Raw genomic sequence first — 52,121 nt, 5'->3', positions numbered from 1 at the left:
CGCCTGCCGGCCGGTGGGGGCCGGTCGCGCAGTTCCCCGCGTCCCCTCTTGGCCGAACGGTGGTCAGCCGTCCGCGCGGCCGAACAGGGGGGCGAGGAGCAGTTGGGCGGCGCCCTCCGCGACGCCTCGGTCGCCGCCGGGAGCGAGGCGGACCGGGACGGCCGTGCGCAGGCTGCCCTCCCGCCGGGTGTGGGCGTCGAGGACGGCGGCGACCCCCCGTACGAAGGGCTCCGGCGCGGCGGCGATCGTACGGCCGCCGAGCAGCACGAGGTCGATGTCGAGCAGGCCGGCCAGGTTCGCGGCGCCGACGCCGAGGACCCGCGCCGCCTCGGCCACGTCGCCGCGGGCCACCGCCGCCAGGCACAGCGCCTCGATGCAGCCGCGGTTGCCGCAGTGGCAGGGCGGCCCGTCGAGCTGGACGACCTGGTGCCCGAACTCGCCTGCCCCGGTGCGCGCCCCCCGGTGCACGGTGTCGCCGATCACCAGGCCTGCGCCCAGCCCCGTACCGAGAAGCAGGCAGGCGAAGGAGCCGCTCTCGCCGCCGACGGCGAGTCCGAGGGCCGCCGCGTTGCTGTCCTTGTCGACGACGACCGGCACCCCGAGCCGCTCGGCGAGCGCGTCCCGCAGCGGGAAGCCGTCCCAGGAGGGGAAGCCGGTGACCCGGTGCAGCACCCCGTGGGTGTGGTCGAGCGGCCCCGGCGCCCCGACCCCGACCCCGAGCAGGGTGTCGCCGCCGCGCTCCACCAGCTCACCGGCCACCTCTCCGATCGCACCGAGCACGGCCTCCGCCCCGGCCCCCATGTCCACCGCCGCCTGCCGCTCGGCGACCACCGTGCCGTCGAGGTCGACGAGCACCGCCCGCAGTTCGTCCCGGTCGAGCTGGATCCCCACCGCGTGCCCGGCCTCCGGCACCAGCCGGAGCACGGTGGCCGGCTTGCCGCCCGTGGACGCGCGCCGCCCGGCCTCCGCCGCGAGTCCGTCCTCCCGCAGCCGGGCGGTGATCTTGCTGACCGCCTGCGGGGTGAGCCCGGTCCGCTCGGCCAGTTCGAGCCGGCTGATGCCGTCCTCCCCCGCCGTGCGCAGCAGTTCCAGCACCAGCGCGCTGTTGTGGCTGCGCATGGCCGGCAGATTCGCCCCGACCGCCCCCGGCCGCCCGCTCCTCGTCCTGTTCACGCCACTCATTCTCCCTCCCGCTTGCACTTTGGCAACAGCGTTGCGAAAGTAGGACGCATGACAGCAGCTGCCCCTCCCCTCCGCGTCGGCCTCATCGGCTACGGCCTCGCCGGATCCGTCTTCCACGCCCCCCTGATCGCCGCCGCCGAGGGCCTCGCCCTGGACACGGTGGTCACCTCGAACCCCGAGCGGCAGGCGCAGGCGAAGGCCGAGTTCCCTGGCGTCCGGACGGTCGCCGGCCCCGACGAGCTGTTCGACCGCGCCGCCGAACTCGACCTGGTCGTCATCGCGTCCCCGAACAAGACGCACGTCCCGCTGGCGACGACCGCCCTCAAGGCGGGCCTCCCGGTCGTGGTCGACAAGCCGGTCGCCGGCACCGCCGCCGAGGCACGCGAGCTGGCCGCCCTCGCCGAGGAGCGCGGTCTGCTGCTCTCGGTCTTCCAGAACCGCCGTTGGGACAACGACTTCCTGACCCTGCGCGGCCTTCTCGACGAAGGTGCGCTGGGCGACCCCTGGCGCTTCGAGTCCCGCTTCGAACGCTGGCGTCCGCAGCCCAAGGGCGGCTGGCGCGAGTCCGGCGACCCGGCAGAGATCGGAGGTCTCCTGTACGACCTCGGCAGCCACGTCGTCGACCAGGCCCTGGTCCTCTTCGGCCCCGCCACCGAGGTGTACGCCGAGTCGGTGATCCGCCGGGCCGGCGCCGAGACGGACGACGACACCTTCATCGCCGTCACGCACGCGAACGGCGTCCGCTCCCACCTCTACGCCTCGGCCACGGCGGCCCAGCTCGGCCCGCGCTTCCGGGTGCTGGGCTCGAAGGCGGGCTACGTCAAGTACGGCCTGGACCCGCAGGAGGACGCCCTGCGCAAGGGCGAGCGCCCGGGCACCGCGCCCGCCTGGGGTCAGGAACCGGAGTCGCTGTACGGCCGTGTCGGCGCCGGAGAGTCCCCGGTCACCGGCGGCGGCCGTACCGTCCCGACCCTCCCCGGTGACTACCCCGCGTACTACGCGGCCGTGGCCAAGGCCCTGCGGGGCGAGGGCCCCAACCCGGTGACCGCTCTGGAGGCGGCCGCCGCCCTGGACGTACTCGAAGCAGCCCGCCGTTCGGCACGAGACAAGGTGACGGTGACCCTCTGATGCACCACCCGCAGCTGACCCCGAAGACCACTCCCGAACTCACGCCGCCCGTGGAGGAGCTGGAGAAGCAGGAACGCCGCCTGGTGTTCCGGCAGTTCACGTACGACGACGCCTGGGCGCTCGGCTCCCTGCTGGTGGAGATGGCCCGGGAGCGCCAGGCCCCCGTCGCCATCGACATCCACCGCGCGGGTCAGCAGCTCTTCCACGCGGCCCTGCCCGGCTCCACCCCCGACAACGACGCCTGGATCGCCCGCAAGCGCCGCGTGGTCGAGCGCTACGGCTCGGCCTCCTACCTGGTCGGCGCCCGCTTCCGCGCCAAGGGCACGACCTTCGAGGAGTCCTCCCGCCTGGACCCGGACGAGTACGCGGCCCACGGCGGCTCCTTCCCGATCACCGTCGAGAACGCCGGCGTCATCGGCTCGGTGACGGTCTCGGGCCTCCCCCAACTCCAGGACCACCGCTTCGTGGTGGAGGCCCTGGAGAAGTTCCTGGAGCTGTGAACGCCGACGCCTGTAGCGCCCTTCAGGGGCGCGGGGAACTGCGCGAGCGACCACATCCGGCCCGCGGACGACCGACGAGCGCAGTTCCCCGGCTCTCCCGGCGGAGCGGCTAGGCGTCCTTGAACTCCTGGCGCTGACGGCCGAGCCCCGCGATCTCCAGCTCCACCACGTCCCCGGCCCGCAGGAACGGCTTCGGCTCCGGCGCTCCCAGCGCCACCCCCGCCGGAGTCCCGGTGTTGATGACGTCCCCGGGGTACAGCACCATGAACCGGCTGACGTACCGCACGACTTCCGCCACCGAGAAGATCTGCTCGGCGGTGGTCCCGTCCTGCTTCAGCTCGCCGTTCACCCAGAGCTTCAGCGACAGGTCCTGCGGGTCGGCGACCTCGTCGGCCGTCACCAGCCACGGCCCGAGCGGGTTGAACGTCTCGCAGTTCTTCCCCTTGTCCCAGGTCCCGCCCCGCTCGATCTGGAACTCCCGCTCGGACACGTCGTGCGCGACCGCGTACCCGGCGACGTACGCCAGCGGGTCCTCGTCGTCGGCCACGTACCGCGCCGTACGCCCGATGACCACCGCCAGCTCGACCTCCCAGTCGGTCTTCACCGACCCGCGCGGCACCAGCACGGTGTCGTCCGGCCCCACGACCGTGTCCGCGGCCTTCAGGAAGACGACCGGCTCGGACGGCGGCTCGGCCCCCGTCTCGCGGGCGTGGTCGTGGTAGTTGAGCCCGATGCACACGACCTTCCCGATCCGCCCCAGCGGCGGCCCGATCCGCAGCCCGCTCGCGTCGAGCGCCGGCAGCTCCCCGGCCTCGGCGGCGGCCCGGACCCGGCCGAGCGCCGCGGCGTCGGCGAGCAGCGCACCGTCGATGTCGTCGACGATTCCCGTCAGGTCCCGCAGGACACCCTCGGCGTCGAGCAGCGCGGGCCGCTCAGCCCCCGCCGTACCGACTCGCAGCAGCTTCATGGTCGTCACCATCTCCCTTGACAGCAGTCGCCCGACCGATGGGTGCAGCCATCGGAGGACTGGTCGATCCTCCAAGATGCGCGTGCAGCGGGCAAGAGCCTGTTCACGTACTGGACCGTAGGCACCACGGCCCTCACCTGTACAGCACCGCGCGCTCCACCGCGCTCCACGTCGTGCTGGTCACCACGTAGAGCGCGGCGGCGAGCGGTACCACGGCCACGGTGACCAGCGTGGCGTACGACAGGTACGGCATGACCTTGGTGACCGCGCCGATCCCGGCCACCTGCCGGTCCTCCTCGCTCACCACGGCCGCCGCCCCCGCAGCCGCCCCCGCAGACGCCTCCGCCGCCGCCCCCGCCGCCGTCTCCGCCGCCGTCCGCCTGGCGCGCCGGAAGTTGGCGGTGGCGACGACGGCGACCACGGCGAACAGCGCAAGGTAGACCAGCCCGGCGCTCCCGAACCCGCCGCCGCCCGCACCGGCGAGGACATCGCTCCACCGCCCGCCGAGCGGGGCGCCCAGCAGTTCGTGCGAGAGCAGCCCGTTGCCCCGGCCGCCGATCACCGGGTTGGAGAAGAGGTGGTAGAGCAGGAAGAACGCGGGCAGCTGCAGCAGTCCGGGCAGGCAGCCGGAGAGCGGGGACACCTTCTCCGCCGCGTGCAGCTCCAGCACGGCCTTCTGGAACGCCTCCTGGTCCTTGCCGTGCCGCTTGCGCAGTTCGGCGAGCCTGGGCTGGAGCGCGGCCCGGGCACGCTGCCCGCGGGCGGCCGCGCGGGAGAGGGGATGGACGAGCAGTCGTACGAGCGCGGTGAACAGGACGATCGCTGCGGCGGCCGCGGAGGCGTGGAACAGCGGCTGGAGCAGGTCGGCGAGGTGCTCGACCAGGCCGGTGAAGACCGACAGGGAACCGGACAGGAAAGCGGACATGGGTGGGAGCCCTCCGAGGGGTCTCGTCGTGCCGTGGATGACGGTGCGGAACGGCATGACGACGCGCGCGAGACCGCCCGGGGGCCGGGGGCTGGAAGCCGGAGGCCGGAGGGCCGGGTGGGTTACGCGGGGGTCGCCGGGAGGGCGTGTCCGGGTGCTCGCGGGCGGCTGCGGCCCCTGGCGTCCGGGTCGCGCTGGGGCAGGAAGGCGGTACGCCTGGCCCGGTCGCGGATCGCCGTGCGGACCCGGGTGGGCGGCACGGCGGGCGCGGAGCGCGCGGCGCGCACCGCGCAGACGGCGAGGGCCGAGCCGACGGCGGCGGTCGCGGCGAGCGCGACGGTGGTGAAGAGGCTGCCGGAGTCGAGCAGGAGGAGGTCGAGCAGCAGGAGCAGCAGCAGCGCGGCCGGCCGGGACGGCAGCGCCCAGCGGCTGTTCACGTTCACGCGCACACCGACCGCCCCCCTCTCCGTCTCATCCCCGTTTATACATGATTCGTTTCCAGCGACTCCAGGAGCCTCCTGGGCCTGAGGAGCGCCCTGCTGACGGGACCGGCCGGGCCGAGGCCCGGGCCCGGTACGACGACAACGTCCGCGACGGGACGACGGTTCCACGGGCGGGGCATTCGCCGGGCGCCCAGCAGACCTTCCGCTCCATCGGCTCCTGCGCGGGCGGGGCCCTGACCATCGCCCTCGCCACGTCGTCCGGCGGCGGCCTGGCCCACGGGGCGGACGTGGCGACGGCGGTCTCGGCGGGGCCGGCGGTGCCGGGAGCAGCGGGGGTGGTGGGGCTGCGCGAGCCGACGTGAGCGGGTGCGGCGCGCCGGGCCCGGCACCGGGACCACAGGTCCGGCCCCGCCGGCGCTGGTCGTCACCCGCGGCCCCGCCGGGCGCTTCTCGCCACCCGGCCACCCGGCTGCTCGGCCACCCCACCCCGGCTACCCCGCGGCGACGACCTGACCGGCCGTGACCTGAGGCGGATTGGGCAGCAGCGACGCGAGCTGGTCCCGCACGAAGTCCGCGGCCCTCCTGACCGACTCCTCGGCCCCGGCCTGGTCGTCGTAGACGCTGGTGGAGAGCATCACTCCGTCCCCGGCGTCGACCCAGTAGTAGGCCACGAAACCGGGGACCTGCCGGAGGAGGGGAACGAACCCCGCGTCCACCAGGCGTCCCGCCTCGGCAGGATCCGTCACCCCTTCGTACCGCCGAACCACCGCGTACATAGCCGATCTCCTCACGGATCTCCCGAAGTCACCTCTCTCCCACCGACATATCCCCCGACGCGCGTCTCCCCCTCACGGCACGTCCGGAAGCCCCCCGGACAGACGCACGGATCACCTGGACCGCCGCAACCGCGTTCCGCGTTTGCCGCCCTACGCCCGCGGCCGCGTCGACACCAGCTTCCCCCACACCACCATCCGGTACCGGGACGTGAACTCGGGCGTGCAGGTGGTGAGCGTGATGTAGTACCCCGGCTCCTTGTAGCCGTACGACGGCTTCACGACCGACCGCGGTACGGGCCGTACGACCCCCGAGTCACGCGCCGAGGTCTGCGGCAGGACCTGGTCCACGACGTACGTGTAGGTCGCCGACGCCGTCTCCACCTCGACCGGGTCCCCGAGCCGGAGCCGGGGCAGGTACCGGAACGGCTCGCCGTGGGTGTTCCGGTGCCCGGCGAGCGCGAAGTTCCCGGCCTGGCCCGGCTGCTGGGTGCCGGGGTAGTGGCCGACGTACCCGTGGTTGAGCACCTTCGGCTTGCTGACGCCCTCGGCGACCGGCACGCGCAGCCCGAGCCGCGGGATGACGAGGACGGCGTAGGCCTGGGAGGCGACAATCCGGGTGGTGGACGACGTCCGCGCCCCACCGGCCCCACCGGCCCCGGCGGTACGGCCGGACCCCGCGGACCCGGCCGTGCCGGAACCGCCCTTCCCCCCGCCGCTCCCCGCTCCCCCGGAGCCGTCCACCGTTCCTCCCCCGCCGCCCCACTCCCGCTCCAGGGCCTCGACCTTCCGCTCGGCCCCCTGCTTGGCCTCCCGGTTGGTCCACCACAGCTGGTGCACGACCAGGAGCATCAGCACCACGCCCACCGTGACGAGCAGTTCGCCCCCGGTCCACAGCGCCCGCCGACGCCGGGCCCGCCACCGCCGCTCACCGTGCCCCACCACCCGCACCGCGCACCTCCCGCCGGTCCCACCGACCCCGTCCGGGGCCCCCGGCCACCGGCCGGTCGCACCGACCCCCAGCCGGTCCCGCACGATAGGGCGCCCACCGCCAACTCACCAGAGCCGCGCGGCCACCCGTCACCACACCTCCCCCCACCCTCTTCCTCCACTGGTTTTAGAAACCACTGTCAGAAACCGCCGTCACAACCCTCGACAACCTCACGCACCACACCCGATGCTTCCTGTTGGCATGCGGGGGGACGAGTCGACGCCGGTCCGGGAACCGGTGTTTGAGCCGCACGGAGAGGTTGAGAAACAGCCATGATCCGACGCAGAACACTCCTGGCCGCCGCGGGTGGCGGCCTCCTGGGCAGCGCCCTGGCCACCGGCACGGCCCACGCCGACGCCACCATCGCCGTCAGCCCGTCCACCTCCTGGGGCACCTGGGAGGGCTGGGGCACCTCCCTGGCCTGGTGGGGCAACGTCTTCGGCACCCGCGACGACTTCGCCGACATCTTCTTCACCACCAAGTCGACGACGTACAACAGCACTTCACTGCCCGGCCTCGGCCTGAACATCGCCCGCTACAACCTGGGCGCCTGCAGCTGGAACAGCGTGAACGGCGAATCGATGGTCGCCTCCGCCAACATCCCCTCCTTCAAACAGATCGAGGGCTACTGGCAGGACTGGAACAACGAGGACCCGACCTCCTCGGCCTGGGACTGGACCGCCGACGCCACCCAGCGCGCCATGCTCGTGAAGGCCGTGAACCGCGGCGCGACCGCCGAGCTCTTCGCCAACTCCCCCATGTGGTGGATGTGTGACAACCACAACCCGTCCGGCGCCGCCGACGGCGGCAACAACCTCCAGTCCTGGAACTACCGCCAGCACGCCTCCCACCTCGCCTCCGTGGCCCTCTACGCCAAGAACCACTGGGGCGTGAACTTCGCGACCGTGGAGGCCTTCAACGAACCGTCCTCCTCCTGGTGGACGGCGACCGGCACGCAAGAGGGCTGCCACATCGACTCGACGGTCCAGTCGGCCGTACTCCCCTACCTGCGCAGCGAGTTGAACAGCCGAGGCCTGACGGCCACGAAGATCTCCGCATCGGACGAGACGAGCTACGACCTGGCCCGCACCACCTGGAACTCCTTCTCCTCCACCACGAAGGGCTACGTGGACCGCGTCAACGTCCACGGCTACCAGGGCTCCGGCGGCCGCCGCGACCTCCTCTACACCGACGTCGTGACGACGGCCGGCAAGGCCCTGTGGAACTCCGAGACCGGCGACAACGACGGCACCGGCTACACCATGGCCTTCAACCTGCTCTACGACTTCCGCTGGCTGCACCCCACCGCCTGGGTCTACTGGCAGGTCATGGACCCGTCCACGAACTGGGCGATGATCGCGTACGACGCGAACACCCTGGCGGCCGGCGCGGTCACCACCAAGTACTACGTGATGGCCCAGTTCAGCCGCCACATCCGCCCGGGGATGAAGATCCTGGACACCGGCGTGAGCAACGCGGTGGCCGCCTACGACTCCTCGGCCAGACGCCTGGTGATAGTGGCCCTCAACACCGCCACCTCCGCCCAGACCTTCACCTTCAACCTCTCCGGCTTCACGACGGTGACCGGCGGCACCAACGGCCTGGTCCCCCGCTGGAACACGGTGACGACGGGCGGCGACGCGTACAAGGCGTACTCGGACACCTACCTGTCCGGGAAGACGGTCGCGGTGTCGGTGGCGGCGAAGGCGGTCCAGACCCTCCAGATCGACGGCGTGACGATCTGACCCGGCCGGCCAGGCGGCGGGACACGCGTCTCACCGGTGCCCGCCGCCCCCATCCGCTACCCGACCCGCACCCGCATCACCACCCGCACCTCGTCCCCCGCCTCGACCCCCTGCGCCTTCCGCACCGCGCTCTTCAACGGCAGCAGATACCCCCCGTCCTTGGGAAACAAGGACGTCTCGAACACCACCCCACCCACCCCACCCAAGGTCACTTCGACCGGCACGACCCCCCACCCGTACGAGGCCATGCCCGCCACGGCCCGCACCTCCTCGCACTCCTCCTCCGGCACCGGCACGAAGTAGTACGGAGCAGGCCCCCGCCACTCCACGACACACCCACCGAACTCGAACCGCACGGACGACTCCCCTCACCGCCGACTGCACCGACTGCCCCCCATCCCTATCTCTTCTTTGTCACCGCCGGGCAGTACCGTGTCGTTCATGCGCCCCGACACGCCTGCCGAGAACGTCGACCACACCGCCGAAGCGGCACGCCTGGAGCGGACCGCCGGCCGCTACCCCGAGGACACCGAAGCCCTCCTCCTCCAGGCCGCGGCCCACCTGGAACTGGCCGACGACCGCCCCGCCGCCACCGCGCTCTACGACCGCCTCCTCGCCACCCCGGACACCCTGGAGAACGCACCGCTGGTCCGGGCCCTCAAGGCGTCGAACCTCTGGGAGTACGACCACGAGGCGGAGGCCAGGGCGATCATCGAGGGCATCCGCGCCACCGCCCCCCGCGACCCGGCGCCCTGGGTGATCGTCGCGGAGTCCCTCGAGTCCCACGACGAGCTGGAAGCGGCCCACGACACGTTCACGGAGGCGGCCACCCTCCTCCTCACGGACGTGGCCGAACCCCCCTACGCCACGCGCCCGGTGTTGTTCGGCCGCCACCGCGTCCGCCGCATGCTCGGCCTCCCCCACGACGACTGGGACGCCCGCGCCGACACCCTCCACTCGTCCCCCGTCTCCCTGGACGAACTCCACGACCCGAAGCGCGTCTGGTCCCTGGGCTCCGAGAACCCCGAGGAGCTGGAGGCGGAGATCTCCCGCCTCCGAGCCGAACTCGGCACCTACCGAGAGGCCCTCTCCCGCCCCTTCCCGGTGGCGGTCCTCCACTGGCCGGCGGAAGAACTGACGGAACTCCTGTCGGCGTACCCCGACCTGGCCACGGAGTACCCGTCCCACCCCGAGCACCTCGCGACCATAGAGACCTCCCTCCGCGAACTCTCCGTCTCCGGCACCGGCAACCTCGGCATCGTCACCGGCACCGTCCCCTCCTACGAGGCCTTCGCCGCCTCGGAGGGCTCGTCCCCGTCCGACACCGCCCTCCTCCCGCAGTACGCGACGACCCTGGCGGCCCGGGGGCGGGCAGTGGCCTGGCCGCCGCAGCGAACGTCGGACTGCTGGTGCGGCCAGCCCCAGCCGTACGACGCCTGCCACGGCGCATAAAAAGCGGTTCGGCGAAGCGGCCTGCCGCAGAAAGACCTGGGGGGGGCCGCGTCAGCCGTACTTCCGGGATTCCATCGACTCAAGGAGGTGGAATCCCGCTACCCTGCCGCCGACGGATAGTTCACCGTCCGGGAAAAGACCCATGCGCATCGCGGAAGTGCTCGACCTGCGTCTTCGGCTATCACATAAAACGTGCTGGAATGATCTCCAGGCTCCATACGTCGCCATGTCCCGGGAATTCTCCACGGACGGCACCCGGATCATCCAGGACGTGGGCCGAAGCCCCGACAGAACGTTTCCGAAGGATGCGGTACCCGGGCGACCCTTCGATCACTTCCAAGGCACCGCTTCCAGGGATCCGCTCATACTCACGTTGAACATCGGTCCAGTTCGTGAAGGGCTCGAACCGAACACCCAGTCGTTCGCGAACTTCCTCTCGCAGGTCGGGCGAATGGAGCAGTCGGTGAACTTCCAGGGAAATAGCCTGGCACACCCAATCTGGATCTCCACCGTACGTCACCTCGAAAAGACCGTAGTCTCGCCGAAGGGTCCTGGAGTTCCGGCGACCCGTGAAATCGTCCGCGTAAGAGAGCGGAACTACAGAATCCGCCACTTCGGGACTGTCACCGATCCCGAACCCGAGGAGCGAGCCAGTGGAGAGCACGTGGGCGATGAATTCTGCACCCGTCATCCCAGTTTCTCCAATGCCTTGATCAAGAACTGGAGCTCGAGAGCCCGATTGCTCGCATTTCCCCAGTTGTGCGTGTTCATGTGCTTTTGCGCGGCCCTTGCCTTCTGGATCAAATCCTGGCGTAGTTCGGGGCTGCTTTTGAGTGTGTCAAGAACCTTCTGAACGCTCTTGTCCGACGCCATACCCGTCTTGAGTCGGATCCCCTTGGCACCCAACCCTCCCTCGTGACTGAAGACATGAACCTCGTCTGCGCCCACATGCAGATGCGCTCCCTTCGTCGCCCAGTCCGAAGCAACGGGGGAGACCCGTACTCCGCAGACTTCATTGTGCACCAGGACCGACGTATTGCCGGCCAGCACGTAATACGTGTGCAGTCCGTCGACGGTCAAATTGTACGTTCGAGCATGCTGCGTGAAACTCCGGTTGCCCTCAACGGTGGCAGCGCTCCCGTCGACGGTGCGCAACGTCATTCCAGAATGCAGGTTTGCTGCCTTGACCCACGATCCTTCGGAAGGCGACCAGAAGGGATGCTCATACGTTGCAGTGAGGTGCTCGGTACCGCGAGATGTTGCTATGGAGAGTTCGTTGAAGGATGTGTCCAGACCGGTGACGATGAGTTCTTCGACAGTGCGGGCCTGCGTTTCCCCTGTACGAGGGTCGGTGGCGATGACCTGATCCCCGACGCCCACGGTCTCAATGGCCTGCCGGCTTCCGTCCGCCATCAACACCTTTGTGCCCGCGAGGAAGCACGTGGCGCATTTGATCACCCTGGCCGCGCGTGAAGCCTCCGTGATGTCCTCAATAGATTCGGCACCCTTTTTGATGAGCTTGAGCTTGCCGATGGGCAGGAACGACATGGCCGCCAGGGCGCACTTGCCGAGCTTGGGGTTGTCGATGCAGTCCTTGGCGTCGTTCAGGCCGAGTACTTCCCACGCGAGTTCCTTCATGACAGGGTCGATCGTGGGGAACACGAGGTCCTGGCCTGCCAGAGCGCACGGCGGAAGGCTGTCGCGGTTCATCGGGATGTAGCACCTGGGCTTGTTCTCTGCGTCCCGCTGCTTTTGGCGTGCTTCCTCAGCCAGTCGACGTTCTTCGGCCAACTCCACTTCGCGCTTCTTGACGACGTCCTTCCACGCGGCCTCCGCGAGTTCATCGGCCTCCGCGGAACTCTTTCCTGCGTCCAGGGCCGACTGGCGTGCGTCATCCGAGGCCTGCGCGGCGGACATCGCAGAAGCGCGCGCGTAGTCGGCGGAGAACTCTGCCTGAGCAGCCGATTCCTCGGCGGCGGCGGCGTCCTGGTCGGCGCGGTTGGCGGCGACACGTGCGGTGGTGGCGGAGGTCTTGGCCTTGCTGGCGCTGGACTCGGCCCGGTCGGCGGCCTCGTCTGCTTCGGTAGCGTAGCCCGCGGCTTCCGTGGCGCTTCGGGCCGCGTCGTTCTTCGCCTTCTCGGCGTCCGCGGCAGCGCCCTTGGCCTCGAAGGCGGCCTGCGCAGCGAGGTGGCTGTTCCTGCGCGCGTTGGCCGCGATCTCCAGACCCTCGGCGATCAGCCGTTCGACCTGTGCAACGTGGTTGGAGGCAAGCTGGTCCTTGCGGTCCGCCATGTACTGCCCCGCCTCGACGAACGCGTGAACCTCGTCCACAGAGCCGGCCAGAGCGATCTTGGCTGCTGACTTCACCTCGGGGCCGCTGTCGTTGTACAGCTTGCTCGCCGTCACCCTTTCGTCGGTCTGGCGGGCCGCGTACTGGCCGTTGTTGAGAAAGCTGAGCAGCGCCTGGGTGCTGCCGTCCTCCAATGCCTCCCTGGCTGCTTCCTTGACGCCCGGGCCGCCGTCGTTGAAGAGCTTGGAGGCCATGACGCGGTAGTCGGCGTTGGCGACCTGGTGCTGGCCGCTCGTGTAGAAGTCGAGGATCTGCTGGGCGCTGCCGTTGAGTGCCTCGGTCGCGGCGGTGCGCACCGCCGCGTAGGGGCTGTTCGAGGCGAGGTCGGAGACCTGCTGGCGTGTCTCGTCCGCGACTGCCTTGTCCCATCCCGACTTCAGATACGCGATCACGTCGGCGTCTGTGCCGGACAGGGCCTGGGCTGCTGCCTCCTTGCGCCAGGAGCCGAAGTACTTCAACGCTCGCAGTGCTACTGCACGCCCCTTGACGGCTGTCGCTGCCTCATCGGTGTCGGGCTTGCCCGCCTCGGCAGCCAGGGCCTTGGTGTCCTCGACGATCGACTGGCCCTCCACGACCGTCTTGGACACCTCCACGGTGAAGGTGTCAGCCGTGGCCTTGTGCGTCATCGCGGACTCGACACCCGCATTGGTGCGTGTCTTGAGATCCTCGGCCTCGGTCTCCCGGGCGATGGCGAAGGTCTTCTGCGCGGTCGTGACCGCCGCGGTGGCGGTGTCCGCCGCAACCTTGGCCGCAGCAGCCTGTTTGGCGGCCTCCGCCGCCCGATCGGCCGCCTCTCCGGCGTGGTTGGCCGCGTCGTCGGCGGCGTCCGCTGCCTTCTCTGCGTGCGTGGCGGCCGAGTTGGCCGCATCTCGCGCCTCGTTGGCAGCGGTGGCCGACTTGCGGGCCAGCGACTCGGCGGCGCTCGCGGCGCGGTCGGCTTCGGCGGCGTGGCGGCGGGTTTCTGCAGCAGCGGCTCGCGCCTCGGTCGAGGAGCCCCCGGCGGCCGCCGCGTAGTCAGCCGCCTGATCGGCCGCAGCCGCAGCCTTGTTGGCGTTGCCGGTCGCACTGCGCGAAGCCGCTGCCGCGTCCGCGGCGGCCAGCGACGCCTTTCCGGCCTGCTCGGCAGCGCGGGCCGACTTCTTCGCCAGCTCGCCCGCCTTACGGGCCTCGGCAGCCCGGTCGCGAGCAGCCTGCGCCTTGTCTTTGTCCTTGCTCGCGGCATACGCCGCGTTCGACGCCCGGCCGGCCGCCTCGGCCGCAGCCGCAGCCGCGTTCGCGGTCTGCGCAGCGGCCAACGAGGCTCGACGCGCAGAGGCATTGGCCGCGTTCGCCGCACCGATCGCCTGCTGCGAGGCCTCGGACGCCGCGCGGGCCGCATCCGCTGCCTGCATGGCCTTCACCGACGCACGATTCGCGTCGTTCTTCGCCGCCTCGGTCTCCTTGGCCGCCTTCTGCGCCGCCTCCAGTGCGAGTACCGCAGCCGCGATCGCCTTGGCGGACGCCTCCTCGGCCTTGTCCGTCGCTTCCTCGGCCTGCTTTCCGGCCTTCTCCGCCTGCTCGGTCAACTGAGCGACGGTGGTGTATTCCTGGTCACGGTTGCGCGCGACGAACTGGCCGACCTCGAGGAACTCGACGATGTCGTCGGGAGTACCCCGCAGTGCGAGCTTGGCGGCCGCCTTCACGTTGGGGCCGCCGAAGTTGTACAGCCTGCTGGTCTCGACCCGGTCGTCGGCCTCCCGGGCCTTGAACTGACCGACCTGCAAAAACTGCTTCACATCCTCGGGCGTGCCCAGCAGTGCGGCCTTGCCCGCGTCCTGTACACCGGGGCCGCCGAAGTTCACGATCCGGCTGGCCTCCACTCGCTGATCCTGCTCCTGCGGAGCCCTCCAGCCGTCGTCCAAGAAGGCCTCCACATCTTCGGGAGTGCCCTGCAGCGCAGCCTTTGCCGCCTCCCGCACCGCCGGCCCGCCGACATTCACCACGCGCGAGACGTTCACCCGGTCGTCCGTCTGCTGAAGCGTGGGCATGTCGGTGAGGAACTGGTTGATGTCCTCGTCCGAACCGAGGAGGGCCCGCTCAGCCGCTTCCTTGATGCCACTGCCGCCGGATTCCCAGACTTCGACAACCTGGCCACGGAAGGCCGGGGCGTAGGGGTCCTCAGCCGCAGCGACTGGCGCAGCACCGAGCAGCCCGGCAGCCAGCGATGTGCACAGCACCGCGGCGCAGACGGCGCGAGGAGCGAACGCCCTCAGCGAAGCTCTTCGCTGCACTTCGTGTATTCGCGCTGTTCGACCGAGAGTCAGGGGTTTCTTCACTTGGCGATCCTTCAGTGATCAATCACCACCAAGCAGGAACATCGAGAAATGGGCACAATGGTGCCGCATGTCCATTTCGACCGAGTTGCCGTGTGGCGTGCGTACGGGTGAAGACCTTCTTCACCTGCAGACGTTGATGCACCGTCAGGCGATGCCTTCGGTGCGCGTAACGGCGCCGCGTGGCGCACCAGCGGAACATTACATGGACTTTACTTAGTGCGTACAACATGATTACCTTGCGGTCGCTTTGATCCACGTGTCAGCCACCTGTGAGGAATCCGTGTCGACGCCCCCTGCCCGAAAGACCCTTCTGGGCGGTCTCACGGCCACCCTCGTGCTGGGTCTTGGCGCCACCGCGCTCGCCCTACCGCAGACAGCGCCCGCGGCCGGGCAGGTCGCCACGACCGCCGACGGCATGCCAGTCGCCGTCGAGGACTACAACTACCCCGGCGCCGCCAAGGTGCAGCAGGAGCGCGGCGTCGTTCTCAAACGCGGCGACGGGCACATCTGGCTCACCGACGTGACCACCCTGAATGACTGTGTGGACCCGTCGAACATCGCGATCGAGGCCCGTACGGGGGTCTACTGCTTCAAGGCCAACGCCAAGTCCGGCTATCTGACCCTTGAGTTGCCCGACACCTTCAATATCTGGACCCAGGCCCACCCGGTGAAGGCCACGCTGACCGCTCAGGGCAAGGACACCGTCGTCAACGCCCCGGCGGACGACCTCACGCCGGTTGGGGAAGCCGGCGACACCGGCCTGCGCTCAGCCTTGGTCGAGATCCGTATCACCGGCTGACGGCCCGAGACGGCGGCCCTCCAGCTCCTCGTCGGCCCTCGGGCCCACCGGATGCAGCTCTCCGCCCGGCAACGTCCCCGTGGAACATCGCAGTACGCCCGGCAGACGTCCAAGCGCCGCACGGACGACCGGTCTGGTCGTATCGCCTCCCGACATCTGGAATGCCGAGGGGGCGTATTCACCCCCACACCTACGGCGCCGATTCACCTGACGCGCACGTCAGTTCGCTGACCACCGAAGACTCATGAGGAACAGATATGTCTGGCAAGCGCTCTCGCATCGCGTGGGCTGCAGCACTGCTCACCGCAACGGTCTCGGCCGCCGGAACCCTCACCGGGACCACCGCGCAGGGCCTGGACGGTGACGTTGCCACAAGTGGAGCCGCCGCCTTCACCGCAAAGATCGACATCGGTGACGGTACTCGAGCCTGTACAGGCACTCTCATCAACAACCAGTGGATGATCACTGCCGCGAGCTGCTTCGCCGACGACCCGGGTCAGGCCACGTCGCTGCCGGCAGGGGTGCCGAAGCTGAAGTCGACCGCGACGATCGGCCGCACGGACCTCACCACCGCCACCGGTGAGGTCCGCGACATCACCCAGCTCATACCACGGACCGACCGCGACCTGGTCCTGGCCAGGCTCTCCGCCCCGGTCTACGGCCTGCCGTTCCTGCACCCGGCCACCGGCGCACCGGAAGCGGGCGAGACGCTCAAGGGCGCCGGGTACGGGCGGACCAAGGACACCTGGGTCCCCGACACCCTGCACTCCGGCGCCTTCACCAGCAAGAGCGTCGACGCGACGACCCTGGACATCGACGGGGCCCCCGTCTGCAAGGGTGACACCGGCGCCCCCGTCTTCCGGGAGAAGAACGGTCGCCCCGAACTGGCCGCGATCGTCACCAACTCCTGGCAGGGCGGCTGCCTGGGCACCGACCCCGCAGAGACCCGGACCGCGGCACGCGCCAGCCGGGTCGACGACATCCGGTCCTGGATCACGGACAACACCGCCTCCACGCTGAGCGTCTGGAACGCCCAGATGCTCGCCAGGACCAGCACCGGTCTGTACCACAGCATGCGGAACAGCAACGGCGACTGGACGGGCTTCGGCGATGTGCAGAAGGTCGCCGGGACCATCACCGACATCGCGTACGCGGCCGACGCGGCGATCAAGGGCAAGAACTACGTCTTCGCTGTCGGCGGCGACGGCCACGTCTACGAGGCCAACCGGCGCCCGACCGGCGGCTGGGACGCCTTCCGCGACCTGACCGGCGAACTCGGCACCAAGCCCGCGTTCACCAAGATCGCCGTCACCTCCACCGGTCCGGGTCTGGCGCTGATCGGGCTCGCGGGCGGCAAGGTCTACCACGCCACCCAGGACGCGGACGAGAAGTGGTCCAAGTGGGGCGACGTCACCAACCAGCTCGGCGCGCTCGACGACATCACCCAGGTCGCCACCGGACAGACCAGCGGCGGAGAGACCCAGATCGGTGTCGTCTCCGGCACCAACGCCTACCACGCCATCCGCCACTCGGACGGCACCTGGTCCAAGTGGGGCCACATCAACAAGGCAGCCACCAACATCGGCCCGGTCAACGGCATGGCCTTCGCCGGCATCGGCGGTGACCTCCAGGTCGTCCTCACCAACACCACCGGCGGCATCAAGCACGGCATCCGCGCGGCGGACGGCAGCTGGAGCTCCTTCGGGAACCTCAGCAGCAGGCTCGGCGCGGACACCATGATCAGCGTCGGCGCGGCCGCGGTGGCCGGAGAATTCCAGACCGCCGTCGTCACCCCCGACGGGAAGATCAAGCACACCCTTCGCCACGCCAACGGCAAGTGGGACGCCACCGAACAGGTCGTCGGCTACCCCGGCACCCCCCAGAGCGTCGCCCTCACCGGCAGCACCGCCTGACACCCCGCTACGGCCGACGCCGCCCAGGCAACCACCGTGACTGGGCGCGTCGCCCATCAGGCCTTCCTGCTGCCCGCGGCGCGCTCCGGGACCCGTTGCCATCCCAGCGGTGAAAAGTCCCCTCTCCAAACAACCCGCATCCGCCACCCCACCCGGCGTGCCCGAACGGTCCGACGCGCCCCCAACCCCGGCCAAGACCGCAGCCCACCCCCAGCCCCACCCGGCAAGCCGCCCACTTCCCCCGGGCGGCCCGCTCGCTTCCATCCCGTGCTGGAGCGGCCCGGGTCAAGGGTGGCCCGCAGGGCCATCGGCGCAGCCGACGCGGACGCGGAGCGCAGCGGAGCGGGAGCGCCCTTGAGGCGGGGCACGGAGGCACAACACTGAAAAAAAGCGGGCGGCCCAGCAGCAACTCTGGAGACGCCGCAGCTCTCAGGAAAGATTGTCAGTGCCACCTGCTAGAACAGAGCTATCGCTGTGGCATGAGGGATTGGGGATCTGCGTGACTCAGTCAGGGGACCTGTCGCAGCCTGTAGCGGGTGTTTACGAGGAACTCGTCACCCATCGTCTGCAGGAGCAGATAGAGCAGCTGAGCGCGGCCGGCTGGAAGGCCATCGATGATGGGGTCAGCGAGGAATCGTCACCTTATGTACTTGCCCGACACATCGGCCAGGCCATAGTGCAACGACTCAGCCAGGTGCCGCCGGATAGGCGTGTTGCTGTCGCCAACAAACTCATCGAATCACTCGCCTACAGCTCTGGCGACCGCGAACCCAGTGATGCGGTCGAGCTGATCGCTGATGGTCCCCGTCAGCTCCTGGCATTGGCTGAGAAGGAAGCCCCCGGCGTCTACGCGGTCCGCCCGCTAACGCCACTGTCAGAAACTGCGCTCATCACCAACTCTCCTGAAGACCCCAGCCTCGGCAGCGAGTTGCGCGCGGAACTGGCCACGGCAGACCGCGTTGACCTGCTCTGTGCATTCGTGAAGTGGTATGGCCTACGGGTACTCGAAGACTCTCTCCGCGCTGCCAAGGAGCGCGGTGTACCGATCCGAGTCATCACCACTACGTACATCGGCGCCACCGACCGCCACGCACTCGATCGACTCGTCCGCGACTTCGGCGCCCAAGTGAAGGTCAATTACGAGATCCGCTCGACGCGCCTCCATGCGAAGGCGTGGCTGTTCCGCCGCAAGAGCGGATTCGACACGGCGTACGTCGGTAGCTCCAACCTCTCTAAAGCCGCGCTTCTCGACGGCTTGGAGTGGAACGTGCGGCTGTCATCGGTGGCAACCCCAGCTGTGCTCAACAAGTTCGAAGCCACCTTCGACGCGTACTGGAACGACATCGCCTTCGAACCGTATGCCCCAGACGCCGACGGTGACCGTCTCGATCGGGCTCTGGCACAGGCCAGCGGAACCGGCCCCACAACCGACCTCAAGATCAGCCTTTCAGGCCTTGACGTCCGTCCGTACCCGCATCAGCAGGACATGCTGGAACGTCTGCGTATCGAGCGCGAGATCCGTGGCAGGAACCGCAATCTCCTCGTCGCAGCGACCGGGACCGGTAAGACGGTCATGGCGGCACTCGACTACAGAAACCTACGCAGGAAACTAGGCAGCGGAAATCCGAAGCTGCTTTTTGTGGCCCACCGCAAGGAGATTCTCAAGCAGTCCCTGCGTACTTACCGTGAGGTGCTCGACGACGCATCGTTCGGTGAGCTCCTCTACTCCAACGAAGATCCGGCGGCATGGAACCACGTCTTCGCTAGCGTCCAGTCGCTCAACCTTCAGCGACTGGAGCAGCTCGCCCCGGGGCACTTCGACGTCATCGTCATTGATGAGTTCCATCACGCCACAGCGGCCACCTACCGGCGCGTCATCGACCACTTCCACCCAAAGGAACTGTTGGGACTCACTGCGACACCCGAGCGGATGGATGGCCTGCATGTGCAGGACGAGTTCTTCGACGGGCGAATCGCTGCGGAGATGCGCCTTTGGGAAGCCCTAGAGAACGATCTCCTATGCCCTTTCCACTATTTCGGCACTCCCGACGGTACCGATCTCACCAATCTAACTTGGCAGAAGGGGAGCTACGCGGATCGGGATCTCGACAACGTCTACACCGGCAACGATGCCCGGGCCCGCATCGTCGTTAAGCAGATCCGCGACAAAGTTGCCAATCCAGGAGCGATGCGGGCCCTCGGCTTCTGTGTGACCAAGGCCCATGCACACTTCATGGCCGACTTCTTTGGCAAGGCCGGTTTCCAGGCCGTGGCGCTGGACAGCGACTCACCTGCCGCAGCCAGGGCGCAATCCCTGTCCGACCTTCGAGATGGCAAACTTCAGGTGATCTTCTCCGTTGATCTGTTCAACGAAGGTCTGGACATCCCTGACGTCGACACCCTGTTGCTTCTGCGCCCCACGAACAGCGCCACGATCTTCCTTCAGCAGTTGGGCCGAGGACTACGTCGGACGGAGTCCAAGCCCGTCCTCACGGTGCTCGACTTCATCGGTCAGCACCGAGCGGAGTTCCGATTCGAGGAGCAGTTCCGCGCTCTGACAAACCTGTCTCGCAACCGGCTTGTCGACCACGTCGAGCATGACTTTCCGCAGCTTCCTTCCGGCTGTCAAATCATCCTGGAAGGCAAGTCCAAAGACCTTATCCTCGACAATATCCGTGCCCAACTCGCGGCGAGTGTCAAGGTATTGGTGAAGGAGGTCAAGGACTACAGCACACCACACCTCACGGACTATCTACGAGAGAGTCGGCGAGAGATCAAGGAGCTCTACAAGAGCGACAACTCCTGGACCACTGTCCTTCGCAGGGCTGACCTCATCAAGGAGCCGGCGCCGTCCGGCGAAGCAGCACTCCTCAAGCGCGTCCACGCTTTCCTCCACGTGGACGATCCTGAGCGTGCCCAGACCTACCTCCGCCTTCTCGCTGACGACGCCCCTGGATACGAAGCGCTGTCGCCAACCGACCAGGCGTACGCTCGCATGCTCTTCTTCAACCTCTGGGACAACGCCGGTGGCTTCTCCAACTTTCGGGAAGGGCTCGAATCACTGCGTTCCCAGCCAGTGTTCCGGGACGAGCTCCGACAGGTGCTGTCGTACGTCATCGAGCGCTCCGATCACTTCCCGATTCCTCTCTCCGGCCCGCACAGCCACATTCCCTTGAAGGTGCACAGCGCGTACAACCGCTCCGAAATACTGGCCGCGCTCGGCGTGGCCCGGTTCGGCGGTCAGATGCCCAGGTCCTTCGCTCAGGGAGTGCAGTGGGTTGAGGACATTCGGACTGACGCCCTGCTCATCACCCTGGAGAAGAACGAGAAGGACTTCTCACCCACCATCCGCTACAAAGACTTCGCGCTGAGCCCTCAGCTCTTCCACTGGGAGTCGCAGAACGCGACTGCAGAAAACTCTCCAACGGGTCTGCGCTACCGGAACCACGTCCAACAGGGCAGCAGCGTCCTCGTGTTCATGCGCCGTTACAAGACCACCGACATAGGCAAGTCGCACCCCTGGATGCTCCTCGGTCCAGCTACATATGAGGAGCACACCGGCAGCAAGCCGATGGCGATCACATGGCGTCTGAAGCATGAGCTGCCGGCTGACGTGTGGATCTACTCGGCGATCGCAGCCAGTTAATCCACGACCATCGCGAGAGATCGATCCAGAAGGTCGCGCAACTCCGGAAGAGAGTCCCTCACCGCGGCCCACCTTTCCCAAGCGTCGCCAACAGACATCTGTTGGTAGATAGGGCTGGGAAGGCTCTGGTAGGGGTACTTACCCGCGGTCGTCGATCGATGCGCCGCCTCGCCTCGCCCGGCAGCCAAGCTACGGAGAGCCGCGACCAGACTTGAGCACTCCTCCCGCACCAAGGCTTTACTGAATCCCAGGGGCTCGAGCAAGCGACACAGATCCTTGTCAGATATCCCGTGACTGGTACCGACCACCTCATCCCGGTACCAGTTACTAACCCGCCCGATCAGCGTCTTCCTGTTCAGTATGGGAACCTCGTCGACGTCGGCTTGCTTGAACTTCCCGCCGGACGGCTTCATCTTCTTGACCTGCGCCGGCGAGGCATAGAAATCAACAAAGTAACCTTGCCCCTCTAGCATGTTTCCGATACTTCTCCGAAAATAGATAGTGAGAGCATGGAGACAATAGTGCTGCATCGCCTTGTTGTCTTCTTTTGCCCAGCGCGCCAGATATTCCAGACATTGCGTCTCAACGAACTCTTCCAGTTCGGAGCTACAGAGAATAAGGAAGGCTCTGACTCGAACCCGAACATCATTAAAGTACTCGTCCGTCATCTCAACAGGATCGGGGGCAATCCGGCCGTCGCCAGTGAGCATGCGCAGCTCCCTAGCGACAGCGTTCACGTTGGACTCAAGCGAGGAAACTGCTTCCCACTCGGTCACTTAGGACACCTCAGACAGTGCAATAACGCTACTGGGCAGATCGGCCTGAACCCCCGACATGTCTTGGAGCTGCTGCCTCCAGGCCCCAAACCGCGTCTTCACGGCAAGCGGCGTCTTTGTTGTGCTACTGACCGCATCGACGAAGTCTCGATCCTCCTCACAGAGGAGTTGAAACTGCGCCTTAACGTCGGCTGCGTGACTCACCTGCCACCGTCTGAGCTCCGAATTCACCAGGAAGTGAATCTGCACATCGAAGATCGCTCTATTGAAGGCCCGCTCGAATCGGCCGCGAGTGTACTTCCTGCATACATCGTCGCCAAAAATCGTGCGCGCTGCCTCAATAGCGGCATCTAGTTCGTTGGCCGCCTTACGTACCTTCGCCCCCGAGTCGACATCCCAAGACGCCGTGAGAGCCTTCGCCGTCCCATCGAGGAAATTCTTGAGATTTCCTTCGTACGGCTGGACACCAAAGTGAAAGGCAAGGAACCTCAACAGGAGCTCCGCATCCACCATGCGTCGATCAGGCTTGCTCTTATTGAGAAGCGAGCGAAGGGCGAGGCTTGCGCCCGAGCGCTCGTCCACAAAGTCCATAAATTTGCCCGGAAAGAGCGCCTGCCTCAGTTCCTGCGGAGAGAGCTTGAGACTTCCGGAATTGAGGCGATAGAATACCGTGTACAGAAAGTCTTGACTGTGCCACTTACGCAACAGCACAGCTCGAATTGTTGCATTTTCAAATCTCACCGCCTCGACCGGATAGCCCTCTTGCATCTCGTCATACGTTATGCCGTTGAGCTTTTTCGTTTCCGTCAGTCCAGTGAGCTTCAACCGTTCAGGAAGCCACTCAATGTCTCGCGGATCACCAGGATCGGCGCAGAACTGTCGAATTGCCAGAAGGCGTTGTTTACCATCGATTACCATGTACCGACCAGGCGTGTTCTGGTCCTCAGCAAGCACGATCTGCGGCACAGGGTAGCGCTGAACCAATGACTCTATGTACCTAGACTTGGCCACCTTGGTCCAAGCGTCACGTCGCTGAAAGCTGGGATTGAGATCAATACGCCCCTTACGCATCTGACTCACGACAGTCTCGACTGTCCAGTCGACCGTCGTCGTCGCTGCCTCATCATCGTCCCAGGCGGACAGATCCTGCTCGTCCTCGCCGGACTCGTCGACATATTCATCCAAGTCAGTCATGCCCTGGAGTGTATATGTCATCGGTTTCCTGTCGTCACTGCTCAGCGGGAACTGTTTGAGGTGGCCGGAACTCTACATTCCACTCGCGCACAGACAGGCCTAGGTGGTCCCGGCCTCAGCGCAGAGCCTCTATCGCCTTCTGGATCAGCGCCCGGGCCCCACTGCCGTAGACAGCCATGCTTCTCAGTTGCTCGAACGCCTTGGTGTACAAGGCGATCTCAGACGGCTGCGTGACGTTCACCTCCGCAGAGATCAACTCAACGGACACCAGCGTATCGTCGTGGACGTCGAAGGTCTCCTGGGGCCACAGCACGCGCTCGCGGGTCGCCGTGGGAATGATGCCAAAGGAGACCTGGGGTAGCGCGCCGGCTGTGAGGAGGTAGCCCAGTTGCGCTGCCATCGCGTCCGGGTCGCCAAGTTGGTAATAGAGCACCGCCTCCTCGATGACGAAGACGAAGCGGTGGCCTGGTTCGTGGATTACCTGCGAGCGCTGGAGGCGTGCGATGGCTGCCTCAGCAGCGTCGTCTGGGACGTCCAGGAGCCGAGCATTCGCGCTCAGCAGCGCTCTCGCATACCCCTCGGTCTGGAGGAGCCCGGGGATCAGGACCGGAGAGTACACGCGCAGCAGGCCCGTCGACCTGTACAGCTCCACATAGCTTTCCTGAAGCTTCCGCAGGCCGGAGCGCACGCGTTGCCGCCACTCTCGGTAGAGCGACTCAGCGTCCTGGGAAGCCGCGATCAGATCGGGAATCTGGGCGGCGGAGCCAGTTGCACGGCACCAGAGCCGGATGTCCGTGGGCGACGGGGGTGTCCGCGCGTTCTCAATTCGGGAGGTCTTGGCATGGTGCCAACCACAGTGTGAGGCCAGCTCTGTGACCGTCAGGCCGGCGTTCTTCCTCAGGTCGCGGAGCCGACGCGCGACGTTCTCACGCGCGGTCTGCGCCGAGGAGGACGGGGATATGGGCATGCGCTGGCCAGTGGTGCTTTCTGTCAGTGGATCTCGTACTGATCGTGCGGAACGGCGCGCTCCCAGACCGCTTCGAAGGCATCCGAACACTGCTTGACGATGACCGAGTCGGTGCTCAGCTCCATGGGCGGTTCCCCCCAGTCACCGGTTCCGGTGAAGTGGTTGAAGAGGACGCGATTCCCATCAAAGATCCACAGGTCGGCACCAGGAAGCAACAGATCGGCTGCCTGACTGCGACGCAACCAGCGCACCTGCTCACCGGCCAGCACATTGACGACAGTTCCGGCATGCTCGTACCGGATGTAGTCGGTGACCGGTTCGGAGACGATTCGCGCACGCCGCACGACAACTCCGCGGGCCGTCACGCGGGAGATCATGTCCACCCAGGGAGCCCAGTACTCCGAGGTCGGGTCGGAGTCGCGCTGGCCCGTGGCGAGCCACGTGGCGAAGTCGACCGCCTCGTCGCCGACCGCGTACTGATCCCGCATTTCCAGGTGAACGGCTGAGTGCTGTGCGGCCTCTATCAGCTCATCGAAGCTGGGCACGTTCTGCGGCATCACAAGCCTCCCTCAGGATCGGCACCAGTCGTGCGGGGATGCGGATCACCGTCTCGTGATCGGGGATGCCCTTCGCATGCCCGGGCGCTGTGTTCTCCACGCACTGGTCCCGCGTTTCCTGGTCGGCCGTATAGCCCTGGATCACGATGTCCGTGCTGTCCAAGTCCACCCATGCCGTGGGCGACCCGTTCTTGCCGGTGTCCGGGTCGATTCCGATGAACTGTAAGCGCATGGCCACCTTCCATCTCGATGCTGTGCACTGATGTGCATCAAAATGGCCCTTCTTTCTATCCGCGTCAAGCCTTCAAAGCCGCCAAGAACCCGATAGAGGGCATGTGCGCACATCCATGCACATCACTGGCCGGGCGGTACACCGCGTCCATAGCGTCGTGGCCTGTAAGCACCCGACATTGCCGTTTCTGCCGCGCACCCGCCCGGCGAGAAGTCCCTTTGGAGGCCAGAGGAGATGGAGACGCAAGCAGTCGACAGACTGATCGCTGAGTGGTTGGCCAGGGCACATCCCATGCCACAGAAAGCGCATGAGGAGTGGTCAAACAACGGGGTGGCGCTGCTCCCGCTTGGGAAGTTGTTCTCCTCGGTTCGGATCCCTGGCCGCCTTGTACATGCGGCCGTCGCATGCGACGAGCCCGACCAGGTCGCGCAGGTCCTGAGGAGGCGATTGCGGGGCCCCGTCATTCACGACCGCAGGACCGTCGGAGCCACGTACTACGCCCTCATCAACTGGGGTGCTGGCGTAGTCGAGCAGGTGGGTCAATGCCAAGACGCGCCGTGCCTAGGTGAAGGCTCGTATCTGGGGGTCCCCCGGATCGACCGTCGTCAACCCCCCGGCACCTACTGGGTCGTAGCACCGCGACACGACGGAGATCTCTGCCGCCCAGCCGCTGTCCGATCCCTCGTCGCCTTGGGTCGGCAAAGGCTCACCCAGCAGATGGACGTGCGGTGAGGAGACTGCCGTCTCTTGCCCGCCAGGCCCATAACAAACGGCCGGTCCTCCTTCACAAGAATCTCGAAAGGAACGGTGAGCAATCACATGACGACTACGGCCGTTCAGGCTCCCTGGGCCATGCGGTTGGTGACCGATCGGCTGCCGGTCGGGGCTCCGTCGTACGTGTCCGTGGCGCTGGATGACGCCTCGCAGACCGCCGTGTACAAGGACGCCTCCGGCGGGGTGGTCGAGATGGGGAAGCACGGGACATCGAAGACGACGGGTACGGCGTCGGTCTCCGGTGGAGGGGACGGGCAGCAGCCCCAGCCTCAGACCCAGGACGACAACACGACCGACTACGAGTCGGACTGAGCGGTGGCATCCGTTGTTCTGGTGCTCACCGCGTTGGAGGACGTCACCGCGGACCTGGTCATCGAGGCCTTGAACGAGCGTGGCACGGCCGTCGTACGCGTAGATCCTGGGGATGTCGGGCCGGATCTCGTCTTCGGGTTCCGGCTCGGGCAGGGCGGCGGCTCCACGTGGGGCGGGCGGTTGCGTACCGCGAGCAGGGAGGTGGATCTGGAGGCCGTGACGGCCGTCTACTGCCGCCGGCCGACCCCGTACACCGCGCGCTTTCGGCAGTTGCCGCGCCAGGCCCGGGAGTTCGCCGTCGCCGAGGCACGTCATGGGCTCGGGGGTGTGCTCCACGGTCTGCGGGGTGCGTTGTACGTGAACCATCCGGCTGCCGTGGCCCGCGCCGACTTCAAGCCCGCACAGCTCCAGAGGTTCGCCGCTCTCGGTCTGCGGATTCCGGCAACCCTGGTCACGAATGACGTGGCGGAGGCACGGCAGTTCGCGGCCGAGCACGAGCGCGTCGTCTACAAGTCGTTCCGTGGACTGCCGGAGGGCGACGACGGGCGCGCCGGTGCGATCTGGGCACAGCGCATCGAACCCGGTTCGCTGGACGACTCCGTCGTGGTGACCGCGCATCTTTTTCAGGCCGAGATTCCGAAGAGCGGGGATGTACGGGTCACCGTGGTCGGGCGTCGGGTGTTCGCCCAGCGAATCGCTGCTCCGGACGCTGCGCTGGACTGGCGGCGGGGTGACTGGGACCGTCTCGTCCACACCCCGGTCGTCGTACCCGAGTCCGTTCGGGTCGCTCTGCACGGCTACTTGGCCTCGTTCGGGCTGGTCTTCGGTTGCTTCGACTTCGCACTCACCGGCGACGGGACGGCTGCGGAGGACTGGTGGGCGATCGAGTGCAATCCGAACGGGCAGTGGGGCTGGCTTCCGGACGCCCCGGTCATCGCGGACGCGTTCGCCGAGATCCTGAACAGAGAGGAAGGTGAAGAACGTGACGACATCAAACGGACCTGAGAGCAACGCGGTTCTGCTTCGGCGGGAGATGGCCAAGGGGCTCGCGCGGGACGGGGCCGCGGGCGATTCTCGCTGGTTGGCGGCGGTGGAAGCGGTGCCCAGGCATCGGTTCGTCCCGGGCTTCTACCTGACGGCCGGCGAGACCGACGTCAACGGGCTGGTGGTGTGGGAGCCCGTCACCGCCGAAATCGACCACGACCGGTGGCTGGCCGCCGCGTACTCCGACGCCACGCTGATCACCCAGTTCGACGACCGGGAGCCGGACTGGAGCGCGCCCGAGGTGCGGCACGGCGGGGCGCCCACCTCGTCCTCGACCGTGCCGTCGCTCGTCCTGCGGATGTGGGCCGATGCCGAGGTGGGCGAAGGGCACACGGTGTTGGAGATCGGCACCGGCAGCGGCTACTCCACCGCGCTGGCCTGCGAGCGCCTCGGGTCCGCCGACGTCACCAGCATCGACGTCGATCCCGACCGGTTGGCGGTGGCGGCCGACGCCCTGTACGGCTGTGGCTACACGCCGACCCTGGCTGTGGCGGACGGGCGGTACGGCTACTGGCCCGAGGCACGCTTCGATCGGATCGTGGCCGCCTGTTCCTTCCGTTCCGTGCCCGGCGCGCTTGTCGCGCAGACCCGGCCGGGCGGGAAGATCCTGCTCACGCTGTCGGGCTGGTTGTACGGCTATGCGCGTGCCCTTCTCACGGTCGGTGAGGACGGTACGGCGGAGGGGCCGCTGCTGCCGGGCACCGTCTCCTTCATGTCGGTCCGGGCGCACGCCGCTCCGGCCTTCGGGAACCCGGCCCACTGGGCCGCTGGGCTGCCGGAGAAGGGCAGGGTGGCACGGTACGGGCCGGAGCGGATCACGGCCGTCGATCCGGAGGCCTTTCATCTGCGCTTCCTCGCCCAATGCGCCTTGCCTCACGCTCAGATGACCACCGTGGGGAAGGTCGTCCACCTGGTCGACGTCGTCCATGGTTCTGCCGCGTCGCTCACCCCGTGCGACGGTGGGTGGGAGGTGCGGGAGGGCGGGGCGGTGCGGTTGTGGGAGCGCGTTGAGGAGGTCGTCGACGCGTTCGACTCTGCCGGGTACCCGGGGCCGGAGTCGTTCCGGCTGCGGGTGTCCGGGAGGGAACAGAGGCTGGTCCACGCGAGGGTGCCCGGCCTTGAGTTGCCGGGGGGCTTGAACTGGTTCTGAGGTAGGTCCCGGTATCGGGGTCGCCTGCCGAACCGTCGGCTGCAAGGTGCCCCCAGCCGCCCGCTTCTTCGGCAGTGTCGTGCTTCCGTGAGCCGAGTCAAGGGCGCTCCCGCTCCGCTGCGCTCCGCGTCCGCGTCGGCTGGCGCCGATCGGCCTTCGGCCGACCCTTGACTCGGCTCACTGCAGCACGGGGAAGAAGCGAGCGGGCGGCCGGGACGGGTGGGGTGGGGCCTGCGTTGGACGGCCCTTGGGTGGGCCGCAGGGGGCCGTTGGCCGGGGGCAGGTGAGGGGCTGATCGGGTCAAGGCTGCGGGTTGGTGCCCTGGATGATCTGCCATCCAGCGGCCAGGGTTCCCGACACGAGGTGCTGGACGCCCTTCCCCCGGAGCGTCACGAAGGCAGTGAGGCCGGTGTCGAGGGCCGGTACTCGGTGCCTGAAGACGAGGGCCTCTGTCATTGTCAGGTCGAGTGGCTGTGCTGAGCCGCTGAGGCGGTGGAAGCGGGCACCACGACGGACCGGGCCCCGCAGGCAGCGCACATTGACCGTGGCCTGTTCGAGGGAGGCGACGATGATCCTCTCGATCTGCAGTTCCACGCCGCTGCGACCACTGCCGGGGCTCGGGGTCTCGTTCACGCGGCTGCCTTCTCTCGCTCGACCGGGGCGCAGTGCCCGCCTGCCTTCACTTGATCACGCAGGGAATGTACGTCTTCCGCGTGCCCTTCTGGAACCGGTCCGGGAGTCATGGGTGTTGCGCAGGTCGGACGTGTGACCGGCCCTTTCCAGAGACTTCTCGGGCAGGCTTCCGCAGCTTTTCTCGGTTGCCGCGTCCGTGTGGCCGGTGGTGGCCGTCGTTGTGTGGGGGTCTCCTCGGCGCGTTCAAGTGCCGTTTGAAGAGGTTGAGTTGACTCCCCTTCTTGCACAGGGGGATCATCCACTTCCAGGCGTCGACGGACGGGGCTCCGCGTAGGGCGCGGGGCCGGGCGCGTACCGGGTCGCGGGATGTGAACCGATGGCCCGTCGTGCGCATCCTCCAGTCCGCCATCTGATCCTCCGAGGTTCGGGGACTTTTTCATGAGCTCAAGCAATTCCAGACGCGGGGACGCCGCGTCGAAGCGTCGTCGGCCGGTTCTGCTGACCGCCGTTGCCGCGCTCGCGGTTGCGGGTGGGGCGGCTGTGCCGGTGCAGGCGCTGGCCGACGGCGGGACCGCGGACAGCGGGACCACGCTGCAGCAGGAGTTCGCGGCCGCCGCCGACGCGTATCACGTGCCGCGGCAGGTGCTGCTGGCGGTGGCGTACCAGGAGTCGGCGTGGGACACGCACGCCGGGCAGCACAGCACCGACGGCGGGTTCGGGCCGATGCACCTCACGGACGTGACTCCGGCGATGATGGCCGGGGGCGACGCGGGGGCGGCGGGGCGTGGGGACGTGGCGAAGCTCGCCGCCGCTCCTGCCCTGCACACCGTGCAGGCCGCGGCGAAGCTGACCGGGCTGTCGGCGGAGGAGTTGCGCAGCGATCCCGCGGCCAACATCCGTGGGGGTGCGGCGCTGCTCGCCTCCTACCAGGAGGCGGTTGCCGGTTCCGGGTCGGCGGAGCCCGGCAACTGGTACGGGGCGGTGGCCCGTTACAGCCAGGCCGGTGAGCGGCAGGGCGCCGCTGCCTTCGCCGGGCGCGTGTTCGCCACCATCGAGAAGGGCGTCAGCCGTACCACGGCCGACGGTGAGCACGTGAGGCTGGCGGCCGACAGCGATGTCGACCCGGCCAGGGGCCAGTTGGCCTCGTTGGGGCTGAAGTCCGCGGCGGACACCGGTACCGAGTGCCCGGCCACCGTCGCCTGTACGTTCGTGCCGGCGTCGCCGTCCAACGGGCAGGTCTCCAACCGGCCCGCCAACGGCATCCGGATCGACAGCATCGTCATCCACGACACCGAGACGTCGTACGACGCGGCCGTCAACCTCTTCACGCAGCCGGGCGGGTCCGCCGCGCACTACGTCATGCGGTCCTCGGACGGCGCGGTGACGCAGATGGTGCCGACGAAGGACCTCGCCTTCCACGCGGGCAACTACTCCACCAACATGCACTCGATCGGCATCGAGCACGAGGGCTACGCCGCGCACGGTGCCACCTGGTACACCGAGGCGCAGTACGAGGCCACGGCCGAGCTGGTCAAGTACCTGGCCGCGCGGTTCGACATACCTCTGGACCGGCAGCACATCATCGGCCACGACAACGTCGCCGGGCCGAAGTCGTCCCTCGTGTCCGGCATGCACTGGGACCCGGGCCCGTCCTGGGACTGGAACCGGCTGATGAGTCTGCTCGGGGTGCGCACCGGGCGGCACGGTGTCGGGCCCGTCGGCTCGGTGGTGACCATCGCCCCCCGGTTCGAGACGAACCTGCAGACCGTGCAGATCTGCCCCTCCGACGACCCGACCGGTGCCACCACCGCGTGCACCGAGACGCAGCAGCCGTCGGACTTCGTGTACCTGCGCACCGCGCCCAGTGACACGGCACCGCTGTTCGGGGACCAGGCGCTGCACCCGGGCGCGGCCGGCACCGACCGGATCAACGACTGGGGCGCCATGGCCGCGGCGGGACAGCAGTTCGTGGTCGCCGATCGGGACGGTGACTGGACCGCGATCTGGTACAGCGGCTCGAAGGTGTGGTTCTACAACCCGCACGGCTGCAACACCGCGCCCGCCCACGGGGTGAAGGTGATCTCTGCGGCCGGCGACGCGCCGGTGGCGGTGTACGGCTCCAGCTACCCGGACGCCTCCGAGTACCCGGCCGGGCTGTCTCCGTCGACGCAGGCCCCGCTGAGCATGTACACCGTCCCGGCCGGTCAGGCGTACGTGGCCACGACGGCGCCGTCCCTCACGGACGACTTCTTCCCGTCCAGCGGTACGGTCGTGACCGGCGCCAAGGCGATGTACACCGTCCAGTACAACCACCGGGTCGCCCTGGTGTACGCCTCGGACGTCACGGCGACGGACGGCTGACGGTCCGCCGGACGCGCACCGGCGCCCGCACGCTCACGTGGTGCCCGGGAGGCTACGGCCTCCCGGGCACCTTTCGTGTGCGTCAGAGGTCGTCGCGTGCGGCGCGCCGCCTGGCGATCTCGGTCGTGACGGTCTCGTGCAGGTCCTCCGGCGTGAAGCCGAGGTCGCGGAGGACCCGGGCCGCCGTGCTGTCCGGGACGCGGATCAGGCCGAGGAGGGTGTGTTCCGTGCCGACCCAGTCGTGGCCGAGGTCGGCGGACGCGCGGCGGGCCTGGCCGATGGCCTCCTTGCTCTCCTCCCGGAACGGAATGTGACCGCGCAGCGTCTTCTCGCCGGCCGGCGGCAGCGCTTCCTGGATCGCGTCGCGGACGCGTTGTTCCGACCCGGCCTTCGCGACCAGCACCTCGTACGCCAGGCCGCGCGGTTCGCCGAGCAGGCCGAGCAGGAGGTGTTCGGTGCCGATGGAGTCGTGCCGGTGCGTGCGGGCGGCCTCCTGGGCGAGCACGATGCCGTGCCGGTTCAGGTTGGTGAACCGCTCGAACGCGGCGGGCGTGTGGCGTTGCTGGGCGGCCTGCTTGGAGACCCCGATGGCGTCGCCGATCTCGGTCCAGGACGCGCCGCTCTGCTTGGCCTTGCTGACGTAGTGGTCGATGAGCTGGTCACCGAGGTCGGACAGGGTCTGGGCGCGCAAGCGCGCCTCGCTGACGCGGGCCAGTTCGCCCGCTTCGGGGAGTTCCTCGTCGAGTCGGGCGATCAGGTCGGCAAGACTGATGTCGAGTGGGCTCATGCGTCAACTTTAAATTGACGACCGCTCGTCGTCAACTTGTAATTGACGACGATCATTCCCGGACCGTACGGACCGAACTCGGTGCAGGATGAGGGCATGACGACCATCCACGGGGAAGTGGCCGACGGGTTCGACGGTGTGCGGGAGGCGTTCCGCGCCAACTTCGAGGAGCGGGGGGATGTGGGGGCCGCCGTGTGCGTGTACCGGGACGGGCGGCCGGTGGTGGATCTGTGGGGCGGGGTGGCGGATCCGGAGACCGGGCGGGAGTGGGAGCGGGACACCCTGCAGCTGGTGTACTCCGCGACCAAGGGGGCCACCGCCACCGTGGCCCATCTGCTGGCGCAGCGCGGGGAGTTGGACCTCGACGCCCCGGTGGCCGACTACTGGCCGGAGTTCGGGGCGGCCGGGAAGGCGGAGATCCCGGTGCGGTGGTTGCTGTCGCACCGGGCCGGAGTGGTCACGGTGCAGCCGCCCGTGCCGCTGGCGGACGCGTTGCGCTGGCAGCCGCTGGCAGACGCGCTCGCCGCGCAGCGGCCGGAGTGGGAGCCGGGGACCGCGCACGGTTACCACGGGCGGACCTTCGGGTGGCTGGTCGGGGAGGTCGTACGGCGGGTCTCCGGGCGCACCCCGGGGCGGTTCTTCGCGGAGGAGGTCGCCGGGCCGCTGGGCCTCGACTTCTTCATCGGGCTGCCGGAAGCCGAGCGCGGGCGGGTCAGCCGGATGGTGTACCCGAAGCCGGACGTCGATCTCAGCACCGTACCGCTGGACCTCGTGCCGCCGGAGGCGCGGGAGTTCGTCGCCGCGCTGCAGGATCCCGAGTCGCTGAGCAACCGGGCGTTCGCCGTCACCGACCCCGCCGAGATCGACTTCAACTCGGCCGAGGTGCAGGCCGCGGAGCTGCCCGCCTCCAACGGGATCGGCACCGCGCGGAGCCTCGCCCGGATGTACGCGGCGCTGATCGGGGAGGTGGACGGGGTACGGCTGTTCAGTCCCGAGACGCTCGCGTCGGCGACCGCGGAGCAGGCCGGCGGAGTGGACAAGGTCATCATGTTCCCGGTCCGGTACGCCTCCGGGTACATGCTGCCCGTCGAGACCAACCCGCTCACCGGTCCCCGCGCCTTCGGGCACCCCGGGCGCGGCGGCTCGCTGGGCTTCGCCGACCCCGAGCACGGCATCGCCTTCGGGTACGTCATGAACAGCATCGTCGAGGGCGCGGAGGACACGCGGGCGTCGGCGCTCGTCGAGGCGGTGCGGGCCGCGCTGTGAGCGGGTGAGTCCGCCGAGGGGGTGGGCGCGGTGGGTGGAGACGGTGGGCGGACACGGTGAGCGGAAGGTGTCCCGGGCACACGGAGTCCCGTACGGCCAGGGCACCTTCCACCCGCCCGCCTACCGGAACGCCGGCAGGTTGCGTCCGACCCACCCCGCGAACCCGCCCGCCGGGCGGCCCAGCACGGTCGCCACGTCCGCGCTGACCCTCGACTCCGCGGGAAGCGGTGCGCCGAGGACGTCCAGCGTGCCCGCGACCGCCTCCTCCGGCATGAAGCGGGCCATGGCCGCGTGGGCCTCCTCGCGCGAGAGCTCGACGAACGTCACCTCCTCGCCCAGCGCCGCGGAGATGGCCGCCGCCTGCTGACGGGGGCTGAGCGGTTCCGGGCCGGTCAGTTCGTAGACGCGGCCCCCGTGGCCGCCCGTACCGTCCGCGCCGCCCGCGCCGCGGATGCCGTCCGCCCGGAGCGCCTTCGCCGCCACCGCCGCGATGTCCGCCGGGTCGACGACCGGGAGGGCCACGTCGGCGAAGGGGGCGAAGACCGTGCGCTTGGTGCGGATCGTGTCGGCCCAGGCGAGGGCGTTGGAGGCGAAGCCGCTGGGGCGCAGGATCGTGGAGTCGAGGCCCGACGCGCGTACCGCCGCCTCGAACTCGCGCAGGCGGGCATGCGAGGGAGCCTCCGGGCGGGTCGCGCTGACCTGGGAGGAGACCAGGACGACCCGTTCGACGCCGGCGTCCGCGGCAGCCCGGAGCAGCAGCCGCGGGTCCTCGCCGAAGGCGTTGAGTTCGCCGCCCAGCACGATGAACAGGGCCGCCGCCCCGGTCAGCGGCGCCCGCATGCTCGCGGCGTCCCCGGCATGACCCTCGGCCCACCGGACACCGGGGACGCCGGGGGCGGGGGGCGAGGAACGCGGGGGGCGGCGGGACACCGCCACCACCTCCTCGCCCGCCTCGGTCAGCAGGTCCACCAGCGTCCGGCCGATGGTGCCGGTCGCGCCCGTCACTGTGATCATCAGTTCCCCCTGTCAGTTGGTCAGCCGAAGTTAGTTAGCTGACTGACTTAGACGGCTGGCGTTGACGCTAGCACGGCCGACTCCCCTGTTGTCTATAGTTAGTTGGGTGACCAACTCAGTGGACCGGCGGGTACGGGCGTCGCAGAAGCGGCAGCGGCTGATGGCGGCGGCCGCCCAGGTCCTGCACGAGCAGGGCGTCGAGCGCACCACCCTCGCGGACATCGCGCGCGAGGCCGACGTCCCGGTCGGGAACGTCTACTACTACTTCAAGACCAAGGACGAACTGGTCCGGGCCGCGCTCGGCGAACACACCGCGCACCTCGACGAACTCACCGCCCGCCTCGACCGGTTGCCCGACCCGCGCGACCGGCTCAAGGCGCTGGTCGAGGCCTGGGTCGAGCAGCGTGACGTCGCCGCCCGGTACGGGTGCCCCACCGGCACCCTGGCCGCCGAGCTCGGCAAGCGTGCCGACGGCACCCTCGACACCGAGGCCGGCGCGGTGATCCGGCGGCTGCTGGACTGGGCGGCGCGCCAGTTCCGCGAGCTGCGGCTCTCTGGCGCGGACGACCCGGACGACCTGGCCGTCACCCTGGTCTCCGGCTACCAGGGCATGTCGCTCCTGGCCAACGCCCTGCGCGACCCGGGTGTCATGACCCGCGAGGGCGCCCGTCTCGCCGGCTGGCTCGACTCACTCCGGTGAACCTGCCCTGAGAATCCTTTGAAACATTTACCCCGGCCCACCGCATCAATGAGGTGGAACGGCAGGGCGCCGGAGCCGGGGACGGGGGAGCTTGCGGATGAGTCAGAGGGCTGGGGAGGACTACGCCGTGTTCGCCGCGGCGCGGGCCGGGCATCTGTACCGGTCCGCCTGTCTGCTCACCGCCGGGGACACCCATCTCGCGGAGGACCTGGTGCAGGAGGCCCTCGGACGGATCTACGTCCGCTGGGGCCGGGTCTCCCGCGCCGAGAACCCCGCCGGGTACGCGCAGACCGTCCTCACCCGGACCTTCCTCGCCCACCGGCGGCGGTTCAGCAGCAGGGAGCGGGCCAGGGACTCGTTCCCCGAACTGGCCGACACCGGTGCCGATCCCGGCGGCGCCGACCCCTCGCTGCGGCTGACCCTGCTCGACGCGCTGGCGCGGCTGCCGGCCAAGGACCGGGCCGTGGTCGTCCTGCGGTACTGGGAGGACCGGTCGGTGCACGAGACCGCCGACGCGCTCAACATGAGCTCGGCCGCGGTCCGTACGCGGTGCGTGCGCGCCCTCGGGCGGCTGCGCGAGCTGCTGGGCGAGGACCTCGCCGAGTACGCCCGCCCCTGACATCGACCCGCATCGGCCCGGCAGCAACCCGCAGCAACCCTCATCGACCCTCATCGACCCTCATCGACCTTCATCGACCCTCATCAACCCGTATCAACCTGCATCGACCTTGTGGAGACGGTGGTTCGTCATGCCCGTGGAGCGGCAGTACAACGACAGTGACAGCAGTGGTGAGCGCGCCTTCGAGGTGCGGCTCGCCGCCGCCCTGCACGACGCCGGCGACACCTTCGAGGCCGACCGGGGCGCGCTCGCGGCCGGCGGTACGGTGCGGGGGCGGCGGCTGTGGCTGCGGCGGCGGGCGACCGTGCTGGGCGGGGCGGCCGGGGTCGCGCTCGCCGGGGTCGGCGGGGCGCTGCTGGTTCCCCGGAGCGGGTCGCCGTCCGGACAGCCTCCCGCCGCCGTGAGCACCACCCCACGCCCCGCCGCCTCCCCCACCGCCCGCGCCGTCACCTCGGACGACATGATCAGCATGCTGGAGAAGCTGCTGCCCGAGGGGAAGTCCGGCAAGGCGCAGGGGCGGGGCGTCGACGCGAGCGAGCCGCTCGTGGCGCCGTACGCGCAGGTCGTGTTCGACGACGGGCACGGCCCCGGCGCCGTCAGCGTCGCCGTGAACCGGGTGCTGCCGGGCGGGTCCGACGCCCGGCAGGCCGTGCAGTGCCCGGACAAGGTCTACACGCCGTACGACGGTTGCGTCACCCGCCATCTGCCCGACGCGTCCGTCGTCACCGTCGTCAAGGGGTACGAGTATCCCGACCGGCGGGTGGACACCAAGCTCTGGACGGCGAACCTCGTCACCCCGGACGGCCATCACGTGTCCGTCAGCGAGTGGAACGCCGCCGCCGAGAAGGACGCGCCGATCAGCCGGCCCGAACCGCCGCTGTCCGCGGACCAGTTGATGAAGCTGGCGGCCGCGACGGAGTGGCGCGGGGTCGTCGACGCCATTCCGGAGGACCCGCGGCAGACCCAGGAGCCGCCCGTGGCGCAGGGGGACGGCAGGCCGGTCCTGAAGACCCTCACCTCGCTCGTCCCCAAGGGGCTGAAGGTGGTGGCGCACGGGAGCGAGGACGACAGCGAGTTCAGCTATGTCGTGGTCGACGACGGCAAGGGGCGCAGTCTCGTCCAGGTCAACGTGCAGCCGGACATGTCCGACGTCGCGAAAGAGCTGTTCGGAGCCGGGTCCGAGACCCTTCCCGACGGGACCAGGGTCGCCGAGCGGAAGGAGCCAGGTGAGAAGGGCGGCGCGGGGGTCGTCATGTGGACCGTCGACACCATGCGCACCGACGGCTTCCGCGTGGTGATCAGCGCCTTCAACTCCGGCTCCCAGCAGACCGCCGCGACCCGGACCGCCCCGGCCCTGACCATGAAGCAGCTCCGTGCGATCGCGCTCAGCGCGAAGTGGCGGCCGTAGTCCGGGTGAGGTGGGTGGGGGGGCTGGTCGCGCCGGTTCTCCCCCAGCCTTCGGCCGGGGTGCCCCACGCCCCCTCGGGGGCGCTGCGGCCGTCGCCGCGTTAGCCTCGGGAAGATCAGGCAGAAGGCGGCAGGAGAAGGAGACGGCATGGCCAGGGTTCCCAGTTCGGTGATCGCCGCGGGTGGGCTCGTCGGGGGCTACGGCGTGGCCCGGTGGACGAAGCAGCGGCCGCTGGGCGGGGCCGTGCTCGCCGTCGCCGGAGCCGCCGCCGCGCAGCAGTGGCGGCAGCGGGCGGGCGGGAAGGCGGCCGGGGCGCTGTCCGCCGCGTACGTCGCCGCGTTCGCCGGGTCGCATCCGCTGGCCAAGAAGGTCGGCGCCTGGCCGTCGGTGCTCGGGGTGGCGGGTGCGGTGGCACTGGCGTCCTGGGCCGTGGCGGACCGGCGGGCCTGAGCCCGGCGCTAGACGTCCGCACCGCGGAACGCACGGCGGTAGGCCTGCGGGCTGGTGCCGACCACCCTCCTGAAGCGTTCGCGGAAGGCCGTCGGGGAGCCGAAGCCCGACTGGGTGGCGATGCGTTCGACGGGGTGGGCGGTGGTCTCCAGCAGGTGCTGGGCCCTGCGCACCCGGGCCCGGTGCAGCCACTGCAGCGGGGTCGTGCCGGTCTGGTCGCGGAAGCGGCGGTTGAGGGTACGGGTGCTCATGCCGGCCTGGGCCGCGACCTCGTCCAGGGTGAGGTCCCGGTCGCAGTGGTCCTCCAGCCAGGCCAGGAGCGGCTCCAGGGTGGCGCCTGCCGGGGCCGGCGGCTGGTCGTGGACGATGAACTGGGCCTGGCCGCCCTCCCGTTCCAGCGGCATGACCGACATCCGGGCGGTGTGCGCGGCGACCGCCGAGCCGTAGTCCTTGCGGACCATGTGCAGGCACATGTCCATCGCCGCGGCCGCGCCCGCCGAGGTCAGGAACTGGCCGTTGTCGACGTACAGGACGTTCGGGTCGACGTCGACGCCCGGGTGCAGCGCGGCCAGGGCGTCGGCCGCCGCCCAGTGCGTGGTGGCGCGCAGGCCGTCGAGCAGGCCGGTGGCCGCGAGGACGAACGCCCCGACGCAGACCGACGCGATCCGCGTGCCGTTCGCCGCCGCCGCGTGCAGGGCCTCGGCGACCTCGGGCGGCAGCGTGGCGGCGGGGTCCGCGACGCCCGGCACGATGATCGTGTCCGCCTCGGCCAGCGCGTCCAGCCCGTACGGCGCCTTCACCGTGAACGCGCCGCCCGCCGCGGTCACCTCGTCCGCGGGCCCGCACACCCGCACCCGGTAGGCGTCCCGGCCGTCGGGCAGCCGGGCCCAGCCGAAGGTGTCGATCGGCACGGTGAAGTCGGACGGGATGACCTGGTCCAGGACGAGTACGGCGACGGTGTGCATGGCAGGAACGTAGCCGTTCGACGGGTTGTCGCCAAGCGCGGGCCGGGTTCCCGCATGCCGGCAGCCCGTGCCTGGCGAGAATCCGTCGAAGGGTGGCAGTATCGCCGGTTCTACGCGATCATCCCGCCGCCTACGGTCGTCGCCGTGACCAAGTTCCTCCTCGCCGTCCATGTCCTCGCGGCGATCGTCGCGATCGGTCCCGTCACCGTCGCCGCCAGCATGTTCCCGCCGGCCGCCCGCCGCGCCATCGAGGCGCCCGACGACGTCCGGGCCGCCGAGACCGTCCAGCTGCTGCACCGGATATGCCGGGTGTACGCCGTCGTCGGCGTCGCCGTCCCCGTGTTCGGGTTCGCCACGGCGAGCAACATGCACGTGCTGGGCAGCGCCTGGCTGATCACGTCGATCGCGCTCACCGCACTCGCGGCGGCCGTCCTCGCGGCACTCGTACTGCCCCGGCAGAGCGCGCTGGTGGAGTCGTCCGGCGCGGGCGGTGGTACGCGGCAGGCGACCGTCCAACTGGCCATGTTCACCGGGGTGTTCAATCTGCTGTGGGCCGTCGTCACGGTGCTGATGATCGTGCGGCCGGGGTCGACGACCGGCGCCTGAGCGCCGTGCGGGGACGGCGTACCGGGGGCCGGGTTTCTGTTATCGGGGGGCGGGCCGGTCCGTCTCCCGGGGCATGCACGTGACTCGACAGATCAGCCGCAGGACCATGGTGCGACGACCGTGCGCAGGTCGCTCGCGGGGTCGACTGCTTCGAGCACGGCGCCGGGCTCGGGGCGATCAACAACGCCGTTCACGTGGGACCGGGCAAGCGCAGGGGAGGCGGCGGTACGCGGTCGATCGGGTGCGGGTGCGGGTGCGTGCGGGCTGGTCGCGCAGTTCCCCGCGCCCCTGAGACGGGGCACTGCCCGGTCGGAGCGGACAGGGCCGAACCCCGCGGTCCGGCCCGCGGGGCCACCGTTCGGTCGCGGCGCCGTTGGGGCTGGTCGCGCAGTTCGCCGCGGCCCTGACGGGGGGCTGACCGGCCGGAGCGGGCTGTGCCGGCACCGTACCCCTTCGGGGGGGGTTCGTTTGCTCCACCCGTGGGGCCTGGGTGCTCGTTCGGCCGTATGTGGGGGGCTTGGGGGCTTCTGTCCTGGGCGGCAGACGACAGGATGGCCGGAGGATCACGCCATGGAGCGTCTGGAGACACACACCGGTGACCGTTCTCAACGAGCCCGAGCCCTCGGCCGTCCCCCACTACGACAGCGAGGTGCCGCTGCGGGGCCGGCAGCCCGGCGACGTCGTGGTGAAGTGGTTGACCACCACCGACCACAAGACGATCGGCACGCTGTACCTGGCGACGTCGTTCGCGTTCTTCCTGATCGGTGGCGTGATGGCGCTGCTGATGCGCGCCGAGCTCGCTCGCCCCGGTCTGCAGATCATCTCGAAGGAGCAGTACAACCAGGCGTTCACGATGCACGGCACGGTGATGCTGCTGATGTTCGCGACGCCGCTGTTCGCCGGGTTCACGAACTGGATCATGCCGCTGCAGATCGGCGCGCCCGACGTCGCGTTCCCGCGGCTGAACATGTTCGCCTACTGGCTCTACCTGTTCGGCTCGACCATCGCGGTCGGCGGCTTCCTCACCCCGCAGGGCGCGGCCGACTTCGGCTGGTTCGCCTACTCCCCGCTCTCGGACGCGATCCGCTCGCCCGGCCTCGGCGCCGACATGTGGATCATGGGTCTGGCCTTCTCCGGCTTCGGCACCATCCTCGGCGCGGTCAACTTCATCACCACGATCATCTGCATGCGGGCCCCCGGCATGACGATGTTCCGGATGCCGATCTTCGTGTGGAACGTGCTGCTGACCGCCGTGCTCGTCCTCTTCGCGTTCCCCGTGCTCGCCGCGGCGCTGTTCGCCCTTGAGGTGGACCGGAAGTTCGGGGCGCACGTGTTCGACGCGGCGAACGGCGGGTCGCTGCTCTGGCAGCACCTGTTCTGGTTCTTCGGCCACCCGGAGGTGTACATCATCGCGCTGCCGTTCTTCGGCATCGTGACCGAGGTCATCCCGGTCTTCTCCCGCAAGCCGGTCTTCGGCTACATGGGTCTGGTGGCCGCGACCATCTCGATCGCCGGTCTGTCCGTGACGGTGTGGGCGCACCACATGTACGTCACCGGTGGTGTGCTGCTGCCGTTCTTCTCCTTCATGACCTTCCTGATCGCGGTGCCGACCGGTGTGAAGTTCTTCAACTGGATCGGCACCATGTGGAAGGGATCGGTCTCGTTCGAGACACCGATGCTGTGGGCGACCGGCTTCCTCGTGACGTTCCTCTTCGGCGGTCTGACCGGTGTCATCCTGGCCTCGCCGCCGATGGACTTCCATGTCTCCGACTCGTACTTCGTGGTGGCGCACTTCCACTACGTGGTCTTCGGTACGGTCGTCTTCGCGATGTTCGCCGGATTCCACTTCTGGTGGCCGAAGATGACCGGCAAGATGCTCGACGAGCGGCTCGGCAAGATCACCTTCTGGACGCTGTTCGTCGGCTTCCACGGCACCTTCCTGGTCCAGCACTGGCTCGGTGCCGAGGGCATGCCCCGGCGGTACGCCGACTACCTGGCGGCCGACGGCTTCACCACCCTGAACACGGTCTCGTCGATCGCCTCGTTCCTGCTCGGCCTGTCGATGCTGCCGTTCCTCTACAACGTGTGGAAGACGGCCAGGTACGGCAAGCCGGTCGGCGTCGACGACCCGTGGGGCTACGGCCGTTCGCTGGAGTGGGCGACCTCCTGCCCGCCGCCGCGGCACAACTTCGTCACCCTGCCGCGGATCCGCAGCGAGTCTCCGGCGTTCGACCTGCACCACCCCGGCCTCGCCCTGAGCGAGGCGGAGGCCCACAGGCTCCACACATGACCGAGGCGGGACGTCGGACCGGCGGCGGCCACCCGCCAGGAGCCGGCGGAGACCTCGGCAACGAGGTGGAGGGCTACCTGCTGTGGCGGGCCAGGGTCGCGGAGGCCGAGCAGCGGGCGCGGGAGTTCACCGGGCGCATGGACTGGCTGACCACGGGCCAGCGCGACGAGGTCGAACGCCACTACGTCGACGACGGCCTCCGGCGCGCCCGGCAGGACCTCGAACGGATCGCCGCCCGGTGTGTGTCCCTGCGGGACGAGTACGAGCGGCGCTACCGGAGGCTGCGGGCGCGCTGCGTGGGATGGGCGGTGGCCGTGTGCGGGGGCGTCGCCTTCGTGGCGAGCGCGGTGACGGCCGTGTCGCTGAGCCGGTGAGCCGGTGAGCCGCTGTGGAGTCTCCTAGGCGGTGGCCTTCGCCGGTCCGCCCTTCTCCGCCGCCGCGGCCGCCAGCGGACGGGCGACGTCCTCCAGGGACCGGCGTTCCGCGTTCACCGCGCACACCGCCGCCACCAGCCCCGCCGCGCACATCAGGCCCGCCCCGATCTGGAACGCCAGCACCGTGTCGGCCACCTTGCCCGTCCCCGTCAGGTCGGCGAAGAGCAGGGGGCCGCTGATGCCGCCCGCGGCCGTGCCCAGGGCGTAGAAGAACGCGATGGACATCGCCCGCGTCTCCATCGGGAAGATCTCGGAGACGGTCAGGTAGGCGCTGGACGCTCCCGCCGAGGCGAAGAAGAGGACCGCGCACCAGCACGCCGTCAGCGTTCCCGCCGTCAGCACGCCCCGGTCGAACAGCCAGGCCGTGAGGAAGAGCAGCAGGCCGGACAGGAGGTACGTCGACGAGATCATCACCCTCCTGCCCACCGTGTCGAAGAGCTTGCCCAGGAGCAGGGGCCCGAAGAAGTTGCCGACCGCGATGACCACGAAGTAGTAGCCGGTGTCCCCCGTCGGCACGTCGAAGAACGTGGTGAGGATCGCGCCGAAGCCGAAGGTGATCGCGTTGTAGAGGAACGCCTGGCCGATGAAGAGGGAGAAACCGAGGACGGCGCGGCGCCGGTAGTCGTGGAAGACCGTGCGGGCGATCTCGGCGAAGGTGACGCTCCCGCGCTGGTGGATCACCAGCTCGCTCTCCGGTGCCGGGAGCGGCTTGCCCGTCTCCTCCTGCACCTTTGTCTCGATGGAGGAGACGATCTCCTCGGCCTCCCGTTCCCTGCCGTGGATCAGCAGCCAGCGCGGGCTCTCCGGTACGTTGCGCCGTACCAGCAGGATGACCAGGCCGAGGACGACGCCCAGCGCGAAGGTCAGCCGCCAGCCGACGTCCTTCGCCAGGAAGTCCGTGTTCAGCGCGAGGATCGAGAGCAGCGAGCCGCCCACCGCGCCCACCCAGAAGCTGCCGTTGATGATCAGGTCGACGCGGCCCCGGTAGTACGCCGGGATCAGCTCGTCGATCGCCGAGTTGATCGCCGCGTACTCGCCGCCGATGCCGAAGCCGGTCAGGAAGCGGAAGACGAAGAACCACCAAGGGGCGAAGGAGATCGAGGTCAGGGCGGTGGCGGCCAGGTAGACCGCCAGGGTGATCATGAAGAGCTTCTTGCGGCCGTAGCGGTCGGTCAGACGGCCCCAGAAGAGGGCGCCGGTGCAGGCGCCGGCCACGTAGAGGGCCGCGGCGGTGCCGGTGACCTGGGAGGAGGAGATCGCGATGCCGCTGCCCGGTTCGGAGAGGCGGCTCGCGATGTTGCCGACGACCGTGACCTCCAGGCCGTCCAGGATCCAGACGGTGCCGAGGCCGATGACGATCGTCCAGTGCCAGCGGGACCAGGGGAGCCGGTCCAGGCGGGCCGGGATGCGGGTGGTGACCGTCCGGCCGCCGTTCTCGGCCGCACCCATGTCCGTAGCTGTACCCAACGCGCGCCTCCTTGCCCGGGAGTCCAGAACCGAAGCCGCCCGTTCGGGTGCCCCGGCCCGCGCGGTCTACGCCCCCAGAGCTCGCGACACCGTGAAGATCAGCACGCCGGCCAGCGACCCCACCACCGTGCCATTGATCCGGATGAACTGCAGGTCGCGGCCGATGTGCGCCTCGATCTTCCGGGTGGTGTGCTCGGCGTCCCAGCCGGCCACGGTGTCGGTGATCAGGGAGGTGATCTCCTTGCGGTACGTCGACACGACGTGCACGGCCGCGCCCTCGACCCAGCTGTCGACCTTGTCCTGGACCTTGGGTTCGTTCGCCATCCGGGCGCCCAGCGAGATCAGGGAGGCGCGGACGCGCAGCCGCAGTTCGCTGCGCTCGTCCTCGGCCGCGGCGACGATCATGGATCGTACGGCCGTCCAGGCGGACGCGATCAGGTCCTGCACCTCGCCGCGGCCCAGGACCTCGCCCTTGAGCCGCTCGACGCGGGCGCGGGTGTCGGTGTCGGACTGGAGGTCGTTCGCGAAGTCCGTGAGGAAGCGGTCGAGGGCGCCGCGGGCGGGGTGGGAGGGCATGTCCCGCATCTCGGAGCAGAAGCGGAGCAGCTCCTTGTAGACACGCTCGCCGACGCGGCGGTCGACGAAGCGGGGGGTCCAGCCCGGGGCGCCGCCCTGGACGGCGTCCATCACGGAGTCGCCGTGCAGCACCAGCCAGTCGTAGGCCCGGGTGACGACGAGGTCCACGACGCGCTTGTGGCCGCCGTCGGCGACGACCCGCTCCAGCATCTTGCCGATGCCGGGGGCGATCTCCTGGGCGTCGGCGCGGCGGGTGATGGCCTCGCCGACGACCGCCTGGACGTCGGAGTCCCGCAGCACGGTGAGCGCGCCGCGAAGCGCTGTCGCGAGCTCGGCCGTGACCCGGTCGGCGTTCTTCGGCTCGGCGAGCCAGGCGCCGAGGCGGCTGCCGATGCCGACGGCGCGCAGCCGTTGCCGTACGACGTCCTGGGAGAGGAAGTTCTCGCCGACGAACTCGCCGAGCGAGACGCCGAGCTGGTCCTTCTTGTGGGGGATGATCGCGGTGTGCGGAATGGGCACGCCGAGGGGGTGCCGGAAGATGGCGGTGACCGCGAACCAGTCGGCCAGCGCGCCGACCATGCCGGCCTCGGCGGCCGCGGCGACGTAGTCCGCCCAGGTGCCGGCGCCGGCGCCGGACGCCCACTTGGCCAGGGCGTAGACGAGGGCGACGAGCAGCAGCAGGCCGGTGGCCGTGGTCTTCATGCGCCGGACGCCGCGCTGGCGCTCCTCGTCGGCGGGCGTGAAGGCGTTCATGGACTTGTAGGACGGGGCGGCCGCCGCCCGGTCCACCGCTTCCGTACGTTCCTCCATCTACTCCACCCGTTCGCACCCGGCACCACCCTCACGGCGATCCCGCACCCATTGTCCCTACACCTGACCGACTCCCGGCCCAACCCAAGAGTTCCCACCCTCGGCACACCCAAGAACCTCCCCCACCGCCACTCGAAACGCCCCGCCGCTCCCCCACACCCGCGGCCTCCCCCCACCCCGCCGCAACGGCGCCCAGCCACCACGGCGGTACCAGACCGGTCAGTGGGCACCTGCAGGCCGGTGGGGGCTCGGCGCGCAGTTCCCCGCGCCCCTTTGCGTCGGCTGCCCCACCGCCGCTCGAAACGCCCCGCCGGTCCCTCACACCCCACCGCTCCCCCACACCCGCGGCCTCCCCCCAACGGCGCCCAGCCACCACGGCGGAACACGGCGGTGCCGGACCGGGCAGTGGGCGCCTGCGGGCCGGTGGGGGCTCGGCGCGCAGTTCCCCGCGCCCCTTTGCGTCGGCTGCCCCACCGCCGCTCGAAACGCCCCGCCGGTCTGTTCAAATCCCGCCGCTCCCCCACACCCGCGGCCTCCCCCCAACGGCGCCCAGCCACCACGGCGGTACCCGGCGGTACCAGACCGGGCAGTGGGCAGCCGCGGGCCAGTGGGGGCTCGTCGCGCAGTTCCCCGCACCCCTTTGCGTCGGCTGTCCTGCTGGCGGGCTCAGTGGTCGTCGTGCCTGCGGTGGGTGCGGTCCTGGCGGGCGGTGTGGAGTTCGTGGCGGGCGGACCGGCGGTCCAGACGGTCCTGGCGGCGTTCCTCCCTGAGGCGCTGGCGCTCGGCCTTCGTGACCTTGTGGGCCACCTCGACGCCGCCCCAGAACGCGAAGCCCGTCACCACCACCCTGGGGGCGCCCGGGTCCGGCGACATGTCGTGCTCGCGCTCGTCGAAGCCGCCCATGATGCCGATGCCGCGCATCACGACCTCGACGCCCGGCGGCACGATCACGCTCAGCCCGCCCATGATCGCGATGCAGTTGATCACGACCTCGCCGTCCGCGAAGTTCGCCTCGCGCAGGTCGATCTCGCCGCCGCCCCAGAACGCGAAGGAGTTGAAGCGCCTCGGCACCGTCCAGCGCCCCTTGCGCTGGAACCCGGACATCACGGCCACCGCCCAGGAGGATGTGCCCTCGCCGCCGACGATCCGGTCTCCCCAACTCCCGCTCGCGGCGGGGGGCTTGCCGAGCGATACGGCGGCCGGTGCTGCCGTCGCCGCCGGCAGGTCCCTGGTGAGGGGCGTCAGCTCACCGTACGTACGGGCCTGGTACGTAGCCTCCAGCCGCTCCTCGAACTCCTCCATGTCGAGCCGCCCCTCCGCGAGGGCGTCCCGGAGGACCTCGGCGACTCGTTCACGATCGGCGTCGGAGGCGCGCAGCTCCGGGGCATCGTCGGTCATAGAGTGCAGAGTACGAGTTCGCGGCGCCTGGGACCACGGGGCTACGGGGTCTATGCGGTGGCCCGGTCCGCGTACATCTTCGCGATCACCGCCTCGATGTCCGGCTCCCGGACCGAGAGGTCGGCCAACGGGTACTCCGCCGCGATCCGCGCCACCAGCGGCGCCGCCGACTCGGACGCCGGGAACGCCAGCCACTGCCTCGGCCCCTCCACCTTCACCACCCGCGCCGACGGGCCCGCGTCGATCGGCGGGAGCTCCCGCTCCAGGTCGACCACGAGGGTCCGTTCGCTCTCCCCTGCCTCGTGCAGGCCGGCGAGCGGACCGTCGTACATCAGCCGCCCGTGGTCGATGACCATCACGCGGGAGCACAACTGCTCGATGTCCTGGAGGTCGTGGGTGGTGAGCAGGACCGTGGTGCCGCGTTCGGCGTTCAGTTCGCGGAGGAAGTCGCGGACCCTGGCCTTCGAGATGACGTCCAGGCCGATCGTCGGCTCGTCGAGATAGAGGACGTCCGGGTCGTGCAGGAGCGCGGCCACGATGTCGCCGCGCATCCGCTGGCCGAGGGAGAGCTGTCGTACCGGGACGTCCAGGAGGGAGGCCAGGGAGAGGAGTTCGACCAGGCGGTCCAGGTTCTCGGCGTAACGGGCGTCCGGGATGCGGTACATGCGGTGCATCAGACGGTAGGAGTCGATGAGGGGGAGGTCCCACCAGAGTGTGGTGCGCTGGCCGAAGACCACGCCGATGCGGTGGGCCAGGCGGGTGCGTTCGCGGGACGGGTCGATGCCGGCCACCCGGAGCCGGCCGCCGCTCGGGGTGAGGATGCCCGTCAGCATCTTGATCGTGGTCGACTTCCCCGCGCCGTTCGGGCCGATGTAGCCGACCATCTCGCCCCGCGCCACCGTGAAGGAGAGCGAGTCGACCGCCCGTACCTGCCGGCGTTCCCGTTTCAGGAAGCCGGTCTTCTTCCGGACCTCGAAGACCTTCTCGACCCCGTCGACCTCGATGAACACCTCGTCGAACACCTCGTCCGCCCCGTCCGCCCCGTCCGGCATCGGCTTCGCTCCCTGCGTCCCGGTCATCGGATCAGCTCCCCGTGCTTCGATACGACCTCAGGCCCACCCGCCAGGCCGCGCCCGCCAGTGCGCAGCACCCCGCCGCCACCAGCGGTGTCGACCACACCGTCCACGACGGCAGCGCCAGCGGATACGGCCGCCCCAGCACGTACGCGGCCGGCACCCAGTTGACGAAGGCCAGCGGCAGCATGAACGTCACCCCGCGCACGAAGTCCTTCCCGAACACCGTCGGCGGGTACTGGAGCAGCGTCGTACCGCCGTACGTGAACGCGTTCTGCACCTCCGCCGCGTCCTGCGCCAGGAACTGGAAGGCCGCGCCCGCCACGAACAGCGCGCAGAAGATCGCCGCGCCGCCGGCCAGGATCAGCGGGACCAGCAGCACCTTCGCCGGTGTCCACGCGACGTCCACGGAGACCAGCGCCCAGCCCAGCACCACCGCGCCCTGGGTGATCCGGCCGAGGCGGCGCAGCGCGAAACGGTCGGCGCCGATCTGGGCGAGCACCGGGGCCGGCCGGACCAGCAGGGTGTCGAAGGAACCGTCGCGGATCCGGGCGCCCAGCACGTCCATCGAGCCCAGCACCAGGTCGGCGACGCCGAACGCGGTCGCGGACAGGCCGTACAGGAAGCAGACCTCGGGCAACGACCAGCCGCCGAGCGAGCGGACCTGCGTGAACATCAGCAGGATCGTGGCGAGGTCCAGCCCGGTCACCAGCAGGTTCCCGGTCATCGTGAGGGCGAAGGACGTGCGGTAGATCATCGTGGAGCGGATCCACATCCCGGCGATCAGCCGGTACGCCCGCAGCCCCTCCCGGACCCGCTCACCCGCCCCGCGCCACCTGCCCGCGACCCGCTCACCCACCCTGCACCACCACCCTCCGCGTCGCCGCCGACTGCACCAGCCGCCCCGCCGCCAGCAGCGCCACCGCCCACCCGGCCTGGAAGGCGAACGCCCCCGCCACCCCGGTCTCCCCCATCAGCACGTCCGCCGGCATCTGGATCTGGGCCGCCCAGGGCAGTACGCGCACGACCTCGCCCAGGGCGCCCGGGAAGACGTTCAGCGGCAGGGTCATGCCCGAGAAGAAGATCCCCGCGATCATCATCACCTGGTTGGCGCCCATGCCGTCCAGCAGCCAGAACGCGCTCAGCGCGACCAGGTAGCGGATGCCGAAGCTGACGACCATCGCGAGCAGCAGCGAGACCAGGAAGGCGGCCCAGGTACCGGCGTCCGTGGGCAGCGCCATCGGAAAGAACACCGCGCCGACCAGGAAGGGGATCACGCCGCGGCCCAGCAGCTGGAACAGCGAGCGGCCCAGGTCGGTCGCCAGCCACCACATCTGAAGATCGGCCGGACGGTACAGGTCGATCGCGATCGCGCCGGTGCGGATACGCTCCATCAGGTCTTTTTCCACGCCCCCGCCCTGGATCGCGAGCGTCGCGTAAAGGCACTGCCCGAGCCACACATAGGTCACCGCCTGCGCCTGGTCATAGCCTCCGAGGTGCGGTTTCTCGTCCCACAGCGCCAAGTACGTGTAGACGAGGATGATTCCGAAGGCCGTGTTGGTGAAGACCCCGGCGGCGGTGGCCGCCCGATACGTCGCGTACCGTCGGAAACCCCCCGCAGCGACGGCCGTGTACAACCGTCCCGCACCCACGCCAACCGACCTCCCGGACCGCCCGACACCGAAGCGCAGGAGCCTACTGCGCCGACGACACCGCAGGCCACGCAATTTCCGTGACCGAAGCGTGCCGGAATCCGGGAACGGAACGCGCGGTGCGAGAGTCTTCACCTGGGGGCGCAGAAGCGTACGAGGTCGTACGGGAACGCATGTACGACGCGAAACAGGAGTCCGTGCACGACATGAGCGACGAGCCGCAGCCGCAACAGCCGAACCAGGGCGGCGGAGGCCCGACGGAGCCGCCGGCTGCGGCCGAGGAGAAGCCGGCCCCGGCGCAGCCGACGGCCGGGGCGACGCAGCCGGAGCCGCCCGCGGCGGCCGAGGAGAGCACGCCGGAGGCATCCGGGCCGACGGGAACGGAGCGGAAGCCGGCGGCCGAGGACGCCCAGACCCGGCAGCTCGCCGCGGTCAGGGTGCCGAAGGCGCGACCGCCCGTTGCGGCCGGGGACCCGAACACGCGGGACCCGCGGAGCGCACAGGACAGGCAGGGCGGGCAGGCCAGACAGGGCGGGCAGGACACGCAGACCCGGCAGCTCGCGGCGATCAGGCCGCCGAAGGCGGAGGCGGTCACCGCGGCCGCGCCGGTCACCGCGGCCGGAGCAGCGGCCGGGGCGGAACCGCCCGGCGCCGAGCCGCCCGCGGACGGCGTGCAGACGACGGGGGGCGGGAAGAAGATGAAGCGGCCCAAGCGGACCGGATGGCGGCGGATCATCCCGACCTGGCGGACGGTGCTCGGCACCTTCGTCATCGGGGTGCTGCTGCTGATCGGCCTGTTCTTCCTCGGCTACTCGATGGTGAAGATCCCGGCGGCCAACACGTTCGCCACCAAGCAGTCCAACGTGTACCTGTACGCCGACGGCTCCCAGCTCGCCCGCGACGGCGACGTCAACCGGGAGAACGTGGACCTGTCCCAGGTCTCCGTGGACGCCCAGCACGCCGTGCTAGCCGCCGAGGACCGCGACTTCTACACCGAGTCCGCCGTCGACCCCAAGGCGATGCTGCGCGCCGCCTGGAACACCGCGACCGGCAAGGGCACCCAGTCCGGCTCCACGATCACCCAGCAGTACGTGAAGAACTACTACCTGGCCCAGGAGCAGACCGTCACCCGCAAGGTGAAGGAGTTCTTCATCTCGGTCAAGCTGGACCGCAGCGAGTCCAAGGACCAGATCCTCGAGGGCTACCTCAACACCAGCTACTTCGGCCGCAACGCCTACGGCATCCAGGCCGCCGCCCAGGCCTACTACGGCAAGGACGCCATCGACCTCGACCCGGCCCGCGCCGCCTACCTCGCCGCGCTCGTCAACGCGCCGAGCGAGTACGACGTCGTCGCCCACCCCGAGAACAAGGCGGCCGCGGTCGCCCGCTGGAACTACGTCCTGGACGGCATGGTCAAGAAGGGCTGGCTCAGCGAGTCCAAGCGGGCCGCCATGACGTTCCCGACGCCCAAGCAGCAGACCGTCTCCACCGGCATGTCCGGGCAGCGCGGCTACATCGTCAACGCGGTCAACGACTACCTGATCAAGAACAAGATCGTCGACTCGGACGCCCTGGAGGCCGGCGGCTACCGCATCACCACGACCCTGCAGAAGAGCCGGCAGAACGCCTTCGTCAAGGCGGTCGACGACAAGCTGATGTCGAAGCTGAGCAAGAACAACAAGGTCGACAGCTACGTGCGGGCCGGCGGTGCCTCCGTCGACCCGAAGACCGGCAAGGTCGTCGCCATGTACGGCGGCATCGACTACGTGAAGCAGTACACCAACGGCGCGACCCGCGGTGACTTCCAGGTCGGCTCCACCTTCAAGCCGTTCGTCTTCGCCTCCGCCGTCGACAACGGCTCCACCACCCAGTCCGGGCAGACCATCACCCCGAACACCTACTACGACGGCACCAACAAGCGCACCGTCCAGGGCTGGCCCGGCGGCTCCTACGCGCCGGAGAACGAGGACGGGAAGTCGTACGGCCAGATCACCGTCCGCAAGGCCACCGACCTCTCCGTGAACTCGGTGTACGCGCAGATGGCCGTCGACGTCGGCCCGTCCAAGGTCAAGAAGACCGCCGTCGCCCTGGGCATCCCCGCCGACACCAAGGACCTCCAGCCGTACCCGTCGATCGCCCTCGGCACCGCCACCGCCAGCGTCCTCGACATGGCGGAGGCCTACGCGACGCTCGCCAACCACGGCAAGCACGGCACGTACACCATGGTCGACAAGGTCACCCGGGACGGCACGCAGGAGATCAAGCTGCCGGAGGCGACGACCAAGCAGGCCGTCAGCCGGCAGGCCGCCGACACCACCACCTCGATCCTGCAGAGCGTGGTCGACAACGGCACCGCCACCGCCGCCCAGGCCGCGGGCCGCCCGGCCGCCGGCAAGACCGGCACCGCCGAGGAGGACACCGCCGCCTGGTTCGCGGGCTACACCCCCGACCTCTCCACCGTCGTCTCCGTGATGGGCCAGGACCCGGTCACGGCCGCCCACAAGTCGCTCTACGGCGCGCTCGGTCTGCAGCGCATCAACGGCGGCGGGGCCCCGACCGAGATCTGGGCGCAGTACACCAAGGACGCTCTGAAGGGCACCACGGCCTCCGACTTCGACCTGGACCTCCAGGCCGGCGCCGAGACCGTGGCCCCGCCCACCCAGGGCACGGCCACCCCGGGCACCGGCGGCCAGGACAACGGCGGCACCATCGGCGGGAACCAGGACAACGGCGGCACCACCGGCGGCGGCCAGGACAACGGCGGCACGACGGACGGCTCCACCACCGCCGGCACCACCGACGGCGGCACGACCGACGGCTCCACCACCGACGGCTCGACCACGTCCGGTACGACGACCTCCGGCACCGACTCCGGAACGACCACCTCGGGAACGGACTCCGGCACCTCGACCGGGACCACGAACGGCGGCACCAGTACCGGGACGACGGCGGGGACCGGGGACGCCGGGACCACCACAGGGACGACGGCGGGCGACGGCGGAGGCTTCGGCTTCGTCCAATGACAGGTCAATGACCGCTGGTCGCCTTGAGTCCCACCACGGCGACCAGCAGCAGGCACACGAAGAAGATCCGGGCGGCGGTGGCCGGCTCCCCCAGCACCACCATCCCGAACACCGCCGCCCCCGCCGCCCCGATCCCCACCCACACGCCGTAGGCGGTACCGATGGGGAGCGTCCGCGCGGCGTACGACAGCAGCACCATGCTGGCGACGATCCCGCCGCCGGTGAGCAGACTGGGCACGAGCCGGGTGAACCCGTCGGTGTACTTCATCCCCACCGACCACCCGACTTCGAGCAGACCGGCGACGACCAGCAGAACCCAGGCCATGACAGACACCTCCGAGACGTCTCGCTGACGTATCTCCGACAGCGGGGGGGTGCGTCGTCTTTGCCTTCACGGTCCCGGTACGGCGCGTCTCGTCGGGCTGGCTCCTTCGAAGATAGCAAAGAAACAGCA

44 protein-coding genes, 2 pseudogenes and 1 riboswitch are annotated in these 52,121 nt (G+C 69.3%); of the genes and pseudogenes, 21 read left to right on the top strand and 25 right to left on the bottom strand.

Translation table 11 applies throughout. The features are described from left to right. Window positions 1–63 precede the first annotated feature (63 nt). The gene (locus ACZ63F_RS22925) at window positions 64–1,182 is read right to left on the bottom strand and encodes an ROK family transcriptional regulator (RefSeq protein ID WP_469713296.1); all 1,119 of its coding nucleotides are present in this window, start codon (window positions 1,180–1,182) and stop codon (window positions 64–66) included. Between the two features lie 48 nt (window positions 1,183–1,230). Here ACZ63F_RS22925 and ACZ63F_RS22920 point away from each other — a divergent pair, with 48 nt between their 5' ends. Continuing rightward, a complete protein-coding gene (locus ACZ63F_RS22920; protein ID WP_469713295.1) occupies window positions 1,231–2,310 on the top strand; it encodes a Gfo/Idh/MocA family oxidoreductase in 1,080 nt (359 codons plus the stop codon). Then, window positions 2,310–2,810, top strand: coding sequence for a heme-degrading domain-containing protein (locus ACZ63F_RS22915; protein WP_457698594.1), 501 nt, complete (start codon window positions 2,310–2,312; stop codon window positions 2,808–2,810). The genes ACZ63F_RS22920 and ACZ63F_RS22915 overlap by 1 nt, the downstream gene beginning before the upstream one ends. 109 nt (window positions 2,811–2,919) lie before the next feature. On the opposite strand, the gene ACZ63F_RS22910 is transcribed toward ACZ63F_RS22915, so the two are convergent. The 4 genes and pseudogenes from ACZ63F_RS22910 to ACZ63F_RS22895 form a co-directional block, all read right to left on the bottom strand. Further along, the gene (locus ACZ63F_RS22910; RefSeq protein WP_469713294.1) at window positions 2,920–3,777 is read right to left on the bottom strand and encodes a fumarylacetoacetate hydrolase family protein; all 858 of its coding nucleotides are present in this window, start codon (window positions 3,775–3,777) and stop codon (window positions 2,920–2,922) included. Window positions 3,778–3,910: 133 nt separating this feature from the next. After that, on the bottom strand, window positions 3,911–4,678 hold the full coding sequence (gene yidC, locus ACZ63F_RS22905) for a membrane protein insertase YidC (protein ID WP_469713573.1): 768 nt from the start codon (window positions 4,676–4,678) through the stop codon (window positions 3,911–3,913). A 146-nt stretch (window positions 4,679–4,824) separates the two neighbouring features. After that, window positions 4,825–5,139, bottom strand: coding sequence for a DUF6412 domain-containing protein (locus ACZ63F_RS22900; RefSeq protein WP_469713572.1), 315 nt, complete (start codon window positions 5,137–5,139; stop codon window positions 4,825–4,827). Window positions 5,140–5,183: 44 nt separating this feature from the next. Further along, a pseudogene (locus ACZ63F_RS22895) lies at window positions 5,184–5,329 on the bottom strand (winged helix-turn-helix transcriptional regulator); the annotation flags it as partial. Between ACZ63F_RS22895 and ACZ63F_RS22890 the strand changes: the two are divergent. Continuing rightward, window positions 5,313–5,507, top strand: a pseudogene (locus ACZ63F_RS22890) (MFS transporter); the annotation flags it as partial. The pseudogenes ACZ63F_RS22895 and ACZ63F_RS22890 overlap by 17 nt on opposite strands. A 129-nt stretch (window positions 5,508–5,636) precedes the next feature. On the opposite strand, the gene ACZ63F_RS22885 reads toward ACZ63F_RS22890, so the two are convergent. Together ACZ63F_RS22885 and ACZ63F_RS22880 are read right to left on the bottom strand one after the other, a co-directional pair. Further along, a complete protein-coding gene (locus ACZ63F_RS22885) occupies window positions 5,637–5,921 on the bottom strand; it encodes a hypothetical protein (protein WP_469713293.1) in 285 nt (94 codons plus the stop codon). Window positions 5,922–6,071: 150 nt separating this feature from the next. Next, window positions 6,072–6,860, bottom strand: coding sequence for a class E sortase (locus ACZ63F_RS22880; protein WP_469713570.1), 789 nt, complete (start codon window positions 6,858–6,860; stop codon window positions 6,072–6,074). Between the two features lie 321 nt (window positions 6,861–7,181). Between ACZ63F_RS22880 and ACZ63F_RS22875 the strand changes: the two genes are divergently transcribed. Beyond that, window positions 7,182–8,654, top strand: a complete 1,473-nt coding sequence (locus tag ACZ63F_RS22875; RefSeq protein WP_469713292.1) for a glycoside hydrolase — start codon at window positions 7,182–7,184, stop codon at window positions 8,652–8,654. 56 nt (window positions 8,655–8,710) lie between these two features. On the opposite strand, the gene ACZ63F_RS22870 is transcribed toward ACZ63F_RS22875, so the two are convergent. After that, window positions 8,711–9,010 carry a DUF1905 domain-containing protein gene (locus ACZ63F_RS22870; RefSeq protein ID WP_469713290.1) on the bottom strand — a complete coding sequence of 100 codons (300 nt, stop codon included), beginning with the start codon at window positions 9,008–9,010 and terminating at the stop codon, window positions 8,711–8,713. A gap of 85 nt (window positions 9,011–9,095) precedes the next feature. Here ACZ63F_RS22870 and ACZ63F_RS22865 point away from each other — a divergent pair, with 85 nt between their 5' ends. Then, a complete protein-coding gene (locus ACZ63F_RS22865; RefSeq protein ID WP_469713289.1) occupies window positions 9,096–10,106 on the top strand; it encodes a hypothetical protein in 1,011 nt (336 codons plus the stop codon). A gap of 687 nt (window positions 10,107–10,793) precedes the next feature. On the opposite strand, the gene ACZ63F_RS22860 is transcribed toward ACZ63F_RS22865, so the two are convergent. After that, window positions 10,794–14,771 carry a polymorphic toxin-type HINT domain-containing protein gene (locus tag ACZ63F_RS22860; protein ID WP_469713288.1) on the bottom strand — a complete coding sequence of 1,326 codons (3,978 nt, stop codon included), beginning with the start codon at window positions 14,769–14,771 and terminating at the stop codon, window positions 10,794–10,796. Window positions 14,772–15,051: 280 nt separating this feature from the next. On the opposite strand from ACZ63F_RS22860, the gene ACZ63F_RS22855 reads away from it, so the two are divergent. From ACZ63F_RS22855 to ACZ63F_RS22845, 3 genes are all read left to right on the top strand, one after another. Then, window positions 15,052–15,570 (top strand): hypothetical protein, encoded by a 519-nt coding sequence (locus ACZ63F_RS22855; protein WP_469713286.1) that lies wholly within the window; start codon window positions 15,052–15,054, stop codon window positions 15,568–15,570. A 257-nt stretch (window positions 15,571–15,827) separates the two neighbouring features. After that, window positions 15,828–17,483 carry a S1 family peptidase gene (locus ACZ63F_RS22850; protein ID WP_469713285.1) on the top strand — a complete coding sequence of 552 codons (1,656 nt, stop codon included), beginning with the start codon at window positions 15,828–15,830 and terminating at the stop codon, window positions 17,481–17,483. Window positions 17,484–17,982: 499 nt separating this feature from the next. Further along, window positions 17,983–21,129, top strand: coding sequence for a DEAD/DEAH box helicase (locus ACZ63F_RS22845; RefSeq protein ID WP_469713283.1), 3,147 nt, complete (start codon window positions 17,983–17,985; stop codon window positions 21,127–21,129). Here the strand turns inward: ACZ63F_RS22845 and ACZ63F_RS22840 are convergent. The 5 genes from ACZ63F_RS22840 to ACZ63F_RS22820 all read right to left on the bottom strand — a co-directional run bounded on the left by ACZ63F_RS22840 (window position 21,126) and on the right by ACZ63F_RS22820 (window position 24,855). Continuing rightward, window positions 21,126–21,905 (bottom strand): hypothetical protein, encoded by a 780-nt coding sequence (locus ACZ63F_RS22840; RefSeq protein ID WP_469713282.1) that lies wholly within the window; start codon window positions 21,903–21,905, stop codon window positions 21,126–21,128. The genes ACZ63F_RS22845 and ACZ63F_RS22840 overlap by 4 nt on opposite strands. Next, window positions 21,906–23,099 carry a GmrSD restriction endonuclease domain-containing protein gene (locus ACZ63F_RS22835; protein ID WP_469713280.1) on the bottom strand — a complete coding sequence of 398 codons (1,194 nt, stop codon included), beginning with the start codon at window positions 23,097–23,099 and terminating at the stop codon, window positions 21,906–21,908. It abuts the gene before it with no gap. A gap of 115 nt (window positions 23,100–23,214) precedes the next feature. Continuing rightward, on the bottom strand, window positions 23,215–24,066 hold the full coding sequence (locus ACZ63F_RS22830; protein WP_469713279.1) for a helix-turn-helix domain-containing protein: 852 nt from the start codon (window positions 24,064–24,066) through the stop codon (window positions 23,215–23,217). A gap of 23 nt (window positions 24,067–24,089) precedes the next feature. Next, on the bottom strand, window positions 24,090–24,623 hold the full coding sequence (locus ACZ63F_RS22825; RefSeq protein ID WP_469713277.1) for a DUF6879 family protein: 534 nt from the start codon (window positions 24,621–24,623) through the stop codon (window positions 24,090–24,092). Beyond that, a complete protein-coding gene (locus ACZ63F_RS22820; RefSeq protein ID WP_469713275.1) occupies window positions 24,595–24,855 on the bottom strand; it encodes a hypothetical protein in 261 nt (86 codons plus the stop codon). The genes ACZ63F_RS22825 and ACZ63F_RS22820 overlap by 29 nt, the downstream gene beginning before the upstream one ends. Window positions 24,856–25,674: 819 nt before the next feature. Here ACZ63F_RS22820 and tgmA point away from each other — a divergent pair. From tgmA to tgmC, 3 genes are read left to right on the top strand one after another with little or no spacing between them, the layout of a single operon-like run. Continuing rightward, the gene (gene tgmA, locus ACZ63F_RS22815) at window positions 25,675–25,941 is read left to right on the top strand and encodes a putative ATP-grasp-modified RiPP (protein WP_469713274.1); all 267 of its coding nucleotides are present in this window, start codon (window positions 25,675–25,677) and stop codon (window positions 25,939–25,941) included. 3 nt (window positions 25,942–25,944) lie between these two features. Beyond that, a complete protein-coding gene (gene tgmB, locus ACZ63F_RS22810) occupies window positions 25,945–26,946 on the top strand; it encodes an ATP-grasp ribosomal peptide maturase (RefSeq protein ID WP_469713273.1) in 1,002 nt (333 codons plus the stop codon). Window positions 26,947–26,974: 28 nt separating this feature from the next. Beyond that, window positions 26,975–28,135 (top strand): ATP-grasp peptide maturase system methyltransferase, encoded by a 1,161-nt coding sequence (gene tgmC, locus ACZ63F_RS22805; protein WP_469713569.1) that lies wholly within the window; start codon window positions 26,975–26,977, stop codon window positions 28,133–28,135. A 300-nt stretch (window positions 28,136–28,435) separates the two neighbouring features. Here tgmC and ACZ63F_RS22800 read toward each other — a convergent pair whose 3' ends face one another. Continuing rightward, the gene (locus ACZ63F_RS22800) at window positions 28,436–28,768 is read right to left on the bottom strand and encodes a hypothetical protein (RefSeq protein ID WP_469713272.1); all 333 of its coding nucleotides are present in this window, start codon (window positions 28,766–28,768) and stop codon (window positions 28,436–28,438) included. Window positions 28,769–29,206: 438 nt separating this feature from the next. On the opposite strand from ACZ63F_RS22800, the gene ACZ63F_RS22795 reads away from it, so the two are divergent. Then, complete coding sequence (locus ACZ63F_RS22795) at window positions 29,207–31,129, top strand: N-acetylmuramoyl-L-alanine amidase (protein WP_469713271.1); 1,923 nt, start codon at window positions 29,207–29,209, stop codon at window positions 31,127–31,129. An 82-nt stretch (window positions 31,130–31,211) separates the two neighbouring features. Here ACZ63F_RS22795 and ACZ63F_RS22790 read toward each other — a convergent pair whose 3' ends face one another. Continuing rightward, entirely contained in the window at window positions 31,212–31,916 is a 705-nt protein-coding gene (locus tag ACZ63F_RS22790) for a Clp protease N-terminal domain-containing protein (protein WP_469713270.1), read from the bottom strand. Between the two features lie 96 nt (window positions 31,917–32,012). Between ACZ63F_RS22790 and ACZ63F_RS22785 the strand changes: the two genes are divergently transcribed. Continuing rightward, a complete protein-coding gene (locus ACZ63F_RS22785; RefSeq protein WP_469713269.1) occupies window positions 32,013–33,182 on the top strand; it encodes a serine hydrolase domain-containing protein in 1,170 nt (389 codons plus the stop codon). A gap of 120 nt (window positions 33,183–33,302) precedes the next feature. On the opposite strand, the gene ACZ63F_RS22780 is transcribed toward ACZ63F_RS22785, so the two are convergent. Beyond that, the gene (locus ACZ63F_RS22780) at window positions 33,303–34,196 is read right to left on the bottom strand and encodes an SDR family oxidoreductase (protein WP_469713268.1); all 894 of its coding nucleotides are present in this window, start codon (window positions 34,194–34,196) and stop codon (window positions 33,303–33,305) included. Window positions 34,197–34,356: 160 nt separating this feature from the next. Between ACZ63F_RS22780 and ACZ63F_RS22775 the strand changes: the two genes are divergently transcribed. The 4 genes from ACZ63F_RS22775 to ACZ63F_RS22760 all read left to right on the top strand — a co-directional run bounded on the left by ACZ63F_RS22775 (window position 34,357) and on the right by ACZ63F_RS22760 (window position 37,373). Then, window positions 34,357–34,896, top strand: a complete 540-nt coding sequence (locus tag ACZ63F_RS22775) for a TetR/AcrR family transcriptional regulator (RefSeq protein ID WP_469713568.1) — start codon at window positions 34,357–34,359, stop codon at window positions 34,894–34,896. 97 nt (window positions 34,897–34,993) lie between these two features. Next, complete coding sequence (locus ACZ63F_RS22770; RefSeq protein ID WP_469713265.1) at window positions 34,994–35,515, top strand: SigE family RNA polymerase sigma factor; 522 nt, start codon at window positions 34,994–34,996, stop codon at window positions 35,513–35,515. 130 nt (window positions 35,516–35,645) lie between these two features. Further along, a complete protein-coding gene (locus tag ACZ63F_RS22765; RefSeq protein ID WP_469713263.1) occupies window positions 35,646–36,923 on the top strand; it encodes a hypothetical protein in 1,278 nt (425 codons plus the stop codon). A 147-nt stretch (window positions 36,924–37,070) separates the two neighbouring features. Then, window positions 37,071–37,373 carry a hypothetical protein gene (locus ACZ63F_RS22760; protein ID WP_382722215.1) on the top strand — a complete coding sequence of 101 codons (303 nt, stop codon included), beginning with the start codon at window positions 37,071–37,073 and terminating at the stop codon, window positions 37,371–37,373. A gap of 8 nt (window positions 37,374–37,381) precedes the next feature. On the opposite strand, the gene ACZ63F_RS22755 is transcribed toward ACZ63F_RS22760, so the two are convergent. Then, window positions 37,382–38,338, bottom strand: coding sequence for a GlxA family transcriptional regulator (locus tag ACZ63F_RS22755; protein ID WP_469713261.1), 957 nt, complete (start codon window positions 38,336–38,338; stop codon window positions 37,382–37,384). Between the two features lie 144 nt (window positions 38,339–38,482). Between ACZ63F_RS22755 and ACZ63F_RS22750 the strand changes: the two genes are divergently transcribed. The 3 genes from ACZ63F_RS22750 to ACZ63F_RS22740 all read left to right on the top strand — a co-directional run bounded on the left by ACZ63F_RS22750 (window position 38,483) and on the right by ACZ63F_RS22740 (window position 41,608). Then, on the top strand, window positions 38,483–38,944 hold the full coding sequence (locus ACZ63F_RS22750) for a hypothetical protein (protein WP_469713259.1): 462 nt from the start codon (window positions 38,483–38,485) through the stop codon (window positions 38,942–38,944). Between the two features lie 595 nt (window positions 38,945–39,539). Beyond that, on the top strand, window positions 39,540–41,234 hold the full coding sequence (gene ctaD / locus ACZ63F_RS22745) for an aa3-type cytochrome oxidase subunit I (RefSeq protein WP_469713258.1): 1,695 nt from the start codon (window positions 39,540–39,542) through the stop codon (window positions 41,232–41,234). Continuing rightward, window positions 41,231–41,608, top strand: coding sequence for a cytochrome C oxidase subunit I (locus ACZ63F_RS22740; RefSeq protein WP_469713257.1), 378 nt, complete (start codon window positions 41,231–41,233; stop codon window positions 41,606–41,608). The genes ctaD and ACZ63F_RS22740 overlap by 4 nt, the downstream gene beginning before the upstream one ends. Window positions 41,609–41,632: 24 nt before the next feature. On the opposite strand, the gene ACZ63F_RS22735 is transcribed toward ACZ63F_RS22740, so the two are convergent. From ACZ63F_RS22735 to ACZ63F_RS22710, 6 genes are all read right to left on the bottom strand, one after another. Next, window positions 41,633–43,117 (bottom strand): MFS transporter, encoded by a 1,485-nt coding sequence (locus tag ACZ63F_RS22735; protein ID WP_469713567.1) that lies wholly within the window; start codon window positions 43,115–43,117, stop codon window positions 41,633–41,635. An 84-nt stretch (window positions 43,118–43,201) separates the two neighbouring features. After that, on the bottom strand, window positions 43,202–44,464 hold the full coding sequence (locus ACZ63F_RS22730; protein ID WP_469713566.1) for a DUF445 domain-containing protein: 1,263 nt from the start codon (window positions 44,462–44,464) through the stop codon (window positions 43,202–43,204). A gap of 723 nt (window positions 44,465–45,187) precedes the next feature. Then, complete coding sequence (locus ACZ63F_RS22725) at window positions 45,188–45,919, bottom strand: DUF1707 SHOCT-like domain-containing protein (protein WP_469713256.1); 732 nt, start codon at window positions 45,917–45,919, stop codon at window positions 45,188–45,190. Window positions 45,920–45,969: 50 nt separating this feature from the next. After that, a complete protein-coding gene (locus ACZ63F_RS22720) occupies window positions 45,970–46,971 on the bottom strand; it encodes an ABC transporter ATP-binding protein (protein WP_469713564.1) in 1,002 nt (333 codons plus the stop codon). A gap of 31 nt (window positions 46,972–47,002) precedes the next feature. Then, window positions 47,003–47,767: an ABC transporter permease gene (locus tag ACZ63F_RS22715; protein WP_351958298.1), complete on the bottom strand. Its 765-nt coding sequence runs from the start codon at window positions 47,765–47,767 to the stop codon at window positions 47,003–47,005. Between the two features lie 76 nt (window positions 47,768–47,843). After that, window positions 47,844–48,644, bottom strand: a complete 801-nt coding sequence (locus ACZ63F_RS22710; RefSeq protein ID WP_469713254.1) for an ABC transporter permease — start codon at window positions 48,642–48,644, stop codon at window positions 47,844–47,846. Between the two features lie 173 nt (window positions 48,645–48,817). Here ACZ63F_RS22710 and ACZ63F_RS22705 point away from each other — a divergent pair, with 173 nt between their 5' ends. Further along, window positions 48,818–51,667 carry a transglycosylase domain-containing protein gene (locus ACZ63F_RS22705; protein ID WP_469713253.1) on the top strand — a complete coding sequence of 950 codons (2,850 nt, stop codon included), beginning with the start codon at window positions 48,818–48,820 and terminating at the stop codon, window positions 51,665–51,667. A gap of 4 nt (window positions 51,668–51,671) precedes the next feature. Here the strand turns inward: ACZ63F_RS22705 and sugE are convergent, their stop codons facing one another. Continuing rightward, complete coding sequence (gene sugE, locus ACZ63F_RS22700) at window positions 51,672–51,992, bottom strand: quaternary ammonium compound efflux SMR transporter SugE (RefSeq protein WP_388718286.1); 321 nt, start codon at window positions 51,990–51,992, stop codon at window positions 51,672–51,674. A gap of 48 nt (window positions 51,993–52,040) precedes the next feature. After that, window positions 52,041–52,114, bottom strand: a riboswitch (guanidine-III (ykkC-III) riboswitch). Between the last annotated feature and the right edge of the window lie 7 nt (window positions 52,115–52,121).

The sequence above is a fragment of the Streptomyces sp. NPDC104761 genome, from assembly GCF_055583445.1.
Note: the sequence above shows the minus strand (reverse complement) of the source record. Positions and strands in the feature narration are given on the sequence as shown.

Coding starts and splice junctions, on each gene's coding strand:
- ACZ63F_RS22925 (WP_469713296.1), bottom strand. CDS start 1,182: ATGAGTGGCGTGAACAGGACGAGGAGCGGGCGGCCGGGGGCGGTCGGG.
- ACZ63F_RS22920 (WP_469713295.1), top strand. CDS start 1,231: ATGACAGCAGCTGCCCCTCCCCTCCGCGTCGGCCTCATCGGCTACGGC.
- ACZ63F_RS22915 (WP_457698594.1), top strand. CDS start 2,310: ATGCACCACCCGCAGCTGACCCCGAAGACCACTCCCGAACTCACGCCG.
- ACZ63F_RS22910 (WP_469713294.1), bottom strand. CDS start 3,777: ATGAAGCTGCTGCGAGTCGGTACGGCGGGGGCTGAGCGGCCCGCGCTG.
- ACZ63F_RS22885 (WP_469713293.1), bottom strand. CDS start 5,921: ATGTACGCGGTGGTTCGGCGGTACGAAGGGGTGACGGATCCTGCCGAG.
- ACZ63F_RS22875 (WP_469713292.1), top strand. CDS start 7,182: ATGATCCGACGCAGAACACTCCTGGCCGCCGCGGGTGGCGGCCTCCTG.
- ACZ63F_RS22865 (WP_469713289.1), top strand. CDS start 9,096: ATGCGCCCCGACACGCCTGCCGAGAACGTCGACCACACCGCCGAAGCG.
- ACZ63F_RS22850 (WP_469713285.1), top strand. CDS start 15,828: ATGTCTGGCAAGCGCTCTCGCATCGCGTGGGCTGCAGCACTGCTCACC.
- ACZ63F_RS22835 (WP_469713280.1), bottom strand. CDS start 23,099: ATGACTGACTTGGATGAATATGTCGACGAGTCCGGCGAGGACGAGCAG.
- ACZ63F_RS22830 (WP_469713279.1), bottom strand. CDS start 24,066: ATGCCCATATCCCCGTCCTCCTCGGCGCAGACCGCGCGTGAGAACGTC.
- ACZ63F_RS22825 (WP_469713277.1), bottom strand. CDS start 24,623: ATGCCGCAGAACGTGCCCAGCTTCGATGAGCTGATAGAGGCCGCACAG.
- ACZ63F_RS22820 (WP_469713275.1), bottom strand. CDS start 24,855: ATGCGCTTACAGTTCATCGGAATCGACCCGGACACCGGCAAGAACGGG.
- tgmA (WP_469713274.1), top strand. CDS start 25,675: ATGACGACTACGGCCGTTCAGGCTCCCTGGGCCATGCGGTTGGTGACC.
- tgmC (WP_469713569.1), top strand. CDS start 26,975: ATGGCCAAGGGGCTCGCGCGGGACGGGGCCGCGGGCGATTCTCGCTGG.
- ACZ63F_RS22795 (WP_469713271.1), top strand. CDS start 29,207: ATGAGCTCAAGCAATTCCAGACGCGGGGACGCCGCGTCGAAGCGTCGT.
- ACZ63F_RS22790 (WP_469713270.1), bottom strand. CDS start 31,916: ATGAGCCCACTCGACATCAGTCTTGCCGACCTGATCGCCCGACTCGAC.
- ACZ63F_RS22785 (WP_469713269.1), top strand. CDS start 32,013: ATGACGACCATCCACGGGGAAGTGGCCGACGGGTTCGACGGTGTGCGG.
- ACZ63F_RS22780 (WP_469713268.1), bottom strand. CDS start 34,196: ATGATCACAGTGACGGGCGCGACCGGCACCATCGGCCGGACGCTGGTG.
- ACZ63F_RS22775 (WP_469713568.1), top strand. CDS start 34,357: ATGGCGGCGGCCGCCCAGGTCCTGCACGAGCAGGGCGTCGAGCGCACC.
- ACZ63F_RS22770 (WP_469713265.1), top strand. CDS start 34,994: ATGAGTCAGAGGGCTGGGGAGGACTACGCCGTGTTCGCCGCGGCGCGG.
- ACZ63F_RS22765 (WP_469713263.1), top strand. CDS start 35,646: ATGCCCGTGGAGCGGCAGTACAACGACAGTGACAGCAGTGGTGAGCGC.
- ACZ63F_RS22760 (WP_382722215.1), top strand. CDS start 37,071: ATGGCCAGGGTTCCCAGTTCGGTGATCGCCGCGGGTGGGCTCGTCGGG.
- ACZ63F_RS22755 (WP_469713261.1), bottom strand. CDS start 38,338: ATGCACACCGTCGCCGTACTCGTCCTGGACCAGGTCATCCCGTCCGAC.
- ACZ63F_RS22740 (WP_469713257.1), top strand. CDS start 41,231: ATGACCGAGGCGGGACGTCGGACCGGCGGCGGCCACCCGCCAGGAGCC.
- ACZ63F_RS22735 (WP_469713567.1), bottom strand. CDS start 43,117: ATGGGTGCGGCCGAGAACGGCGGCCGGACGGTCACCACCCGCATCCCG.
- ACZ63F_RS22730 (WP_469713566.1), bottom strand. CDS start 44,464: ATGAACGCCTTCACGCCCGCCGACGAGGAGCGCCAGCGCGGCGTCCGG.
- ACZ63F_RS22725 (WP_469713256.1), bottom strand. CDS start 45,919: ATGACCGACGATGCCCCGGAGCTGCGCGCCTCCGACGCCGATCGTGAA.
- ACZ63F_RS22720 (WP_469713564.1), bottom strand. CDS start 46,971: ATGCCGGACGGGGCGGACGGGGCGGACGAGGTGTTCGACGAGGTGTTC.
- ACZ63F_RS22715 (WP_351958298.1), bottom strand. CDS start 47,767: ATGTGGATCCGCTCCACGATGATCTACCGCACGTCCTTCGCCCTCACG.
- ACZ63F_RS22705 (WP_469713253.1), top strand. CDS start 48,818: ATGTACGACGCGAAACAGGAGTCCGTGCACGACATGAGCGACGAGCCG.
- sugE (WP_388718286.1), bottom strand. CDS start 51,992: ATGGCCTGGGTTCTGCTGGTCGTCGCCGGTCTGCTCGAAGTCGGGTGG.